The 55848-nt window shown below is 59.2% G+C and carries 56 protein-coding genes and 1 tRNA gene (2 of these 57 only partly in view); 34 read left to right on the top strand and 23 right to left on the bottom strand.

What is annotated here, in order from left to right:
* The 5 genes from ACJSDX_RS03690 to ACJSDX_RS03670 form a co-directional block, all read right to left on the bottom strand.
* Positions 1-2025: the 5' portion of a RelA/SpoT family protein gene (locus ACJSDX_RS03690; protein ID WP_407993530.1), read on the bottom strand. Its footprint begins 198 nt before the window's first position; only the first 2025 of its 2223 coding nucleotides appear in the window; it begins with the start codon at positions 2023-2025; its stop codon lies beyond the left edge, outside the window.
* Between the two features lie 104 nt (positions 2026-2129).
* The gene (gene rpoZ / locus ACJSDX_RS03685) at positions 2130-2342 is read right to left on the bottom strand and encodes a DNA-directed RNA polymerase subunit omega (protein ID WP_309566036.1); all 213 of its coding nucleotides are present in this window, start codon (positions 2340-2342) and stop codon (positions 2130-2132) included.
* Between the two features lie 54 nt (positions 2343-2396).
* Positions 2397-3005 carry a guanylate kinase gene (gmk, locus tag ACJSDX_RS03680; protein ID WP_407993529.1) on the bottom strand — a complete coding sequence of 203 codons (609 nt, stop codon included), beginning with the start codon at positions 3003-3005 and terminating at the stop codon, positions 2397-2399.
* Between the two features lie 33 nt (positions 3006-3038).
* Positions 3039-4085 carry a DUF475 domain-containing protein gene (locus tag ACJSDX_RS03675; RefSeq protein ID WP_407993528.1) on the bottom strand — a complete coding sequence of 349 codons (1047 nt, stop codon included), beginning with the start codon at positions 4083-4085 and terminating at the stop codon, positions 3039-3041.
* A 65-nt stretch (positions 4086-4150) separates the two neighbouring features.
* Positions 4151-5017: a YicC/YloC family endoribonuclease gene (locus ACJSDX_RS03670; RefSeq protein WP_407993527.1), complete on the bottom strand. Its 867-nt coding sequence runs from the start codon at positions 5015-5017 to the stop codon at positions 4151-4153.
* Positions 5018-5131: 114 nt separating this feature from the next.
* On the opposite strand from ACJSDX_RS03670, the gene ACJSDX_RS03665 reads away from it, so the two are divergent.
* The 7 genes from ACJSDX_RS03665 (at position 5132) to ACJSDX_RS03635 (ending at position 11584) form a co-directional block, all read left to right on the top strand.
* Positions 5132-6067, top strand: a complete 936-nt coding sequence (locus ACJSDX_RS03665) for a serine/threonine protein kinase (protein ID WP_407993562.1) — start codon at positions 5132-5134, stop codon at positions 6065-6067.
* A gap of 27 nt (positions 6068-6094) precedes the next feature.
* Entirely contained in the window at positions 6095-7015 is a 921-nt protein-coding gene (locus ACJSDX_RS03660) for a PP2C family protein-serine/threonine phosphatase (RefSeq protein WP_407993526.1), read from the top strand.
* A gap of 93 nt (positions 7016-7108) precedes the next feature.
* Entirely contained in the window at positions 7109-7825 is a 717-nt protein-coding gene (rph, locus tag ACJSDX_RS03655) for a ribonuclease PH (protein WP_407993525.1), read from the top strand.
* Between the two features lie 2 nt (positions 7826-7827).
* Positions 7828-8430, top strand: coding sequence for an RdgB/HAM1 family non-canonical purine NTP pyrophosphatase (rdgB, locus tag ACJSDX_RS03650; protein WP_407993524.1), 603 nt, complete (start codon positions 7828-7830; stop codon positions 8428-8430).
* Positions 8430-8663, top strand: coding sequence for a hypothetical protein (locus tag ACJSDX_RS03645; RefSeq protein WP_407993523.1), 234 nt, complete (start codon positions 8430-8432; stop codon positions 8661-8663). Before rdgB ends, ACJSDX_RS03645 begins: the two co-directional genes overlap by 1 nt.
* Positions 8659-9849 (top strand): radical SAM family heme chaperone HemW, encoded by a 1191-nt coding sequence (hemW, locus tag ACJSDX_RS03640; protein ID WP_407993561.1) that lies wholly within the window; start codon positions 8659-8661, stop codon positions 9847-9849. Before ACJSDX_RS03645 ends, hemW begins: the two co-directional genes overlap by 5 nt.
* 154 nt (positions 9850-10003) lie before the next feature.
* The gene (locus ACJSDX_RS03635) at positions 10004-11584 is read left to right on the top strand and encodes a GGDEF domain-containing protein (protein ID WP_407993522.1); all 1581 of its coding nucleotides are present in this window, start codon (positions 10004-10006) and stop codon (positions 11582-11584) included.
* A gap of 175 nt (positions 11585-11759) precedes the next feature.
* On the opposite strand, the gene argH is transcribed toward ACJSDX_RS03635, so the two are convergent.
* Positions 11760-13166 (bottom strand): argininosuccinate lyase, encoded by a 1407-nt coding sequence (gene argH / locus ACJSDX_RS03630; RefSeq protein ID WP_407993521.1) that lies wholly within the window; start codon positions 13164-13166, stop codon positions 11760-11762.
* Positions 13167-13221: 55 nt separating this feature from the next.
* Here argH and ACJSDX_RS03625 point away from each other — a divergent pair, with 55 nt between their 5' ends.
* From ACJSDX_RS03625 to ACJSDX_RS03600, 6 genes are all read left to right on the top strand, one after another.
* Positions 13222-14244, top strand: coding sequence for a sensor histidine kinase (locus tag ACJSDX_RS03625; protein ID WP_407993520.1), 1023 nt, complete (start codon positions 13222-13224; stop codon positions 14242-14244).
* A complete protein-coding gene (locus ACJSDX_RS03620) occupies positions 14241-14987 on the top strand; it encodes a LytR/AlgR family response regulator transcription factor (protein WP_407993519.1) in 747 nt (248 codons plus the stop codon). Before ACJSDX_RS03625 ends, ACJSDX_RS03620 begins: the two co-directional genes overlap by 4 nt.
* Before the next feature lie 93 nt (positions 14988-15080).
* Positions 15081-16013, top strand: coding sequence for a hydroxymethylbilane synthase (hemC, locus tag ACJSDX_RS03615; RefSeq protein WP_407993518.1), 933 nt, complete (start codon positions 15081-15083; stop codon positions 16011-16013).
* A gap of 39 nt (positions 16014-16052) precedes the next feature.
* Positions 16053-16820 (top strand): uroporphyrinogen-III synthase, encoded by a 768-nt coding sequence (locus ACJSDX_RS03610; protein ID WP_407993517.1) that lies wholly within the window; start codon positions 16053-16055, stop codon positions 16818-16820.
* Positions 16813-17904: a uroporphyrinogen-III C-methyltransferase gene (locus tag ACJSDX_RS03605; RefSeq protein WP_309566023.1), complete on the top strand. Its 1092-nt coding sequence runs from the start codon at positions 16813-16815 to the stop codon at positions 17902-17904. Before ACJSDX_RS03610 ends, ACJSDX_RS03605 begins: the two co-directional genes overlap by 8 nt.
* Positions 17905-19086: a heme biosynthesis HemY N-terminal domain-containing protein gene (locus ACJSDX_RS03600; RefSeq protein ID WP_407993516.1), complete on the top strand. Its 1182-nt coding sequence runs from the start codon at positions 17905-17907 to the stop codon at positions 19084-19086.
* 63 nt (positions 19087-19149) lie between these two features.
* Here the strand turns inward: ACJSDX_RS03600 and ACJSDX_RS03595 are convergent, their stop codons facing one another.
* Both ACJSDX_RS03595 and ACJSDX_RS03590 read right to left on the bottom strand, forming a co-directional pair.
* Positions 19150-20178, bottom strand: coding sequence for a CDP-6-deoxy-delta-3,4-glucoseen reductase (locus tag ACJSDX_RS03595; RefSeq protein WP_407993515.1), 1029 nt, complete (start codon positions 20176-20178; stop codon positions 19150-19152).
* A 67-nt stretch (positions 20179-20245) separates the two neighbouring features.
* Complete coding sequence (locus ACJSDX_RS03590) at positions 20246-20698, bottom strand: FxsA family protein (protein ID WP_309566020.1); 453 nt, start codon at positions 20696-20698, stop codon at positions 20246-20248.
* Between ACJSDX_RS03590 and cutA the strand changes: the two genes are divergently transcribed.
* The 9 genes from cutA (at position 20697) to pqqA (ending at position 28030) form a co-directional block, all read left to right on the top strand.
* Positions 20697-21044: a divalent-cation tolerance protein CutA gene (gene cutA / locus ACJSDX_RS03585; protein ID WP_407993514.1), complete on the top strand. Its 348-nt coding sequence runs from the start codon at positions 20697-20699 to the stop codon at positions 21042-21044. The two genes, ACJSDX_RS03590 and cutA, sit on opposite strands and share 2 nt — an antisense overlap.
* Complete coding sequence (dsbD, locus tag ACJSDX_RS03580) at positions 21041-22903, top strand: protein-disulfide reductase DsbD (protein ID WP_407993513.1); 1863 nt, start codon at positions 21041-21043, stop codon at positions 22901-22903. Before cutA ends, dsbD begins: the two co-directional genes overlap by 4 nt.
* On the top strand, positions 22887-23444 hold the full coding sequence (locus tag ACJSDX_RS03575; protein WP_407993512.1) for a TlpA family protein disulfide reductase: 558 nt from the start codon (positions 22887-22889) through the stop codon (positions 23442-23444). The genes dsbD and ACJSDX_RS03575 overlap by 17 nt, the downstream gene beginning before the upstream one ends.
* A gap of 129 nt (positions 23445-23573) precedes the next feature.
* Positions 23574-24032, top strand: a complete 459-nt coding sequence (gene aroQ / locus ACJSDX_RS03570) for a type II 3-dehydroquinate dehydratase (protein ID WP_309566016.1) — start codon at positions 23574-23576, stop codon at positions 24030-24032.
* A 31-nt stretch (positions 24033-24063) separates the two neighbouring features.
* Positions 24064-24519: an acetyl-CoA carboxylase biotin carboxyl carrier protein gene (gene accB, locus ACJSDX_RS03565; protein ID WP_407993511.1), complete on the top strand. Its 456-nt coding sequence runs from the start codon at positions 24064-24066 to the stop codon at positions 24517-24519.
* Positions 24520-24529: 10 nt separating this feature from the next.
* Positions 24530-25879, top strand: a complete 1350-nt coding sequence (gene accC, locus ACJSDX_RS03560) for an acetyl-CoA carboxylase biotin carboxylase subunit (protein ID WP_309566014.1) — start codon at positions 24530-24532, stop codon at positions 25877-25879.
* A complete protein-coding gene (gene prmA / locus ACJSDX_RS03555; RefSeq protein WP_407993510.1) occupies positions 25879-26766 on the top strand; it encodes a 50S ribosomal protein L11 methyltransferase in 888 nt (295 codons plus the stop codon). Before accC ends, prmA begins: the two co-directional genes overlap by 1 nt.
* A 9-nt stretch (positions 26767-26775) precedes the next feature.
* Entirely contained in the window at positions 26776-27780 is a 1005-nt protein-coding gene (locus ACJSDX_RS03550) for a zinc-ribbon and DUF3426 domain-containing protein (RefSeq protein ID WP_407993509.1), read from the top strand.
* 178 nt (positions 27781-27958) lie between these two features.
* Positions 27959-28030 (top strand): pyrroloquinoline quinone precursor peptide PqqA, encoded by a 72-nt coding sequence (gene pqqA, locus ACJSDX_RS03545; protein ID WP_081774944.1) that lies wholly within the window; start codon positions 27959-27961, stop codon positions 28028-28030.
* Positions 28031-28163: 133 nt separating this feature from the next.
* Here the strand turns inward: pqqA and ACJSDX_RS03540 are convergent, their stop codons facing one another.
* A complete protein-coding gene (locus ACJSDX_RS03540) occupies positions 28164-29069 on the bottom strand; it encodes a hydrogen peroxide-inducible genes activator (RefSeq protein WP_309566011.1) in 906 nt (301 codons plus the stop codon).
* A 142-nt stretch (positions 29070-29211) separates the two neighbouring features.
* Here ACJSDX_RS03540 and ACJSDX_RS03535 point away from each other — a divergent pair, with 142 nt between their 5' ends.
* Positions 29212-30375 (top strand): HPP family protein, encoded by a 1164-nt coding sequence (locus ACJSDX_RS03535; RefSeq protein ID WP_407993508.1) that lies wholly within the window; start codon positions 29212-29214, stop codon positions 30373-30375.
* A 40-nt stretch (positions 30376-30415) separates the two neighbouring features.
* Here ACJSDX_RS03535 and ACJSDX_RS03530 read toward each other — a convergent pair whose 3' ends face one another.
* From ACJSDX_RS03530 to ACJSDX_RS03515, 4 genes are all read right to left on the bottom strand, one after another.
* Positions 30416-31654, bottom strand: coding sequence for a mechanosensitive ion channel family protein (locus ACJSDX_RS03530; protein ID WP_407993507.1), 1239 nt, complete (start codon positions 31652-31654; stop codon positions 30416-30418).
* A gap of 246 nt (positions 31655-31900) precedes the next feature.
* Positions 31901-34360, bottom strand: a complete 2460-nt coding sequence (locus ACJSDX_RS03525) for a TonB-dependent siderophore receptor (protein WP_407993506.1) — start codon at positions 34358-34360, stop codon at positions 31901-31903.
* 114 nt (positions 34361-34474) lie between these two features.
* Entirely contained in the window at positions 34475-35428 is a 954-nt protein-coding gene (locus ACJSDX_RS03520) for a FecR domain-containing protein (protein ID WP_407993505.1), read from the bottom strand.
* A 2-nt stretch (positions 35429-35430) separates the two neighbouring features.
* A complete protein-coding gene (locus ACJSDX_RS03515) occupies positions 35431-35967 on the bottom strand; it encodes a sigma-70 family RNA polymerase sigma factor (RefSeq protein ID WP_407993504.1) in 537 nt (178 codons plus the stop codon).
* Positions 35968-36249: 282 nt separating this feature from the next.
* Between ACJSDX_RS03515 and ACJSDX_RS03510 the strand changes: the two genes are divergently transcribed.
* Positions 36250-36396 carry a DUF3096 domain-containing protein gene (locus tag ACJSDX_RS03510; RefSeq protein WP_309566005.1) on the top strand — a complete coding sequence of 49 codons (147 nt, stop codon included), beginning with the start codon at positions 36250-36252 and terminating at the stop codon, positions 36394-36396.
* 207 nt (positions 36397-36603) lie between these two features.
* Positions 36604-36876, top strand: a complete 273-nt coding sequence (locus ACJSDX_RS03505) for an HU family DNA-binding protein (protein WP_230342959.1) — start codon at positions 36604-36606, stop codon at positions 36874-36876.
* Between the two features lie 59 nt (positions 36877-36935).
* Here the strand turns inward: ACJSDX_RS03505 and ACJSDX_RS03500 are convergent, their stop codons facing one another.
* Positions 36936-37397: a GNAT family N-acetyltransferase gene (locus ACJSDX_RS03500; protein WP_407993503.1), complete on the bottom strand. Its 462-nt coding sequence runs from the start codon at positions 37395-37397 to the stop codon at positions 36936-36938.
* Complete coding sequence (locus ACJSDX_RS03495; protein ID WP_309566003.1) at positions 37387-37752, bottom strand: hypothetical protein; 366 nt, start codon at positions 37750-37752, stop codon at positions 37387-37389. Before ACJSDX_RS03495 ends, ACJSDX_RS03500 begins: the two co-directional genes overlap by 11 nt.
* Before the next feature lie 80 nt (positions 37753-37832).
* Here ACJSDX_RS03495 and msrB point away from each other — a divergent pair, with 80 nt between their 5' ends.
* From msrB to ACJSDX_RS03475, 4 genes are all read left to right on the top strand, one after another.
* Positions 37833-38225, top strand: coding sequence for a peptide-methionine (R)-S-oxide reductase MsrB (gene msrB / locus ACJSDX_RS03490; RefSeq protein WP_309566002.1), 393 nt, complete (start codon positions 37833-37835; stop codon positions 38223-38225).
* Between the two features lie 4 nt (positions 38226-38229).
* Positions 38230-38580, top strand: coding sequence for a DUF4186 domain-containing protein (locus ACJSDX_RS03485; RefSeq protein ID WP_407993502.1), 351 nt, complete (start codon positions 38230-38232; stop codon positions 38578-38580).
* 84 nt (positions 38581-38664) lie between these two features.
* Positions 38665-40146: a malate dehydrogenase (quinone) gene (mqo, locus tag ACJSDX_RS03480; protein ID WP_407993501.1), complete on the top strand. Its 1482-nt coding sequence runs from the start codon at positions 38665-38667 to the stop codon at positions 40144-40146.
* A 574-nt stretch (positions 40147-40720) separates the two neighbouring features.
* Entirely contained in the window at positions 40721-41026 is a 306-nt protein-coding gene (locus tag ACJSDX_RS03475; RefSeq protein ID WP_309565999.1) for a BON domain-containing protein, read from the top strand.
* Between the two features lie 64 nt (positions 41027-41090).
* Here ACJSDX_RS03475 and ACJSDX_RS03470 read toward each other — a convergent pair whose 3' ends face one another.
* Both ACJSDX_RS03470 and ACJSDX_RS03465 read right to left on the bottom strand, forming a co-directional pair.
* A complete protein-coding gene (locus ACJSDX_RS03470) occupies positions 41091-41969 on the bottom strand; it encodes an alpha/beta hydrolase family protein (protein WP_407993500.1) in 879 nt (292 codons plus the stop codon).
* Between the two features lie 86 nt (positions 41970-42055).
* A tRNA-Glu gene (locus ACJSDX_RS03465) sits at positions 42056-42131 on the bottom strand.
* A 141-nt stretch (positions 42132-42272) separates the two neighbouring features.
* Between ACJSDX_RS03465 and dinB the strand changes: the two genes are divergently transcribed.
* Positions 42273-43430, top strand: a complete 1158-nt coding sequence (gene dinB, locus ACJSDX_RS03460; protein WP_407993499.1) for a DNA polymerase IV — start codon at positions 42273-42275, stop codon at positions 43428-43430.
* Between the two features lie 21 nt (positions 43431-43451).
* Here the strand turns inward: dinB and ACJSDX_RS03455 are convergent, their stop codons facing one another.
* Positions 43452-44375: a LysR family transcriptional regulator gene (locus ACJSDX_RS03455; protein ID WP_407993498.1), complete on the bottom strand. Its 924-nt coding sequence runs from the start codon at positions 44373-44375 to the stop codon at positions 43452-43454.
* Positions 44376-44506: 131 nt separating this feature from the next.
* On the opposite strand from ACJSDX_RS03455, the gene ACJSDX_RS03450 reads away from it, so the two are divergent.
* From ACJSDX_RS03450 to ACJSDX_RS03440, 3 genes are all read left to right on the top strand, one after another.
* The gene (locus tag ACJSDX_RS03450) at positions 44507-44758 is read left to right on the top strand and encodes a DUF2798 domain-containing protein (protein WP_407993497.1); all 252 of its coding nucleotides are present in this window, start codon (positions 44507-44509) and stop codon (positions 44756-44758) included.
* A gap of 160 nt (positions 44759-44918) precedes the next feature.
* Positions 44919-45401, top strand: coding sequence for an SRPBCC family protein (locus tag ACJSDX_RS03445; protein ID WP_407993496.1), 483 nt, complete (start codon positions 44919-44921; stop codon positions 45399-45401).
* Between the two features lie 174 nt (positions 45402-45575).
* Positions 45576-47780 (top strand): glycoside hydrolase family 2 protein, encoded by a 2205-nt coding sequence (locus tag ACJSDX_RS03440; protein ID WP_407993495.1) that lies wholly within the window; start codon positions 45576-45578, stop codon positions 47778-47780.
* A 36-nt stretch (positions 47781-47816) separates the two neighbouring features.
* On the opposite strand, the gene ACJSDX_RS03435 is transcribed toward ACJSDX_RS03440, so the two are convergent.
* Positions 47817-49355, bottom strand: coding sequence for a SulP family inorganic anion transporter (locus ACJSDX_RS03435; RefSeq protein WP_510355928.1), 1539 nt, complete (start codon positions 49353-49355; stop codon positions 47817-47819).
* Between the two features lie 248 nt (positions 49356-49603).
* Here ACJSDX_RS03435 and ACJSDX_RS03430 point away from each other — a divergent pair, with 248 nt between their 5' ends.
* Positions 49604-49963, top strand: coding sequence for a glycosyltransferase family protein (locus ACJSDX_RS03430; RefSeq protein WP_407993494.1), 360 nt, complete (start codon positions 49604-49606; stop codon positions 49961-49963).
* A 79-nt stretch (positions 49964-50042) separates the two neighbouring features.
* Here ACJSDX_RS03430 and ACJSDX_RS03425 read toward each other — a convergent pair whose 3' ends face one another.
* The 4 genes in view from ACJSDX_RS03425 to ACJSDX_RS03410 are tightly spaced (each overlapping or abutting the next) and all read right to left on the bottom strand, a layout consistent with a single transcriptional unit that may run on beyond the window.
* The gene (locus ACJSDX_RS03425; RefSeq protein ID WP_407993559.1) at positions 50043-52337 is read right to left on the bottom strand and encodes a putative bifunctional diguanylate cyclase/phosphodiesterase; all 2295 of its coding nucleotides are present in this window, start codon (positions 52335-52337) and stop codon (positions 50043-50045) included.
* Complete coding sequence (locus tag ACJSDX_RS03420; protein WP_407993493.1) at positions 52240-52791, bottom strand: response regulator; 552 nt, start codon at positions 52789-52791, stop codon at positions 52240-52242. The genes ACJSDX_RS03425 and ACJSDX_RS03420 overlap by 98 nt, the downstream gene beginning before the upstream one ends.
* Entirely contained in the window at positions 52788-53237 is a 450-nt protein-coding gene (locus ACJSDX_RS03415) for a response regulator (protein ID WP_407993492.1), read from the bottom strand. Before ACJSDX_RS03415 ends, ACJSDX_RS03420 begins: the two co-directional genes overlap by 4 nt.
* Positions 53234-55848 carry the 3' portion of a PAS domain S-box protein gene (locus ACJSDX_RS03410; RefSeq protein WP_407993491.1) on the bottom strand. It continues 154 nt past the right edge of the window, so only the last 2615 of its 2769 coding nucleotides appear in the window; its start codon lies beyond the right edge, outside the window; the stop codon is at positions 53234-53236. Before ACJSDX_RS03410 ends, ACJSDX_RS03415 begins: the two co-directional genes overlap by 4 nt.

Raw genomic sequence — 55848 nt, 5'->3', positions numbered from 1 at the left:
GCCGGAAGCAATCTTCGCCAGCATGCCGCGACGGTTCGCCACCACCAGCTTGAGGCTGACCTTGTACAGCCTGTGCCCCTGCGGGTCCCATTCCACGTCCAGCCACTTGTCGGGATCGAGGCGGAATTTGCGTATTGCCGGGCAGTCGTGCGTATGGATAACCAATCCCTTGTCCTTGTTGATGAAGCCCAGGATGGGATCGCCGGGAATGGGGCGGCAGCATTGCGCGAACTGCACCGCCATGCCCTCGGAGCCGCGGATGGTGATGGTGTCCAGCACCTTGGCAGGCACCTTCTGCTGCTCCGCCACGGCTTCCTGCTGCCCTGCCTGCGCCATCAACTGGTGTGCCACCATGACGTTCAGGCGCTTGCCCATGCCGATATCCGCGAGGATTTCGTCCTTGCTCTTCGCGCCATAATCCCGCACCAGGCGCTGCCAAGCAGGATCGTCAATCGTGATGGGATTTGCATGCAAGGCGCGCAGCGCCTGGTTGAGCATGCGTTCCCCCAGCAGTGCCGACTCGGTGGACTGCATGGATTTGAGGTAGTGCCGGATATGGGCGCGCGCCTTGCCGGTCAGCACGTAATTGAGCCATGCGGGGTTGGGGTGCGCATGGGCGGCGGTGATGATCTCGACATGGTCGCCGTTGTGCAACTCGGTACGCAAGGGGGCGAGCTCCTGGTTGATCTTCACCGCCACGCAGCGGTTGCCGATGTCGGTATGCACGGCATAGGCGAAATCGACGGCGGTGGCCCCCTTGGGCAATGCCATGATGGTGCCCTTGGGCGTGAAGACGTAGACCTCGTCCGGGAACAGGTCGACCTTGAAATGTTCGAGAAACTCGAGCGAGTCGGTGCTCTCGCTCTGGATGTCCAGCAGGCGCTGCAGCCATTGGTGCGTTTGCTGCTGCAAGGCCGTCAGGTGGGCATCCGTGGTCTTGTAGAGCCAGTGCGCGGCAACCCCCGCATCGGCAATGTTGTGCATTTCGCGGCTGCGGATCTGGATTTCGATCGGCGTGCCGAACGGGCCGAACAACGTCGTATGCAACGACTGGTAGCCGTTGGCCTTGGGGATAGCGATATAGTCCTTGAACTTGCCGGGAATCGGCTTGTATAGCCCGTGCAGCACGCCTAGCGCGGCGTAACAGGTCGGCAGGTCGCGCACGATGACGCGGAAGCCGTAGATATCGTAGATCTGCGAAAAGGTGACGGTCTTGCCCGTCATTTTCTTGTAGATGCTGTAAAGGTGCTTTTCGCGCCCAGTCACCTCGGCATCGATATGCTGGTCCTTCAGGCGCTGGTTGATGGCGTCGAGGATCTTGCCGACCACTTCCTTGCGGTTGCCGCGCGCCGCCATGACCGCCTTGGAAATCACGCGGTGGCGCATCGGGTAGAGGTACTTGAAGCTCAGGTCTTCCAGCGTCTGGTAAATCTCGTTGAGCCCGAGCCGGTTGGCGATCGGCGCATAGATATCCAGCGTTTCACGCGCGATGCGCCGCTGCTTCTCCGGCTTCATGACATCGAGCGTGCTCATGTTGTGCAAGCGGTCGGCAAGCTTAACCAGGATCACGCGCACGTCCTGCGACATCGCCAGCAGCATTTTGCGGAAATTCTCCGCCTGCGCCTGGGTCGCGCTCTGGAATTCGATCTTGTCGAGCTTGGACAATCCGTCCACCAGCTCGGCCACCTGTTTGCCGAATTTCTCGCCGATTTGCTGCTTGGTGACGCCGGTATCCTCCACCACGTCGTGCAGCAAGGCCGCGATCAAGGTCGGAGGATCGAGATGCAGTTCGGCCAGGATGCCGGCCACGCTGACCGGGTGAATCACATAGGGCTCGCCGCTGCGGCGCACCTGCCCTTCATGCGCAGCAGCGCTGAAACGGTAGGCATCCCAGATATGGTCTATGTCGTCTTGCTTGAGGTATTCCCGCAGGCGCAGGGTGAGTTGGGAGTCTTCGCTGTCCGCTGGCAGCAAAGGTAAGGGTGAAACTGGTTCGGCTGGTCTTTTGGCTGCGGTCTTGGGCATAAATTCCAGTAATTACTCAATTCTACATAGTCGCCAACCCGGGACCGTGCATTGGCATGATCCCGGCTGCATCACCAGCTAGCATTCACTGCAAGGGTGTGCGATCAGGCGTGTCCGCGATTAAGCACTTCCAGGCCTACCTTGGCAGCCGCGATTTCACGCAGCGCCAGCACGGTGGGCTTATCCTTGCTGCCGTGCGCGTTCACGAGCGGCTCCGAGCCATTGGCGAGCTGGCGTGCGCGGTAGGCGGCGACAAGGGTCAACTGGAAACGGTTGGGTATCTTTTCCAGACAATCATCAACGGTAATACGTGCCATGTTACGAATATCTCCTGAATTTTGTCATGTACATTTACATGGGCCGGAAGACGGCTAGAGCAGTTTCTGCACCACATCCTGGTAGCGCAGCAATTGCTTGTCACGCCGCAATCTCTGGCTGCGGATAATGGCCCGCAGGTCTTCCAGCGCATGTTCGAATCTGTCGTTGATTGTAACATAGTCGAATTCCGCCACGTGGCGCATCTCGTCCCGCGCCGCAGCAAGCCTGCGCACAATCACCTCCGCGCTATCCTGCGCGCGGTTGTTCAGGCGCTGCTCCAGGGCCTCCATCGAAGGCGGAAGGATGAAGATGCTGATGGCTTCGGCATACTGGCTGCGCACCTGCTGCGCGCCCTGCCAGTCGATTTCCAGGATCAGGTCGTACCCTTCCGCCAATACGGAATTCACCGTCGACTGCGATGTGCCGTAATAAGCGCCGTGCACTTGCGCGCTTTCGAGGAAGTCGCCGTGGTTGAGCAGTTCCACGAACCTGGCTTCCTCGACGAAGTGGTAATGCACGCCATCCTCCTCGCCCGGCCGCGGCTGGCGCGTGGTATGGGAGACAGAGAGCTTGATATGCTCGTCACCGTCCAGCAGCGCGCGCACCAGCGAGGTTTTGCCGGCGCCCGATGGGGCGGTAATGATGAATAGGTTGCCTTTCATAGCGTGGTTGTTCCGTCGTGCAAACTTAAAAAATCAGACCCGATGCGCCAGTCTGCGCCTGTAGAAGATGGATGACAACAAGGCCGCCATGATGAACACCACGCCGATGAGGCCGGTCACCACCTCAGGCACTGGCCGGTAGATGGTATAGAACATGATCAGCCCGAGCACCCCGATCGCATAGTGGGCGCCGTGCTCCAGGTAAACATAGTTGTCGAGCGTGCCCTTGTACACCAGGCGCACGGTCATGGAACGCACGAACATCGCACCTATGGTCAGGCCCAGCATGATGATCACCACGTCGCGCGTAATCGCAAACGCGCCAATCACGCCGTCGAACGAGAACGAGGCGTCGAGAATTTCCAGGTAAAGAAAACCCATCGCCCCGTTGCGCTTCGCGGTCTTGGCGAAGGCGTCGCCCTCGGCCTGCGAGGAGAAAAACCCGCTCAGGCTGTCGATCACCACATACAGCACCACCCCGCTCAACCCTGCCAGCAGGATGGTCAGGCGCTCTGCCTGCGAAATGGGCAGGAAGTTCTGCAAGCCCAGCAGGATCAGCAGGATGACGATGATCTTGATGGACTCCAGGCTACCCAGCCTGCCGAATGCCGCTTCCAGGCGGCCCAGCCAGTGCAATTCCTTCTCCGGGTCCAGCAGGAAGCTCAGGAACACCAGGAACAAGAAGGAACCGCCGAATGCCGCAATCGCGTTATGCCCGTCGTCTAAGTAATCGGCATACAGCACCGGGTTATTGATCGCCATATCGGCCACCTCGAGCAGCCCCTGGTTGGTGGCCGCCGCCACCAGCAGCAAGGGGAACAGCAGTCGTACGCCGAACACGGCAATCAGGATGCCCACGGTGAGGAAGATATGCCGCCATTTTTCGTCCATCTCCTTGAGGATGGAGGCGTTCACCACGGCATTGTCGAAAGACAGGCTGATTTCCATGATGCCGAGGATCAGCGCCACGCTCAGCGCAGGCCAAATGCCGGACACCCCGCCCTTGATTTCATAGCCCCAGAGCGCGGCCAGCCCAAGGCAGAGGAAAGTGACGAAAAAGGAATATCTGAAATCGCGCATTGCTTAAGTTCCGGATCAATGAGGTTCGCGGCCAGGCAGCAGCCTGCGCCAGGACAATCGGACGGCTACTCTATGTTCTGCACTTGCTCGCGCATTTGCTCGATCAGTAGCTTGAGCGCCATGGCGACTTGCGACACTTCGGTGGAAACAGACTTGGAAGCCAGGGTATTGGCTTCGCGGTTCAGTTCCTGCATGAGGAAATCCAACTGCTTGCCTGCCGGACTGCCTGCTTCGAGAATACGCTTCACTTCGTCGATATGCGCGCCCAGGCGGCTCAACTCCTCATCCACATCAATCCGCTGGGCGAAGATGGTGAGTTCCTGGCGGATACGCTCGTCATCCACCGAACCCAGCGCTTCCTGCAGTTTGCCGTACAGGCGCTCCTGATAGATCTTCACCTGCTCGGGCAGCAAGGGACACACCCTGGCGACCAGGCCTTCCATTTCCGCCAGGCGGTCGAGGATGATGGCCTTGAGTTTGATGCCTTCGCGCGCCCGTGCTTCCGTCATCTGCTGCACCAGCTTCAGCAGGCTGTCGCGAATGGCGGCTGCCAAGGCCTCGTGATCCGCGCCTTCTCCCGATATCACCCCTGGCCAGCGCAGGATGTCCGCCACGCTCAAGGGGCGGCTTTCCGGGAAGTGGCGTTGCACGCTGACGGTCATCTGCGCCAGCTGCTGCAACACCGTGTCGTCCAGCTGCACCTGCCGCTGTTCAGAGGCGCGATGGGCCAGGCTGATGCGGCACTCCACCTTGCCGCGCTTGAGGCGCTGGTTGATCAGTTCGCGCACCTGCGGTTCGAACATGCGCACATTGTCATCCAGCTTGAGCTGCAACTCGAGGTAGCGATGATTGACCGATCGCAGTTCGAGCACCAGAACGCCATGGCTCACCTCCTGCTCCAGCGAGGCATAACCCGTCATGCTGAAAATCATGTTGATGGAAATTCCCGATTAAATTTGGCCCATGGTATCAAATCCGGAGCGTTTCATGACAGAATAGCCTGCAAATTATAGGTTTTACCCTTGCCGCCCATCACTCACCAGCACATGCACGCCAACCAGAATCTTGCCCTGCCGCCAGGCTACGAACTGCAGGGATACGAAATCAAAAAGCTTCTCAGTGCCGGTGGATTCAGCTTCGTCTACATAGCACGCGACCTGGAAAACGACACCACCGTCGCCATCAAGGAATACCTTCCCAACATGCTCGCGCTGCGTAAGGAAGGCGACCAGGTACGCATTCCGACCAATGAAGCCGCCGCAGGATTCCGTTTCGGATTGAAATGCTTTTTCGAGGAAGGCCGGGCGCTGGCCAATATCGAGCACAAGAACATCGTACGCGTGCAGAACTTCTTCCGCGCCAATGACACCGTCTACATGGTGATGCGCTACGAACGCGGCAAATCCCTGCAGGAATACGTGCTGGCGCGCGACACGCCCTTGCCGGAAACCATGCTGCGCAGCGTGTTCAGCCAGCTGCTCAACGGCCTGCGCGAGGTGCATGCGCAAAAGCTGCTGCACCTCGACATCAAGCCAGCTAACATCTATATCCGCCTGGACGGCTCCCCAGTATTGCTGGATTTCGGCTCCGCCCGCATGGCGCTCAACGAAGCCTCCAACGCGCTGCCGCCAAGCTATACCCCCGGATTCGCCTCGCCCGAGCAATATGGCGACCGCAAGCAACTCGGCCCATGGAGCGATGTCTACAGCATAGGCGCCAGCATGTACGCCTGCCTGCTCCAGGCCGCGCCGCAAGCGGCGGACCAGCGCGTGAGGAAGGACCAGCTGGTGCCTGCAGTCAGGCTGGGCAAGGGAAGGTACTCGCGTAACCTGCTGCAGATCATCGACAACTGCATGGCCTTGGACCACATGGACCGGCCGCCCAGCGTGTTTGCCTTGCAGAAATCGTTGCTGGAAGCGGTGCCGCTGCCCGCGCGCCACGGCTGGCTGAACAAGATCACCTCGCTATTCACCCAGGATTGAAAGATATTGAGCACTCACTAAACCAGGATGAAATTTACCATACACCAGAGCAGCCGTAGTGGAGGACGCCCGGTCAACCAGGACCGGGTTGCCTACTCCTACAGCAAAAACGCCGTGTTGCTGGCGCTTGCCGATGGCATGGGCGGCCATCATCATGGTGAAGTCGCGGCACAGCTCGCGGTCAAGATGCTCACCGGCGCATTCCAGCAGGCGGCCCAGCCGGACCTGCCCGACGTAGTAGAATTCCTGCAAGCCGAGATCATGAAACTGCATGAGGCCATCCACCAGCTGGCAGAAAACCGCGGACTGCCGGAAACGCCCAAGACCACGCTGGTAGTGGGCATCCTGCAGCACAACACACTCTACTGCGCCCACGTGGGCGACTCGCGCCTCTATCATTTCCGCAACGGCAAGCGGCTATTCCGTACCGAGGACCATTCCATCGTCCAGCTGATGTTGAAACAGGGCAAGCTGGATGCAAAATCCATGCTGCAACACCCCGACCGCAACAAGATATACAACTGCCTGGGCAGCGAGTTGACCCCGAGCATAGAAATCAGCCCGCCTTATCCGCTGGAGGCGGGGGATCAGATCCTGCTGTGCAGCGACGGCTTATGGGCCCAGCTCAGCGACGAACGCATGCAGGACATCCTCAACAGCGGCCTCGGCATCGCCCACAGCGTACCCAGCCTGCTGGATGCTGCCGAGCGGCTGGGAGGCAAGAACATGGACAACCTGAGCGCCATCGGCGTGCAATGGGAAAGCAAGGCCGAACAGCCGTTGACGATTTCCACGCTCGAGATGTCATTGGCCCAGTCCCATACGATCCTCGGGTTGGCAGAATCCGCGGAAAACAGTGCCGCGGCAACGGCCGCCGACCTGGATGAAGAAGACATTGAGCGCGCCATCGCGGAGATCAACGCCGCCATCAAGCGCAGCAGGCATTGATTCCACGGGACAAAACCACGCCAGGCCGCGGTAATCATCACGCTTGTCATGGTCATCGCATATAATATGCACTTTGCAAATTCAGGAAACATCATGCGTCCCAGCAATCGCGCCCCAGACCAGCTACGCGAAGTCGAGATCATCCGCCGTTACACCAAGCATGCGGAAGGGTCTGTGCTGGTCAAGTTCGGCGACACCCATGTGCTGTGTACCGCCAGCGTCGAAGATAAAGTACCGCCCTTCCTGCGCGGCAAGAACCAGGGCTGGACCACCGCGGAATACGGCATGCTGCCCCGCTCCACCGGCAGCCGCATGGACCGCGAGGCGGCACGGGGCAAGCAGTCGGGCCGCACGCAGGAAATCCAGCGCCTGATCGGCCGCAGCCTGCGCGCCGTCATCGACCTCGAGAAGCTGGGCGAACGGACCATCCATATCGATTGCGATGTGATCCAGGCCGACGGCGGCACGCGCACCGCCAGCATTACCGGCGCCTACGTGGCGCTGCATGACGCTGTCGACTTCCTATTGAACAAAGGGCTGATCCAGGCATCACCCTTGCGCGACGCGGTGGCCGCCATTTCCGTTGGCGTCTACCAGAGTACTCCGGTGCTGGACCTGGATTACATCGAGGATTCCGCCTGCGATACCGACATGAACGTGGTCATGACCGGCAGCGGCGGCTTTGTCGAAATCCAGGGCACCGCGGAAGGCGAGCCGTTCCAGCGCGAGGCCATGAACCGCATGCTGGAACTGGCCGAAAGCGGCATCCGCACCCTCTTGCTCAAGCAGAAAGAGGCGCTGGGGCTGTAAGCATGGGCATGCCTTTCCAGAAACTGGTGATCGCCAGCGGCAACCAGGGCAAGCTGAGGGAAATCCAGGCCTTGCTCGCGCCGCTTTCTATCGAGGTACTGCCGCAATCCGCGTTCAATGTGCCGGAAGCGGAAGAACCGTTCGTGACCTTCATCGAGAATGCGTTGGCCAAGGCACGCCATGCCAGCCGCCATACCGGCCTACCGGCGCTGGCCGACGACTCGGGCATCTGCGTCAACGCGCTGCAAGGCGCGCCGGGCGTCTATTCCGCACGCTATGCCGGTGAGCCCAAGTCCGACGAGCGCAACAACCAGAAGCTGCTGCAAAGCCTGGAGGGCCTGCAAGACCGCCATGCTTATTACTATTGCGTCATGGTGCTGGTGCGCCATACGGACGACCCGCAGCCATTGATCGCGGAAGGCGCCTGGCAGGGAGAAATCCTCACTGCACCGCGCGGCGACGGCGGTTTCGGCTACGACCCGCTGTTCCTGGACGCCAAGACTGGCCAGACCGCGGCGGAGCTGCCTAGCGAGATCAAGAACCGCATCAGCCACCGCGGCCACGCACTGACCAAGCTGGTACAGCAACTGGAAAGGCTGGCCTGATGAGCGGAAACTGGCCCAAATGGTTGCGTGACGACGGCAGCGTCGTTTCCTGCACGGAAAAGGTCAAGGTCATGACCGAGAACTTCGACGAACTCAAGCAGATTGCCCAGGATGCGCTGGAGGACGGCCTGTTGATGGAAGTCTCCGAATCGCAGATGCGAGAAGCATTGCACCGCCTAATTGACGAACTGGTGAACCCCTATCAGCCCACCCATCGAAATCAAGGCGATTAGCGACACTCCCTGGCTGGCAGAGCCAGGGGAAACATCCACATCCGCTCCCACCCAGCCCCCGCCGCTCTCGCTTTACATCCATATTCCCTGGTGTGTCCGCAAGTGCCCTTACTGCGACTTCAACTCGCATGAGTCGCGCAGCGAGATTCCCGAGGCTGCCTATGTCGATGCATTGGTCGCCGATCTGGAGCAATCGGTGCCGCGCGTCTGGGGACGGCGCATGCACAGCATTTTCTTCGGCGGCGGCACGCCCAGCCTGTTCTCGCCCGAGGCGATCGACCGCATCCTGAGCAATGTGCGCGCCCTCGTGCCATTGAGTGTGGATTGCGAGATCACGCTGGAGGCCAATCCCGGCACCGTGGACGCCGCGCATTTCCGTGGATACAGTGCTGCGGGCGTCAATCGGCTCTCGCTCGGCATCCAGAGCTTCGACAGCGCCTACCTGCAAAAACTCGGGCGCATCCATGATGAAAACCAGGCCGTGGCGGCCGCCGAGCTGGCGCTGCAGACCTTTGACTCCGTCAACCTGGACGTCATGTACGCCCTACCAGGGCAAAGCCTGGAACATGCGCTGGCCGACGCGCAACGCGCCTGCGACCTCGGGCCCGCGCACCTGTCGTTCTACCACCTGACACTGGAGCCAAACACGCCGTTCCACCGCACCCCGCCTGCATTGCCGGACGACGACACCAGCGCCGCCATGCAAGAAGCGATCGAAGACCTGCTCGGTCAGCATGGCTACGGACACTACGAAACCTCGGCGTTTGCGCAGCATGGCAAGCAATGCCGCCATAACCGTAACTACTGGCTGTTTGGCGACTACCTGGGCATCGGGGCTGGCGCGCACAGCAAACTGAGCTTTCACGACCGCATCACGCGCGAAAGCCGCCACAAGCACCCCAAGCGCTACCTGGAACATACGGTTCGAAGCAATGCCATGGAACACCAATGGCAGATTGCCAAGGATGAGCTGGCCTTCGAGTTCATGATGAACGCCTTGCGGCTCACCGACGGTTTCGAACCCCCACTGTTTGAACTACGTACCGGATTGCCTCTGGAAAGCATTGCCCATACCCTGCAACAAGCTGTTCAAAAAGGCTTATTGGACGTAAGCCCTGAGCGCATTGCCCCGACATTGCTCGGGCAGCGCTTCCTGAACGAATTGCTGCAGCTGTTCCTGGACTGACTCCCATACGCTAAGTTTTACTTTGTAAGACATTCTCTGTATTACAATACAGCGATTCTGGAAGCGCAGAGCAATCAGCATGGGGATGAAGTTGCGATGAAAGTTGCCAAGCTCACCCGGAATCTCAGGGAAACCGACACAATTTGGGTCAGCTATGGATCAACATAACAAGTCCGTTGAAACTGCACGACAAACCCTTATCCAGCTTGCCAAAAGCCGGATAGCGCCAACACCGGACAACTACCGCAAAGTCTATAACGCCATTGACGGCCATGCCGCAACGGACAACTCATTGACCATCAGCCAACTGTTGAGCAACGTGCTGAAGGAAGTCGGCGCGCAACAGCCTCGCCACAGCTCCGGCATCAACCATATTCTCAAGCAGCTTGAAGCGCAGAACTGGGCTGGCCTGGAAAATGCGCTGCGTGAGCTGCTGGCAAACCTGTCGACGCCCGACAACAAACACCCCGTTCCTCCAAACCCAGGCGGCGCCAACCATGACCAGGCCGACGTCGTCACGCTCTGGCGCAATATGCTGGTCAAGACGCTGGACTTGGTGGTGGTGCCGCAACTGCAGGAAGTGCCGGATGCCCAGGCGCGTGCAAACGCCTTGCTGCAAGAGGCACAACAGGCGCAGAGCCGGGAGGAGATTCTGGCGCTGGAAACGGCGCTGAAAAATATCCTGTTCAGCCTGGAAATGCACCTGGACACCCAGAGCCAGCTGCAATTGCGCCTGCTGCAACTGCTGCGCCTGCTGGTCGTGAGTATGGAGGCCCTGGTGCTGGAAGAGCAATGGCTGCAGGGCCCGACAGCAGCAGTACGCGAGATACTGACCCAGCCGTTGAACATGGACTCCTTGTCCAAGGCGGAAGACACGCTCAAGGACCTCATCTTCATGCAGGGCCAACTGCGGCCCGGGCTGATCGAGGCCAAGAAGACGCTGAAGAAAATGGCGGAGATATTCGTGGCGCAGTTGGCGGAAATCACCCTGGCGACCGATGACTACCAAACCAAGCTGAAACATTACCGCGAGGAAATCAGCCATAGCGACGAGATAGAGGACCTTAACCAAGTGTTAAGCCGCTTGCTCGAGGATACCCAGATCGTCAGCAGCATCACGCAGCATTCGCGCAACGAGATCATGGAGGCGGAAAACAAGGTGCGGGAAGCGGAAAAGCAAATCTACGAACTGACCTTGCAGCTCGACCACATCAATGAAATCGCGCATGAAGATTACCTGACCGGCACCCTGAACCGCCGCGGGATGGATGAGGCGTTGGTCAGGGAGTTCAACCGGGCAGACCGGTTCGGCATGCCGCTCAGCATCGCCATGATGGATATCGACCATTTCAAGCAGATCAATGACAACCTGGGCCATGCCACCGGCGACCAGGCGTTGGCCCACCTCGCCTCCGTCATCAAGGAATCGCTACGCACGACGGACGTGATCGCGCGTTATGGCGGCGAGGAATTCATCATCCTGCTGCCGGGCACCGTGGAACAGGACGCGATCAGCGTCATCACGCGCGCGCAGCGCGAGCTGACACGCAATATCTTCCTGCACAACGACAGCCACATCCTCATTACCTTCAGCGCCGGCGTAGCCGAACGCCGGGAAAGCGAGCCGGCCGACGCCATTATCGGGCGTACCGACCAGGCCTTGTACCGGGCGAAGAACAGCGGACGCAACCGGGTGATTGGCGCAAGCACGCTGGACCAGCCGGCTGGGCAGTAGGCAACAAACAAGACATGAAAAAGCCCCGCATTGCGGGGCTTTTCGCCAATCGCCAGGCATTTAGAGAGGCTAACAAAACTCAGCGCAGCGATCCTGGCTAGGCGCTCTGCCGCTGACAGTACAACTAGTACGGCAAGGCAGAGCAACGACGGCAGGAGAGTTTTGTTAGCAGCTCTTAGCCGAGCAAGCTCCGGGCACGCCTCAGTGCCTCGCGCACCTGGGCAGGCGCCGTGCCGCCGCGATGGTTGCGGCTTGCCAGCGAGCCTTCCAGCGTCAATACCCCATATACGTCTTCGCCAATCTGGGAACTGAATTTCTGCAATTGCGGCAAGGAGAGGTCGGCCAGGTCGCAGCCCTGTTCCACCGCATGGCGCACCGCCAGCGCCACCACTTCGTGCGCATCGCGGAACGGCATGCCCTTCTTCACCAGGTAGTCGGCCAGGTCGGTCGCTGTGGCAAACCCCTCTGCCGCTGCCAAGCGCATCGCATCCTTGTTGACCTTGATCCCGCGCAGCATGTCCGCATAGATTTCCAGCGTCACCAACAAGGTATCGACCGTGTCGAACAGCGGCTCCTTGTCTTCCTGGTTATCCTTGTTGTAGGCCAGCGGCTGGCTCTTCATCAGGGTCAGCAACGCGACCAGGTGTCCGTTGACACGCCCGGTCTTGCCGCGCACCAGCTCCGGCACGTCCGGGTTTTTCTTCTGCGGCATGATGGATGAGCCGGTGCAGAAGCGGTCGGCAATGTCGACGAAGCCGAAGCGCGGACTGGACCAGAGAATCAGCTCTTCCGAGAGGCGGGACAAATGCGTCATGATCAATGCCGCCGCCGCGGTGAATTCGATCGCGAAATCGCGGTCGGATACCGCGTCCAGCGAGTTCTCGCACACCGCCTCGAAACCGAGCTCATGCGCGACACGCTCACGGTCTATGGGATAGCTGGTGCCCGCGAGCGCCGCCGCACCCAACGGCAGGCGGTTGATACGCTTGCGGGCATCCGCCAGGCGCTCCGCATCGCGCTGCAGCATCTCGAAATAGGCCAGCAGGTGATGGCCGAACGTCACGGGCTGCGCCACCTGCAAATGCGTGAAGCCGGGCATCACGGTATCGGCATGCTGTTCCGCCAGCTCCACCAGTGAGGCCTGCAATTTGCGCACGCGGCCCAGCGCATCGTCCACCATCGCACGCAGCCAGAGGCGGATATCGGTCGCCACCTGGTCGTTGCGGGAGCGCCCGGTATGCAAGCGCTTACCCGCATCGCCGATCTTGTCCGTCAGGCGTTTCTCGATATTGAGGTGTACATCTTCAAGGTCCAGCAACCAAGTGAACTCGCCATTGCGGATCTCTTCCAGAATCTCGCCCAGGCCCTGTTCTATCTTGGTCACGTCATCCTGGCTGATGATGCCCTGGGCGCCGAGCATGCGCGAATGCGCCAGCGATCCTTGGATGTCGTATTCGGCCAGCCGGTAGTCGAAGCCCACGGAAGCGGTATATTGTTTGACCAGCTCGGCCACAGGCTCGTTGAAGCGGCCGGACCAGGTTTTGGAAGGGGTTTGATTCAAGTGATTGGACTTTTCTGTCATGATGTTGCGTGATGAACTCACGATACCGATAAGTGTGGAAATAGTGCGCTAAACCATGGCTATTATAAAGCAAAACGCCATTCATTCCGCGAAGTCTCCCGACTTCCGCAATCTCGGCATCTGCCTGCGCATCCTCGTCGTCGCCAACCTGATGGGCCTGTTCGCCTCATTGGCGGCCACATCCACACTGGCAGACTGGCTGCCAGGCTTCACGCGCTGGTGCGCCTTCATTCAGCCCGTGCTCCTGGCAAGCCTGCTGGCCTTGTACGCGTTGCAGCCATGGCTGGCCCGGCTCGGTGCCGTCGGCGGCTACGCCATTGCATTGTTGCTGCCGGCGGCCTTCAGCCTGCTGGCGCACATGGTGGCTGTCCGCGCGCTCGATTTCGACCTGCCGGGCGGTCCCATGCGCAGCATTATGCTTGCTGCAGGCATCGCGTCCATTATCTTGGCCTACCTGCAATTGCGCCAACGCGCCTTGAGCCCAGCGGTGACGGAGGCGCGCTTGCAGGCTTTGCAAGCCAGGATACGCCCGCATTTCCTCTTCAACAGCATCAACGCCGTGCTTTCCATCGTGCGCAGCGACAGCAAGCGGGCGGAAACCGCATTGATGGACATGGCCGACCTGTTCCGCGTATTGATGGCTGACAACCGCGAGCTGGTGCCGCTGGCCCAGGAGCTGGCCTTGTGCAGGCAATACCTGGCGCTGGAGAAACTACGCCTGGAAAATCGTCTCAGCATCGATTGGCAGGTCGACGAGATGCCGCCTGATGCCCTGATTCCCCCGCTTATCCTGCAACCGCTGCTGGAAAACGCGGTTTACCACGGCATTGAACCCCTGGACGAGGGCGGCAACGTCAGCATCCAGCTCAGCAGCACGCGCGATGAACTGCACATCCGCCTGCGCAACCCATACCAGCCCGGCTCCGGCCATCACCAGGGCAACCGTATGGCGATCGGCAACATCCGGGAACGCCTGCAATTGCATTTCGATGCCGAGGCCAGCCTCAACATCAGCCAGGACGGCAACGAATATGCCGTTCACATCGTCATTCCCTACCGCAAGAGGACCGCATCGTGAGCCATGCCCTGCTTGATGTCGTGATCGCCGACGACGAGCCGCCGGCCCGCAACCGCTTGCGCGAACTGCTGGCCGATATTCCCGGCGTGACGCTGGTGGGCGAGGCCAGGCAAGGCAACGAGGCGCTTGAGCTGGCGCAACAGCTCAAGCCCCACGTATTGCTGCTCGACATCCGCATGCCCAACATGGATGGCATAGAGGCGGCGGGACATGCGCAAAAACTGCCCCGCCCCCCGGCCATCATTTTCACCACCGCGTTCGACGGCTATGCGATCCAGGCTTTCGAAATGAACGCCGTCGACTACCTGCTCAAGCCTATCCGCCAGGAACGCCTTGAGGCTGCGTTGCACAAGGCGCGCGTATTGCTGCCGGCCCAGGTCGAGGCGCTCAGGCCCCTGCAGCGCGCGCGCACCCATTTCAGCGTCAGCGACCACGGCCGCATCCTGCTCATCCCGGTGCATGAGGTCATCTACCTGCGTGCCGAGCTCAAATACGTCACTTTGCGCACGCAATACCAGGAATACCTGATCGAAGAGTCGCTCACCAGCCTGGAACAGGAGCTCGGGCACCTTTTCCTGCGCCTGCACCGCAATTGCCTGGTGGCGCAATCTAGCATCAGGGGCTACGAAAAACGCGACACCGATGGCGAAAGCGGCTGGCACGCTATCCTCAAGGACATACCGGAGACGATTGCCGTAAGCCGGCGGCAATACCACCTGCTGCGCAAGCTGGCCTCGCACTAGGTCCTGGTGGTCCTGAGCACGGCACGCCGTATGCTAAAATAGTGCTTTCAATAACAACTGGCCGCTCGGCACAACGCCCGCTGGCCTAATTCGATGAACGCTCCCAAGAAACTGGTGATCGCCTCGCGCGAAAGCGCATTGGCCATGTGGCAGGCGCGACATATCCAAGGCCGACTGCAAGCCTTGTATCCGGAAACCGAGGTCAGCATCCTCGGCATGACCACCACCGGCGACCAGATCCTGGATTCGCCCCTGGCCCGCATCGGCGGCAAGGGCTTGTTCGTGAAAGAGCTGGAACAAGCGCTGGCAGACGGCCGCGCCGACCTCGCCGTGCATTCCATGAAGGACGTGCCCATGCATTTGCCGCCCGGCTTCGCCCTGGCCGCGATCGGCGAGCGCGAAGACCCGCGCGATGCGTTCGTCTCCAACGATTACCCCGATCTGGAATCGTTGCCCGCAGGCAGCATAGTCGGCACCTCCAGCCTGCGCCGCCAGAGCCAATTGCAGGCGCGCTTTCCCGGCCTCAAGGTAGAATCGCTGCGCGGCAACCTGCAGACCCGCTTGCGCAAGCTGGACGAAGGCCAGTACGCCGCCATCATCCTCGCCGCTGCCGGCCTCAAGCGCCTGGGGCTGGAATCCCGCATCCGCGAATCCATCGATCCCGACAACAGCATCCCCGCCGTCGGGCAGGGCGCGCTGGGCATCGAGATCAACGCCGAACGCCTTGACCTGTTGGAGGTGCTGGCGCCGCTCAACCATGCCGAAACCGCCGCCTGCGTGGAAGCGGAACGCGGCATGAGCCGCGCCCTGGCGGGCAGCTGCCAGGTGCCGCTGGGCGCTTTTGCACAGCAACATGGCGATACGCTCCAGATGACCGGTTTTGTTGCCAGCATCGACGGCAAGGACCTATTGCGCGAATCGGCCCAGGGCCCCGCCAACCAGCCCGAAGCCTTGGGCCAGGCGCTGGCTGCCAAATTGGTGGCCCGGGGTGCTGACCGCATTCTTGCCGCGCTTGCGCATGAGTGAGCTCCCACATGGCTGATTGCTCATTGGTCAATCTGGCACATGGTTAATTTAGCAGGCCGCCATATTGCGATCACGCGGCCGCTCGACCAGGCAACCCGCCTGACCTGCCTGATCGAAGCCGCTGGCGGGCATGCCATCGGCTTTCCGCTCATCGCCATTGCCCCGCTGCAGGATTACAGCGGTTTCGAGCAAACCCTGGATGACGCGGCCATGCAGGACTGGCTGATCTTCATCAGCTCCAACGCCGTGCAGCATGCCATGCCAAGGCTGCAGGCAAGGTTCCCTCAATGGCCCGCCAAGCCGCGGTTTGCAGCGATCGGCCCGGTCACCGCGGCAGAGCTCATGCAGTACGGCATCACCAACGTGTTGCAGCCCGAGCATCGGTTTGATAGCGAATCCTTGCTGGCCTTGCCCGAGATGCAGGCGGTCAAAGGCCAGCGCATCATGATCGTGCGCGGCGTCGGTGGCCGCGAGCTGATGGCTGACACTTTGCGCGACCGAGGCGCCCAGGTCAGGTTCGCCGAATGCTACCGCCGCATCAATCCGCAAACAGATGCAGGAAAATTGCAGGCGCTATGGCACAATGGGCAATTGGACACTATTGTGGTCACCAGCAGCGAGGCGATGCGCCACTTGCTCGCCATGACCGACAATGGCGACGCGGCATGGCTGCGCGACATCATTATCTGCGTCAACCATGCCCGCATCGCCGAACAGCCATCCAGCCTGGGCCTGCATGTCAGGATCGCTACGGCGCCGGGAGACGACGCCATGCTGCAATGTTTAAGTAAAGCAAACCATGACTGAACAACAACCACCTGAAACCCAGACATCTCCAGCACCGGCCAACACGGCCGGCAAGCCTTCGTTCACAGCCTGGCTCGCCCTGATACTGGCTGTAGCCGCCATTGCCTTCATTTCCTGGCAGTGGCTGAACACGCGCCATCGCTTCAATTCGCTTGAACAGACGCTGACCCAGCGCCTAGAGCAGTTCAATGCCACCAACCAGCAGAGCCTGGCATTGGCCAAGAACGCCGACGAACGCAGCTCCGAGGCCAACAGCCGCCTGATCCGCCTGGAACAGCAGCTCGCAGAATCGCGCGACCAGCAGGAAGCCCTGCAAACGCTCTACCTGGAACTGGTCAATAATCACGACGAACGCGTGATTGCCGAAGTCGAGCAATTATTGGTGATCGCCAACCAGCAATTGCAGCTTGCAGGCAACATCAAGCCTGCGTTGCTGGCACTTCAGACTGCGGATTCGCGCCTGCAGCAGATGGATAGCGTGCCTGCCGTCCAGTTGCGCAAGGCCATCGCCAAGGATATTCAGCGCCTGCAGGAATTGCCGCAGATCGACACCATAGGCATCAGCCTCAAGCTGGAAAACCTCATGGAGAGCATAGGCAATCTCCCGCTGGTGAGCGAGCGCCACCCGAAAACCGCTACCCCTGAGGCCACCATGGCTGAAGAAAACCAGTTCCGCAGGCTATTGCGCGAGATCTGGGACGACCTCAAGCACATGATCCGCCTAGAGCGCGTTGACCGTCCGGAGCCGCCGTTGCTGGCACCCGACCAGACCTTCTTCCTTCGCGAAAACCTCAAGCTGCACCTGCTGACCGCGAGGACAGCCCTGCTGCAGCATGACGAAAGCGCTTACCGCGCCGACCTGCATCAGGCAGAGCACTGGATCCAGAATTATTTCGACCTGCGCGAGCAAAGCACCATTGCAGCATTGGATACGCTGAAGCAGCTGTCGGCCAGCAGCATCGTCATCCAGTTGCCGGATATCTCCGAAACGCTGGGCCTGGCCAGCAAGTACAAACTGACGCTGGAGCGCGCCAACAATTCCGAGCGTGCCACCGACCGTGTCAACCTGGAACGGGGTCAATAAGTGCGCGTACTGATCTGGATTCTGCTGATACTCGCCCTCGCCATCGGCGTGTCGCTGCTGGCGGGCAATAACGCAGGCTATGTGCTCATCGTGCGCCCGCCCTACCGGCTGGAGTTGTCGCTCAACCTGCTGCTCATCCTGGTCGTGATGGCGTTCGCCTCGCTGCACCTGCTGCTGCGCTTCATCCATTACGCACGCGACCTGCCAGCCAACGTCCGCGCCTACAAGGAAAACCGCCGCGTCCGGCTTGGCCATGCCGCCTTGCTCGAGGCCTTGCACGCCATGAGCCAGGGCCGCTACCAGCTTGCCCAGAAAGCGGCCTCCAAGGCGCTCGATTACGGTGAAGACCCCAGCTTGACAGCGCTGCTGGCTGCCCGCGCCTCGCACAAGCTCAAGCAGAAAGGCCAGCGCGACTACTATCTGGCCGAAGCCGAACGCCTGGCTCCCGATGCCGCGGTGGCCAGACTACTATTGCAAGCCGAGCTTCTGCTCGATGACCGCCTCTATAGCCAGGCGCTGGACGTACTGCATAAAATCGAAAAGATAGAGGCTAAATTTGTTCCCGCCATGCGGCTTGAATTGAAGGTGCAGCTCCGCCTCAACAATTGGGAACAAGTGTTGACCCTGCTGCACCAGCTGGAAAAGCACGATGGCATGGAAAGCTGGCAGGCCAGGGAGATCCGCCACCAGGCGCATCAGCACCTGATCGAACGCCACGGCAAGGACTTGAATGCCCTCATGGCCTACTGGAAAAAAGTGCCGGAGGACGACAAGCTCAATACGCGTATCGCCACAATGGCGGCCGAAGCCTTGATCGCGCTGAACGCAGGCAACCAGGCACAGGAAATCATCGAAATGAGCCTGACCAAAAGCTGGGACAGCGAGCTTGCCGGCAAGCTCGGCGACTGTGCCAGCACCAATCCGCATAAGCAGCTGCAACAGGCGGAGCACTGGCTGCTCAGCCACGAGCAGGATGCCAGGCTGCTGCTTTCACTGGGCAAGATGTGCATACGCCTGAGCCTGTGGGGCAAGGCGCAAAGCTACCTTGAGGCCAGTATCAGCGTGCAGCCCTCCGCCGAAGCGCACCTCGCCTTGGCGCGCCTGCTGGAAAGCCGCGGCGAAAGCGATGCGGCCAACTACCACTACCGCCTGAGCGTACAGTTCTGCCGCGAAGAAAAATAAAACCGACAAAAGCTGCTAAGGGAAAATCCAACTTTCCTGAAGCAGCCGCTTCTTACTATTGGTCTAGATAGCAGCCTTTGCCGCAGGGTTGGCAAAGGTGAAGGCGTCAGAGAAAAATTCCTGCTCAGGCAAGCCATGGCCCTGGAAATCCCGGTGAGCCACCTCCACCATTTGCGGGGCGCCACAGCAATATACCTGGTAAGCCCGCATGTCAGGATGGTCCTCCAGCACCGCCTGGTGTACCAACCCCGTGCGGCCTTGCCAGGCATCTTCTGGCGCCGGGTCGGACAGCACCGGGATATAGCGGAACAAGGGGTTGTCTTCCTGCCAGCGCCGCGGCAAGGCATCGAGGTAAAGGTCTTCCCGGGTCCTGGCGCCCCAGTAGAGGGTCATCGGGCGCTTCATGCCCAGCTGCAAGGCGTGCTCGACGATGCCCTTTACCGGCGCGAACCCTGTACCGCCCGCCACCAGGATGACCGGACGCGTGCTATCCTCGCGCAGGAAGAACGTCCCGAACGGCCCCTCGATTCGCAGGATGGTTTTTTCCTGCATTTCATTGAATACATACTGGGTGAACTGCCCGCCGGGCACCAGGCGCATATGCAGTTCGAGGAAACGGTCGCTATGGGGCGCATTGGCAAGCGAGAACGCGCGGCGCCTGCCGTCCTTGAGCAGGAATTCGATATACTGGCCCGCCATGAATTGCATGCGCTCATTGCTCGGCAATTTGAGCGTCATGCCCATGACATCGTGGGAGAGCTTTTCGAGCTTCTCCACGCGAACGGGCATGATGCGAGGCGGAATGCCTTCCCCGGCCACCTCGCGGCATTCGATCACCAGGTCGGCCAAGGGCTGGGCGCAGCAGAACAGCGCCTTGCCGTTTTTCTTTTCATCCTCGCTCAACGCGCTGTCGAAATATTCGCCGTAATTGACATCGCCTGCCAGCACCTGCCCCTTGCAGGCGCCGCAAGTGCCGTTGCGGCAGCCGTAAGGCAGGTTGACGCCCGCGTCGATCGCGGCATCCAGCACCGTATCGCCATCTTCTACATTGAATATGCGATCACTGGGCTTGATAATGACTTGGAAAGACATGGAGAAATCCCGACCTTATGCACCGGCCTCACAATAGGCCGGAAAAAGTTTGCAAGTCTAGCATAGGCTATTCCTCCCGCCGGTACTCCCCTTCGATCACGTCGCCATTGGATTGCCGTTGCCTGCCAGCTTCCTGGCGAGGCTCCTGATAGCTGGTTTCACGTGAAACGACGTCATCGTCGTTGGCGGCTTGCTGCAATTTGGCACCGCCGGGCAGCAGAAGCAGGACGACGGCAATCGCGTCGCTGATCACGCCTGGCACGATAAGCAGCATCCCTGCAAGCACGTTCTTGGCGCTGCCGAATACGGCGCGCAACGGGGTGCCGCCGGCCTGCAGGGTTTGCGCCATGCGGCCCATCATCGTGAGCTTTTCATCCTGGATCAGGCGCCAACCGAGGATGCCCACTACGATCAAATAAGCCAGCACCAGCCAGCCGTATCTTGCAGCCAACTCCACCAGCACCCATACCTCAGCGATAGGGAAAGCGAGTAAAATCAGCAAGAGGAAAAGAAAACGCATGAAACTTCAATCTCCATCATTAGAAAACAGCAGCGCCGTCCTGGTCCTGACCAATATGCCGGACCAGGGCAGTGCCGAAAATATCGCGCGCGAGCTAGTCGCTAAAAAACTGGCTGCCTGCGTCAACCTGCTGGCCCCATGCCAGTCGTTCTACCAATGGCATGGCAAGCTGGAAACCGCAACGGAAATCCCTTTGCTCATCAAGACCACCAGCCTGCGCTATCCCGAGCTCGAGCGAGCCATCCGCGAACTGCACCCTTACGAACTTCCCGAGATCATCCATGTCCCAGTCACGGGCGGACTGCCCGCCTATCTTACATGGCTACACCAGGAAACCCGGGATTGAACTCTGCATTACAGCAACGCCTAGCGTCCACACTGGCATCGGTCCTGCTGCTTTGCGCCGCGTTGCTTGCCGGTACCGTACAGGCCGCGCCCAGCAGCCAATTGGGCGAGTGGCTGAACCAGGGTCGCAGCGCGTTCCTCGGCAACGATACCGATAATATTCTGCCGCCCGAGCAAGCTTTCAAGCTCCAGGTCGAATTAATTGACGCAGACCGCCTGCAGGCGGCATTCAAGATCGCTCCCGGACACTACCTCTACAAGGACAGGATCAAGTTCGAACTGGAGCCTGCCGGGCATGCCGTCAGCGACCTCGACCTGCCGCAAGGCGACTGGAAACAGGACCCCACTTTCGGCCGCACCGAGGTGTTCCATCAAGACTTTACCGCGGATATGCGCCTGGCGCCGGCTACCGCTCCTGGCGGAAACCTCAGGCTCAAAGCCACCTATCAAGGCTGCAGCGAGAAAGGGCTGTGCTACCCGCCTACGCATCAAACCATAGCGCTAGGCTCCCTGCATGCGACCACGAGGGATAACCCAGGTTCCATCGTCCCCGCGCAAGCCGAGCACGACCGGGCCGCCAGCCTGCTCGCAAGCGGCAAGCTCTGGCTGATCGTCGCAGGGTTCTTCGGCTTCGGCCTGCTGCTCTCGCTCACGCCCTGCGTGCTGCCCATGATCCCCATCCTTTCCGGCATTATCGTCGGCAGCCAGCGTAAGCATCGCTTGCATGCCTTCTGGCTCTCCCTGGCGTATACATTGGGGATGGCATTGAGCTACACCGCAGCAGGCGTGGCCGCCGGGCTTTCCGGCCAGTTGCTGAGCGCTGCCTTGCAGAACGCCTGGGTGCTGGGCGCAAGTGGGCTGGTCTTCGTCTTGCTGGCGCTATCGATGTTTGGCTTCTATGAACTGAAACTGCCCGATTCCCTCGAAAACCGGCTGGTGAATGCCAGCAACCGCCTGCCGGGCGGGCATCTGCTCGGCGTATTCGCGATGGGCGTCCTTTCCGCGCTGATCGTCAGCCCCTGCGTCGCCGCGCCGCTGGCGGGCGCCTTGATTTACATCGGGCAAACCCAGGACGTGGCGCTCGGCGCCACTGCCCTGTTCGCCTTATCCATGGGCATGGGCATTCCGCTGCTGCTGGTAGGCGCTTCAGCCGGGGCCTTCTTGCCCAAGGCTGGGCCGTGGATGGTAGCCATCCGCCAGGCATTTGGCGTATTCATGCTGGCTGTCGCCGTCTGGATTGTGTCGCCGTTGCTGCCAACCAGCCTGCAACTATTGCTCTGGGCAAGCCTGCTCATCGTGCCAGCCGTATTCATGCGGGCGCTGGACCGCTTGCCCGATAGCGCCACCGCCTGGCACCGCTTCTGGAAAGGCGTTGCCGTGCTCATGCTGCTGGCGGGCGCCGCCTTGGTGGTCGGTGCCGCCTCGGGCGCCAAGTCGCCATTGCGGCCGCTGGAAGGCCTGACCCTGGGCCAAGCAAACTCCAGCTTGCCGTTCCAGCGCATCAAGCGCGTCGCCGACCTGGAACAGGTGCTGCGACAAAACCCTGGCAAGCCGGCGATGCTGGATTTTTATGCCGACTGGTGCGCGGCCTGCAAGGAGATGGAACAGTTCACCTTCAGCAATGCCGAAGTGCGCGCCAACTTGCAGGAATTCATCCTGCTACAAGCCGATGTCACTGCCAATGACGCTGACGACCAGGCGCTGCTCAAGCATTTCGGCCTGTTCGGCCCGCCCGGCATCATCTTCTTTGATAGCGCAGGGCAGGAAATACCGCATCATAGGGTTATCGGCTATCAAAACAGCAATACATTCCTCAACACGTTGAATGCGGTAAAATCAGTCCATGACACCATCCAGTAACAAAGGCTTGAGCAAGCGCGGTTTTTTCGTGCTGGCGTTGGCGCTGGCAGCCGCCATCCTGCTGATCCAGCAATACGCCGACAAGCCCCGCACCGCGCATCCTGTCGAGACGTTTGCCTCCACCGCGCCATTCTTTGCGGCCCAGGCATCCGACCTTCAGGATACCGAACAGCCACTGTCGCAATGGCAAGGGCAATTGCTGGTGGTGAATTTCTGGGCGACCTGGTGCGCGCCCTGCCGCGAGGAAATGCCGGAGCTCGCGGAACTGGCACGGGAATACGCTGGCAAACTGGTCGTGCTCGGCATCTCCCTGGATAATGTAGAGAAAATGCAGGCTTTCGCCCAAGGCAAGCCCATGCCCTATCCTTTATTGTCAGCCGAGGAAGAAGGCATGAAGCTCAGCGCATCCCTCGGCAACCTGAATAGTGTGGTTCCACATACCGTGATCATCGGTTCCGATGGTAAAATCCTCAAAAGTTATTTCGGCCGGGTGACCAAGGCGCTTTTGCTGGAGACATTGCAGCCAGCGTTCAATTCTTGAGCCTTTCTCCCTAACTGAGCAATATCGAGCAATTTCGCTAAATTTCGTCAATTCTCTAGACAAAATACCCCAAATTACGGCAAACTTGCAGCCATCAAAGTTGCATTGGCGGTCAAACCGCCCCCATTCATGGCCCAACCATCCTCCAAAACCGTACTGGTATTGCACGGACCCAATCTGAACCTGCTGGGATTGCGTGAACCCAACCATTACGGCTCGGACACATTGGAAAGCATCAATCGCCAGCTCGAGCAGCATGCAAACAATGCGGGCATTGCCATTGACACCTTCCAGAGCAACCATGAAGCGGCATTGATAGAAAAAATCCATGCACTGGCGCATGCGCCGGCGGATTTCATCATCATCAACCCCGCAGCTTTCACCCACACTTCCGTGGCTTTGCGCGATGCATTGTCCGCGGTGAAAATCCCGTTTATTGAAGTCCATCTTTCCAATATCTACGCGCGCGAATCCTTCCGGCACCACTCGTATTTCTCCGACCTGGCGGTCGGCGTGATCAGCGGCCTGGGCGCGCATGGATATTCACTGGCGCTGGACTACGCCATCAACCACATTACTCGTGCCTGATCGGCACCCCATATACATCTAGAGGTTAACCATGGATTTACGCAAACTGAAGAAACTGATCGACCTGGTCGAAGAGTCCGGCATCTCCGAGCTGGAACTCACCGAAGGCGAGGAAAAGGTACGCATTTCGCGCCACCTGCCCAGCAGCCAGGCGCCGGTCCAATTTGCCCAGCCTTATATCGCAGCCCCTGCCGCACCGCAGGCAGCACCAGCAGCGCCCGTCGCGGAGGCCAGCACTGCGCCGGCCATCGAGGGCCATGTCGTCAAGTCTCCCATGGTGGGCACTTTCTACCGCGCGCCTTCCCCTGACGCCAAGTCGTTTGTCGATGTCGGCAGCAATGTCAGCGCAGGCGATACGCTCTGCATCATCGAGGCAATGAAGCTCCTGAACGAGATCGAGGCCGACAAGACCGGCGTGATCAAGGCGATCCTGGTCGAGAACGGCCAACCCGTGGAATACGGCGAACCGCTGTTCATCATTGGCTAGGAATCAACCCATGTTTGATAAAGTCCTTATTGCCAACCGCGGCGAGATTGCCTTGCGCATCCAGCGGGCATGCCGCGAGCTGGGCATCAAGACGGTCGCCGTCCATTCCGAGGCCGACCGCGAAGCCAAGTACGTCAAGCTTGCCGATGAATCCGTATGTATCGGCCCGGCCCCTTCCGGCCAAAGCTACCTGAACATCCCCGCCGTCATCAGCGCGGCCGAAGTCACCGATGCGGAAGCCATCCATCCCGGCTATGGCTTTCTGTCAGAGAATGCCGACTTCGCAGAGCGCGTCGAGCAAAGCGGCTTCACCTTCATCGGCCCACGCGCCGAAACCATCCGCCTCATGGGCGACAAGGTCAGCGCCAAGGACACCATGAAGGCCGCCGGCGTGCCTTGCGTACCTGGTTCCGACGGCGCGTTGAGCGACGACAGCGATGAAACCTTGCGCATTGCCAGGGATATCGGCTACCCCGTCATCATCAAGGCTGCCGGCGGCGGCGGCGGTCGCGGCATGCGCGTCGTGCACACCGAGGCAGCGCTGCTCAATGCGGTCAGCATGACCAAGGCGGAAGCGCAGGCCGCCTTCGGCAACCCCATGGTCTACATGGAGAAATTCCTCGAGCAGCCGCGCCATATCGAGATCCAGGTATTGGCCGACCAGCACGGCAATGCCGTTTACCTGGGCGAACGCGATTGCTCCATGCAGCGCCGCCATCAGAAGGTGCTGGAAGAAGCCCCTGCCTTCGGCATTACGCCGCAATTGCGTGACAAGATCGGCACCGCCTGTGCCGAGGCCTGCAAGCGCATCAACTATCGCGGCGCAGGCACGTTCGAGTTCCTGTATGAAAACGGCGAGTTCTACTTTATCGAGATGAACACGCGCGTGCAGGTGGAGCATCCCGTCACCGAAATGGTCACCGGCATCGACATCGTCAAGCAACAGATCCTGATCGCAGCCAATGAAAAGCTTGGCTTCAAGCAAAAAGACATCAAGCTGGCTGGCCATTCGATCGAGTGCCGCATCAATGCGGAAGACCCTTTCAACTTCGTGCCGTCTCCAGGCCGCATCACGACCTTCCACATGCCTGGCGGCCCGGGCATCCGCGTCGACACCCATGCCTATCAAGGCTACATGGTGCCGCCGAACTACGACTCCATGATCGGCAAACTGATCGCCTACGGCGATACGCGCGAGCAAGCGATTGCCCGCATGCAGATCGCCCTGTCGGAAATGGTGATCGAAGGCATCAAGACCAATGTGGCCCTGCACAAGGAATTGCTCGCAGACGCGGCATTCCACCAGGGCGGCACCAGCATCCACTACCTGGAACACAAACTGGGTATTGCAAGCAAGTAATGGCTTGGATCTCACTCAAAATCGAGGCCCAGGACGACAACGCCGAACTCCTGAGCGACACCCTGATGGAGCTTGGCGCCCTCTCTGCGAGTATTGAGGACGCCAATGCCGAAACACCGGACGAGCAACCCATCTTCGGCGAGCCTGGCGACCCGCCTCCCGGCATCTGGCAGCAAAATGTCGTCAGCGCATTGCTGGATGAGGACGCAGACCTGGATGCCTTGTTAAAGGAACTCAGTGCGGCGACAGGCATCGCGGATTTCCGCTATAGCACGGAGACCATCGCCGAGCAGGACTGGGTGCGCGCGACACAATCGCAGTTCGAGCCCATCCGTATCCGCGATGACTTGTGGATCGTGCCTTCATGGCATGATGCGCCCAACCCGGACGGCCTCAACATCGTGCTGGACCCCGGTTTGGCGTTCGGCACCGGCAGCCACCCGACCACCCATTTGTGCCTGAGCTGGCTTGCCGACACGGTAACGCCGCAGGCCAGCGTGCTGGATTACGGCTGCGGTTCCGGCATTCTCGCCATCGCGGCGCGCAAGCTGGGAGCCGGCAATGTGGTTGGCGTGGATATCGACGCCCAGGCCATCCAGTCCAGCGTTTACAACGCAGGGCAGAATGAGACCGATGCCAGCTTCTACCTGGCCAGCGACCTGCCCGGCGAGCAATTCGACATCGTCGTGGCGAACATCCTTTCCAGCGCCCTTTCGGTGCTTGCGCCTGCCCTTGCACGCGCAGCAAAACCTGGTGGCAAAATTGCGCTATCCGGCATCCTGCGTGAACAAGCCGACCAAGTCGGCGCCATCTACCAGGAGTGGTTCGACATGAACCCGCCTGTTTTCATGGATAGCTGGGTGTTGCTCACAGGAAGCAGAAGGTGACCACCTGATATGCGGCTAGTGACCTCCTGCCCAGCGTGCGATACTCGATTCCACGTCAAGCCGGAACAACTGGCGGCCCATGGCGGCGACTTGCGCTGCGGTCAATGCCGGCATCTCTTCAATGCCGACTCGCGGCTCTATGAAATCCTGGAGCCGCAAACCCTGGCACCATTGCCACCCGCTCCTGCAAGCGAGGAGCCCGTCCCCGATCAGATTACCGCTGAGGCGGAAGAGGCAAGCCATGCCCTGCCTCACGAAACGAACTTCACCTCCCGCGAAGCGGACAGCGGAACAGCGGAATCGCCAAGGCCGGAAGACATTCTCCCTACCGAGGAATTAATCAGCGCCCCTGAGCCGGAATCGGCGGATACTGTTGAGATCGACCGCGGGGAATCGGTAGATACTGAAACGGAACCCCTCAGTGCAGGTGTATTCAGCGAACAGTATGCAGACGCACAGGCAGCAGAAATTCCCGAAGCGGATGAGCAACCCGTTGCCGCCAGCTTCCTCGCCCCGGACAAACCCGTGCGTCAACGGCGCTTTCCCCTCTGGCTGACAGTGCCGCTCAGCCTATTGCTCCTGTTGGCGCTGCTCGCTCAATCGATCTATTTTTTCCGCACCCAGCTGTCGGGATACTGGCCCGCCAGCCGGCCGGCCCTGGAATCCGCCTGCCTATGGCTGGGCTGCATGGTGCCGTTGCCGCGCAACGCGGAATTGCTGGCGCTGGACGATTCCGACCTGCAGGAGGATTTCGAGCATCCCGAGGTCATCCAGCTTTCCACCAAGCTGATCAACAACGCAAGTTATACGCAGGCTTATCCCATGCTGGAGCTGACGCTGACCGATGATGACGACCAGCCCAAGCTGCGCCGTATTTTCAAGCCGGAGGAATACCTGCCATCAGGCATGGATATCCAGGCGGGCTTGGCCGCCAATGGGGAAATCCAGGTCAACCTGGCATTCTCCACCAGCGGCGAAGCGGTATCCGGCTACCGGGTGTTCGTCACTTACTAACCCGGTTTGCCCTTTCAAGGTCGCTTTCAGCGTCCCCATACTAATGAAAATCATGAGGCGCAGATCATGATGCTGCGCATGGCATTAAAAGGCGCGCGCTATATGATAGGAACCATGGATTGCGCGGTAAGGTTGATGACCGTGCGGCCTCTACCCCCAAACTTAAAGGAGATACATCATGTGGACCAAGCCAGAAGTCACCGAAATGCGTTTTGGTTTTGAAGTAACCATGTACGTTTGCAACCGTTAAGCTGTTGCTCATCTCCGTACAAAAGGGGCCGCCAGGCCCCTTTGCTTTTTCCGTTTCCAATTCCACCCCACGCATTGTTTCTCTTGCACTGTCCGCGTTATCGCACCCAGGCTTGCGCTGAATTAAAAACGGATTATTCCGCTATGGATTGCAAACAAGGCGATTTGAGGGCCCTGACCGCCTGCAACAGGCAATCAATGGCTTTCTCCCTGGTGTAGCCCTTGCGCCAGGCCAGTGCCATGCGGCGGGTCGGGACCGGGTCTGCAAACGGGATCGTCCTGATCAGCGGGTTCTGGTAGCGCTCCACCGCCGCGCTGCACGGCAACACGGTAATCCCCAGGTTGGAAGCGACCATATTGCGTATGGTCTCCAGGGAGTTGCCCTGCAGCACCTCGCCATGGCGCGACAGTTCCGGGCACGCCAGCACCACTTGGTTGCTGAAACAATGGCCGCTGTTAAGCAACAGCACCTTCTCGTCCGCCAGTTCCTCCGCGTGGATTTCCTTGCGGCCAGCCCAGGGATGGATGTCCGGCACTGCCACAACGAAACTCTCGTCGTACAAAGGCTCGCAGCGTATGCCGGGCACATCGAACGGCAAGGCAATGATGGCGGCGTCAATCACGCGATTGCGTAATTGGGCCTCCAGGTTGGCGGTCAGGTTTTCCTCCACTTCCAGCGGCATTTCCGGCGCGAGATGGCGCAAGGCGGGAATGATCTCGGGCAGCAGGTAAGGGCCGGTGGAATAGATCACGCCCAGCTTGAACGGCCCGGCCAGCTGGTTATTGCCCAGGCGCGCAATTTCCTTGATGCGATTGGATTCTTCCAGCGTGCGGTTGGCCTGGGCAATGATCTGCTCGCCGATCGGCGTCGTGGCCACGTCCTTGTGGCTGCGCTCGAAAATGGTGACGCCCAGCTCCTCCTCCAGCTTCTTCACAGCCAGGCTCAGGGCCGGCTGGCTCACAAAGCATTTCTCCGCGGCGCGCCTGAAATTGCGTTCTTTCGCCACGGCAACAATAAACTTGAGTTCACTTAACGTCATGTGGAAATAATAATTAATATCAATCGAATGTAATTAATTAATAAGCAGATGATATATCTTATCAAAAAAAACCATCATCTCGAGCATCCCTAAACCATTCCATTGATGATAGATTGCGTGGTTTTACCTTAAGAACCTGCTTGTGTCCGCCGTATTAAACTGGCTCAAGGGCTTGAAACCGCAACAAAGCCCGGTAAACCACCAAGAAAAATTGCGTGCCTGCCTGGGTGCCCTGCTCGGCATCCTGGTGAGCGGTTTCCTGAGCGCCTGGCTGCTAGGGGCAGAAAGCCTGCCGTTCCTGATTGCACCGTTGGGCGCGTCAGCGGTGTTGCTGTATGCGGTGCCAGCCAGCCCGCTGGCCCAGCCATGGTCCATCATGGGTGGCAACCTGGCTTCCGCACTGGTGGGCATCGCCAGCCTGCACTGGATTGCCAGCATTCCCGTCGCGGCCGCCGTCGCCGTGGCGCTTGCCATCGGCCTGATGTTCGCATTGAGATGCCTGCACCCGCCGGGCGGCGCCGTGGCATTGACCGCCGTGTTGTCGGGCCCGCTGGCGTTGGAGCACAGCACTTATTTCCTGCTGCTCGTCGCCATCAATTCAGGCCTGCTGCTGTTGGTGGCGCTGGCCTACAACAATGCCACGAAGCGGCGCTATCCGCACCAGGCCAGAACCGAGCCCAACCTCCATAAAACCCAGGACTTGAGCCCGGCACACAGGGTAGGGTTCTCGAGCGCCGACCTCGATGCCGTACTCGAGGAATACAACCAGGTGCTGGATATCGCCAGGGACGACTTGGAAAACCTGTTCCTGCAGACCGAGATGCAGGCGTATAAACGCCGCTTCGGGGAAATCACCTGCGGCGACATCATGTCGCGCGATGTGATCAGCGTGGAATACGGCACCTTGCTGGAAGAAGCCTGGCCGCTATTGCTCGACCACCACATCAAGGCCCTGCCCGTGGTGGATCGCGCCCGCCGCGTGATCGGCATCGTCACGCGCTTCGACTTCCTCAAGCATGCCAACCTCGACGCCTATCCCGACTTCGAGGAGAAGCTCAGGAAATTCGTGCGCCGCACTTTCCTGGTGGAAACCGACCAGCCCGAAGTGGTTGGCCAGATCATGACCAGCAAGGTGCTGACGGCCGATATGGAAACGCACATCGTGCAGCTTGTACCGCTGCTATCAGAGTCTGGCATTCACCATGTACCAGTCCTGGATCACGAACGCCGGCTGGCCGGCATCGTGACCCAGACCGATTTGATTGCCGCCGTCTACCGCGGAAGGCTGGAAGAAAAAAGCGCCTGAAACATCAGGCGCTCATTACTTACATCATCGATGACACGATTTACTGCACACTCGTCTGGCGCAGCGCCTGGAAATCCGCCCCGCTCGGGTTCTGGAATACACGCAAGCCGAACTCGGGCAGGATTGCCAATAAATGGTCGAAAATATCCGACTGGATCGCTTCGTACTGCACCCAGGCGGTCGTATTGGTAAAGCACCAGATTTCCAGAGGAATGCCCTCCGCAGAAAGGTTCTGCTGGCGTACCACCATCGTCATGCCTTGGTGCACCCTGGGATTATGCTTGAGATATTGCTCCACATATGCACGGAAAGTCCCGATGTTGGTCACGCGGCGGGTATTGATCGGTTGCTTTCCCTTCTCACCCAATGCCTTGTTCCACTCATCCAGCTCATCCTGCTTCTTCTTCAGGTAATCGTCCAGCAAGCTGAATTGCTGCAAATGCGCCAGCTCTTCGTTCGTCAGGAAATGAATGCTGTTCTGGTCGATGAAAATACTGCGCTTGATGCGGCGTCCACCAGACTCGAACATGCCGCGCCAGTTCTTGAACGAATCCGTGATGAAACGCTTGGTCGGGATCGTCGTGATCGTCTTGTCCCAGTTCTGCACCTTGACGGTGTGCAGGGCAATGTCGATCACATCACCATCGGCATTGAGTTGCGGCATCTCCACCCAGTCGCCGACACGGATGATGTCGTTGGAACTGATCTGCACACTCGCCACCAGCGACAGCAAAGTATCCTGAAAAATCAACATCAGCACCGCCGCCATGGCACCAATACCAGACAACAGAATCACGGGAGAACGATCCATCAAGGTCGCTACCACCAGAATCGCCGCCAGAATATAAATGACCAGCTTCACCACCTGCACATAGCCCTTGATCGGCTTGCGGTGTGCATCAGGGCGCTGTTGCCAGACATCGTTGACCACATCCAGCGCCCCGGCAATCGCCAGACCGATAGTCAGCACGATAAAACCATGCGCGACGTTACGTACCACCGTCACCAGCGCCTCGGGCAAACCAGGAATCCAGGCAATGCCCACCGAAATGATCAATGCCGGCACAATATTCGACAGTCGCGCCACCACGCGACTTCTGGCAATCGCCTGCCCCACGGAGGCAGAGCGCAATATCTTATGCAATCCCCGCACCAGGATATGCTTGACAATCCAGTTGGCAACCCATGCGCCCGTCAACAGCAATGCAACGCATACCACACTGAATATTTCCTGATGACCTTGTAGCCAAGCCACCAAATTGCTCCAATCTTCTCTCATTACTTTCCTTCCTGCTTGTAAAACACGTGCGGCCGGGACTTGGCCGGCCACTTCGACATATTCCTCCCCACCAATGCAAAAGCGCCAACAGCCTTGCGCAGCAAGGATCGGCGACCAATGGATGAGGTTGGGAACAGCCTGTTAGTACACAGGGCAACAGATAGGTTCAGAAAGAATGATACTTCGCACAATACCAATGAGATGCCGGATAGCCCCCGGCATCTGTTGGCGATATTGGAAGAGTCGTTAGAAAGTGTATTTCAGCGAAGCCATGAAATTGCGCGGCGCGCCGAAAGCACCGGAGTTACTGGCTATTGTTGAATAGTATTCTTTATCCAGCGCATTGTTCAGGTTGAGGGAAAAAGATAGATTCCGGTCAATCTGGTAGCGCGCCATCAGATTGACTAGGGCGACGCTATCCTGCGCATAATTGAAGTCGCTCCCGCTGGTAATGGCATTCTGCCAATGGACGCCACCGCCCAATGTGAGTTTCTCCCATGCACCGGGCAGACGATAGCTGGTGAACAGCTTCATTGTCTGGCGGGGAACATAGGTGAGCACACGCTCGCCATCACCATCTTCGGTAGTTGCATAAGCATAACCAGCCGAGAGCTGCCAGTTGGTTGCCAGCGCGCCGCTTAACTCCATCTCAACGCCACGGGTACGAGTGTTGCCCAGCAGGTCGTATGTGAACGCGTCGTTGTTCCAGACAGCCAAGTTGTCCACATCGTTGCGAAACACCGACAGGCTGGCCGTCAGACGGCCGCCATGGAACCCGGCCTTGACGCCTGCCTCGTAGCCGACTCCTTCCTCCGGTTTCAACGACGAGGGAATGAACTCGTTGAGCCAGGAATCCTGCGGACGAAAGATCTTGGTATAGCTGGCATAGACAGACCAGGTGCTGTTCAGCGCATGCACGATGCCTGCATACGGGACAAAGGTGTTACGGCGATCACGGGTGGAGTAATCACCCCATAGAACGCTGGTTTCGTCAATATCCCGCGACCAACGTGTCGTACGTCCGCCGAGCAGCAGGCTGGTGTCGTCCGTAAGCGTGAAACGGGCATTGACGAATGCGCTGTTGTTACGCTCGTCACCTTTGTTGCCGCCTGTCGTGTCAAACCTCGGAGCCGGTGCATTCTCCCACTCATGAATAGTAGTCGAAGTAGGATAGCCAGCATCCAGAGTGTAGGCCAGACCATCCGACTTGAGCCTCAACAGCGTAAACCCGGCAATCAACTCGTGATCGCGGTCGAATAGTGGAAACATGCCGGAAACATACGCATCGACATTATCCTGCCTAAGTTCACTTTTCCAACGGTTTGGGCGCACCGTCACGCCTGCGCCGGTGGCTTGGTCAACCGCACCAAGCATGGTGGCGAGCAAACCATCATATTCATAGCGCGTATGGCTATATTCCACCTTGCCGACCCATCCAGAGCTAAAGCGGTGTTCCAGCGAGGCGAAAATGCCATCCATGTCATGCTCGTAATAGCGCCATTTCTGGGTGGAGTTATCGGAACGCGACCACGAGATGCGCTGACCGTTACTAAAGAAAAGCGGTCGCGCGTAGATGGCAGAATCCGTATCTTGCCGCAAATGATTCAGGCCGATGGTAAGCAACGTGTTATCGCTCAGGTCGAATTCGCCGATGCCATAGAGCGCAAGGCTTTTCTGGCGGAAACGATCCACCCATGCGCCCTGTTCCCTGTAATCGCCCACCAGACGCACGCGCGCCGTGCCGCTTTCATTTATTGCGCCGGATACGTCAATCCCGGCGCCATACCGATCCCAACTGCCGGCCTGTGCGGTCAGCGTGCGCTGCGTATCGGCAGTCGGGCGCTTGCGGATCAGGTTGACCGTGGCCGCAGGGGTGCCAAGGCCATTCATGATACCAGTGGCGCCGCGTACCACTTCCACGCGGTCGTAAGCGGCCGTATTAGCAAGAAACGGACTCATGCCGGAGGCGGTCGGTACGCCGTCGATCTGGAAGTTGCTCAAGCGTGAACCGCGTGCATAGATATTGGGGCCATCCTGGCCAATTGAGCCTTGTTGAACAATAATGCCCGGTGTCGCATCGAGCACATCAATCAGGGTATCAAGCCTCTGGTCGTCCATGCGCTGGCGCGTCATCACGGTGACGGATTGCGGCGTTTCCTGCGGCGTCAAATTAAGTCGTGTCGAACTGCTGGTGGAATAAGTGGTGTAAGAGCCTGTACCCTCAGTCATCGAGCCTGGCGCTTTGCCAGAGACACTCACCGCCAATTCAGGCAGCACCGAAACGGCAGCATCCCAAGGCGCGAATTTCTGCACCGGAATCTGGCGCAACAGGTAGCTGGTCTCGCTTTGCGCCACGACTTCATAACCACTCCCCACTGTAATTTGGTCAAACCCTTGCTTGATAGTGGCATTGCCTTGCAAACCGGGCGATTGCAGCCCTGCCACCTGGGCTGGATCGAACGAGAGCGTGACGCCTGCGGCGGCGGCGAATTCGCTGAGCGCAGTGCCGAGCGGGCCTGCCGGAATCTGGTATTGGCGAGCAAGCGCGGCTTCCGCTGCGAGCGCCCGGCTTGGCATGGCGACATGCGCCGATGCCGCCAGGATTGAAATGCCGAATACGGCCCGGGCAATGGCCTGCGCCGCTGGCTTAACCCTGAATGACTCCCCTTGTTGCGAATGAGGCGAGCGCTTGTTACGCTGCTGCATGGTGATTCCCTTTCGTTCTTGATGGTTGGATTAGCGCTGAAAACAGCGCTTCATCTGTTAAGCCGAATGAGAATCAGAAACAGCAACCCCTTTTTTTGAAATTTCTTACTGCGTTCAGGATAAGGGCGACAGCGTGACCCAGTACCGGGTGCGGTAAACCAATTGTATTGGCAATGCCGCCACAAGGTTTTTAAGGGCTTCATCAGTATCCGCCAAGCGGAAAGCGCCGGAAACGCGCAAATGAGCAATGGCAGGGTCGCAGCGCAGGATGCCAGGGCGGTATCTTGCCAGTTCGGCGATGAATTCTCCCAATGGATGGTTGACGGCCATGAGCATGCCGTGCGTCCAGGCGTCGTGATATGGCAAGAGCGGTTGGACGCTGCCTGTTTGCTCGGCATTGAAACTGGTTTGCTCGCCTGCTTGCAGCCGGAGCACAGACCGCCCTTGAGCTGGGCTAATCTCGACTGCATGTTGCAGCACGGATACCTGGGTCGCATCACTTGCGACCCGCACGCTGAACTTGGTCCCCAGCGCCTGCACCAGGCCATGCCGGGTTTGCACCAGGAAAGGCCGCTGGAGGGAGTCAGGTGCGGTTTCAACGAGGATTTCGCCATTGTGCAGGCGCAGCAGGCGTTGCTGCTCGTCGTATTCCACATCCAGCGCTGTCGCCGTGTTGAGGAGCACGTTGCCGCCGTCCGCCAGGGCCACCTGTCTGCGTTCGCCGGTGGCGGTAGTGTATTCCGCCACCATGGCGCGCCAGGGCAATTGCTCATTGGCTAGCCATCCGGCTGGGCTGGTCAGCGCAAGCAGGGCCATGACCTTGAGCACGGCACGGCGCTTGGCACGGGCACCGCGCAGCGCAGGCAATGCGACATCGACAGGCAACAGGCCAAACTGCTGTTCCAGCTTCTGTACCCTGGCCCATGCTCTGCGATGGCTGGCATCGGCATGCAGCCAAGCCTCGAAACGCTGCAATTGCTGGGCGGTGGGTTGTTCCGCCTGCAGCTGAACATACCACTCGGCAGCAGCTTGCAAGACGGCATGGCCCGGCTTAGCGGCAACGCTCATGCTCAATCGTCCAGCAACGCCAGGCAGTGCGTCATGGCGCGCACCATATGTTTCTTGATGGTGGTAACGGAGACTTGCTGACGTTCGGCAATGGCGACATAGCTTGCGCCTTCCAGCTGCGCCATGAGGAAGATGGCGCGGGTGCGCGGCCCCAGGCCATCCAGCATGCGGTCGACTGCAACCAGGGTTTCCAGCACCAGCAGGCGCTGTTCGGGAAAAACCGCCAACGGTTCCGGCCGTGCTTCGAGGGCGTCGAGATAAGCCTGCTCCAGCGCACGGCGGCGGAACATATCCGCCACCAGCCCGCGCGCAATGGTGCTCAGGTAGGCCCTTGGCTCGCGTATCTCGGCCCGCTGATCGGCATTGAGCAAGCGGATGAAGGTGTCCTGCGCCAGGTCTGCCGCCTGCTCGGCATCCCCCAGCTTGCGGCGGAGAAACTGGAACAGCCAGCCGTGGTGGTGGGTATAGAGCGGTACAAGCCTGCCTGGGAGGGGTCGGAAATGGTCATGATGATGAAAATTGAGAATTATTCTCATCATATCAGCCGGACATCCCTCGCATCAATCTCCAATATCCGGGTTTGTCTGGCATTGTCCTACATAAAGATCAGCCTCGACCCGATGCCGTGCATTATTGTTGAGCTCTATGCTGGAGGCTCAATATTGAAGGAGCAACGTCATGAAATTCCTGATCAAAGCCGCAGTACTGACTTATGTCGTCAAGCGCATTGCCAAATCCTACCTGAGCAAGGCGTAATTTTCACTGGGAGTCTTGGCTCCCTTTTTCTTGTGCCGTGTCTGGTCAATTGGTAAAGGATCATCATGGATTTCCATCTCAGCCTGGCCCCGCTTGTTTCCCTGATTGCCGGCATCCTGATTCTCGTCATTCCGCGCCTGCTCAACTACATCGTGGCGCTCTACTTGATCATTATCGGCATCCTCGGCTTGGTGGGAACCAATACTCTGTAAAGCCCGAAAATCGTCCAAAAATGTCTCCAAACGGCGTCACACCGGGCTTTAAATAGAAAAATTTGCTGGATTCCGCGCCAAAAGGGGTTTCATTGAGCACAGGTTGTGATATTTTCTCCCCTGTTACTACTTAACCTGGTAACGAGGCGAAGTATCAGCCTTACCAAAACTAGCTTGATAACCCAATAACACAAGGACTGGACACATATGAACAAGACAGAACTGATCGAAGAAATCGCCAAGGAAGCGGGAATCTCCAAGGCTGCTGCTGGTAAAGCTGTTGATGCATTCACTGCATCCGTAACTGCAGCCCTGAAGGGTGGCGATACAGTAACACTGATCGGCTTCGGTACTTTTGGCGTTTCCGAGCGTGCTGCCCGCACTGGCCGCAATCCTCAAACCGGTAAGGAAATCAAGATTGCTGCCCGCAAGGCCCCTAGCTTCAAGGCTGGCAAGGCACTGAAGGACGCATTGAACTAAGCGGTTGCATTGTTCGATGGACCAATAAAACGCCAGCCGATGCTGGCGTTTTTTATTGGTCAACGGGGTAGCGCCTTCTCGAAGCAACAACTGACCGGGTTGCCGATATAAGGCCCGAAAGGCGCAATGGGCCGGTAGCCCAGGCCTTGGTAAAGCGAGATGGCAGGTGCCTGCAGATTCCCTGTCTCGACCAGCAGGCGCTTGACTCCCTGCTGCCATGCCCGGCGCTCGAGGTCCGCCAGCAAACGCTTCGCCAGGCCATGGCCGCGTGCGGATGGCGTAACGAACAGGCGCTTGATTTCTGCCTCATCTGCCGCCGATGGCACCAAGGCGACACAACCCAAGGGCTGGGCTTCGCCGCGCGCAATCAGCGCCAGGGATGGCTGCAGCACTGCAGGGTTGGGCATGCCAGGGTATATCTGGAAAAGCTCATGTTCCAGCGCTTGCAATAGCGATCGCATATCGTGGCCGGCGAAATCGCACGCCTCGATCGCGACCTTACCCAGGGGTTCACTCTTCATCCTGGTCCGGGGAATGGTACTCAAAATCCTCGTAAACCGACTCTGCAATCGGCAACAGCGCTTCGTGCAAAGCCTGTTCCGTCATGACACTATATTGTCGTTGCGCGGTCAAAGCCGGATCGGGTTCCAGCGCCTGCAACAAAGGCTCGTAATCGTCGCCCGAGACGCCGAAATGGTCGTCGCTGCCCACGGGCTTGCTATAGGCCAGTGAATATTGCCGCTGGCGCAACTCAATATCGAATCTGATATTAAAATAGGGGGTTGCAGCGTCATTTTCCCGCGATTCGCCGTAATCGATATCGAGCAGGATGGCGTTCACTCCCTGGATGCTGATGGCTTTGCCGTGTTGCGTCACTGCAGTTTCCTTACTGACTAAATCCAGCATTGTACTGGTTTTGAACCACGATATAACTCATCAAACATGAGGAGGAAGTAATGGCCAAGGTCTTGAAGACAGACGCCGAATGGCGCGAGCAACTCACCCCGATGCAATATGAAGTCACGCGCCATGCCGCCACCGAGCGCGCCGGCACGGGGGAATATGCCTTTCATTTCGAGCATGGCATTTATTATTGCGTATGCTGCGGTACGCCGCTGTTCGCCTCGGATACCAAGTTTGACGCCGGCTGCGGCTGGCCCAGCTATTTCGAGGCGCTCGACCCGGACAATATTCGTGAGGAGTCGGATACGTCTTACGGCATGGTGCGCACCGAGGTGATCTGCAATGTCTGCGACGCCCACCTCGGGCATGTGTTCCCCGATGGCCCGCCGCCCACCGGCCTGCGCTACTGTATCAATTCCGCATCCCTGCGTTTCGAGCCGCGCTGACCCCATGCGTGAACTGGACGAACTGTTTGCCGCACTGGGACGCTCGCGCTTCCGCAGTTCGTTCAGGCTCAATGCGCACGACCGCAACTATCTGCACGCCAAAGGGCTGCCGGCGATCCATGACCATGCGCGCGACTTCATCGCCAAGCGGCTGGCCCCTGCCGTGATTGCCAACGACGGCAAGCAAACCCCTTACCGCGGCCATCCGGTATTCGTGGCGCAACACGCCACCGCATGCTGTTGCCGGGGCTGCCTGCAGAAATGGCACTTGATCCCCGCAGGGCGCGCGTTGAGCGCCGACGAGCAGGATTATGTTGTGCAGGTACTGATGCATTGGCTGGAAAACGTTTATTGACATGGAAACAGGGTTTTACAGAAGCGCGGCTTATGCATATCATGGCGACCCAAGACGACAGTAGCGAAACATTCCTAGCCTGACATGACCACTTCCCTAGACACCGATATCCTGCTGGTTGGCGGCGGCATCATGAGCGCCACCCTGGGCACCCTGCTGCACAAGCTCAACCCGGACCTGCGCATCACGCTGGTGGAACAGCAGGCGGAAGTGGCGACCGAAAGCAGCGACGGCTGGAACAATGCTGGGACCGGCCATGCCGGGTATTGCGAACTCAACTACACGCCGCAGAACGCGGACGGCAGCGTCTCCATCGCGCGTGCGCTCAAAATCAACGCGGCTTTTGAAGAGTCCCTGCAATTCTGGGCCTGGCTGGTGGAGCAAGGGATACTGCGGGAGCCTGCCAGCTTCATCAATCCCACGCCGCATGCCAGCTTCGTCTGGGGCGAGAAGGACGTGGCCTTTCTGCAGAAGCGCCACCGGGCGCTGAGCGCGCATCACCTGTTTGCCGATATGGAGTACAGCGAAGACTCTGCCGTGCTGCAGCAATGGATGCCGCTGGTGATGGCGGCCCGAAAAGCGGATATTCCGGTGGCGGCGACCCGCGTCGCCTATGGCAGCGACGTCGATTTCGGCTCCCTCACCCGGCAACTGGTGCAGCATTTACAGTCAGCGCCTGGGTTCAAGCTGCTCACCCGCCATGCCGTCACCGGCCTCAAGCAACAGCAGGGCCGTTGGCAGGTGAAGGCGGCCGACTTGTCCAAAGGCAAGCCTTTGGGCATCCGTGCCGGATTCGTCTTCCTGGGCGCCGGCGGCGCCACCCTGCCCCTGCTGCAAAAATCCGCCGTTAAGGAAGCCAAGGGCTACGGCGGCTTCCCGGTCAGCGGGCAATGGCTGGTGTGCCACAACCAGGACGTCATCAACCGGCATCACGCCAAGGTCTATGGCAAGGCGCCCATCGGCGCGCCGCCAATGTCGGTGCCCCACCTGGATACCCGCATCATCAACGGCAAGCCGGCCTTGCTGTTCGGGCCGTTTGCCGGCTTCACCACCCGCTTCCTCAAGCAAGGATCGTTGCTTGACCTGGTCAGCTCGGTCAAACGAGGCAACCTCAAATCCATGCTGGGGGCTGGACGCCACAATATGGACCTGACGCGCTACCTGGTCGGGGAAGTGTTCCAGACCCATAAACAGCGCGTGGCGGCATTGAGGAATTTCTATCCCCAGGCAAAAGAAAGTGAATGGTCACTTGTCTCCGCGGGCCAGCGCGTGCAGATCATCAAGGAATGCGACCAGAAAGGCGGCAGGCTAGAGTTCGGCACCGAGATCGTGTCTGCCGGGGATGGCAGCATGGCGGCATTGCTGGGCGCTTCCCCCGGGGCCTCCACCTCGGTGCCGGCCATGCTGGAAGTATTGCAGCGCTGCTTCGGCCAGCAATTGCAAAGCGCCTCCTGGCAAGAGCGCATGCGCGAGATGCTGCCGTCCTACGGGCAATCCCTCATAGAAGACGCCGAATTGCTGCGCACGGTGCGGCGCCGTACCCTTACGAGCCTGAAGCTGGCGTAGAACCAGCCCCAGCAGCTCTAGCTCAACCATTTCCGTTTGTCCTACACGCATATCAGAGTTTTTCAGATAACGCTGGCGTCGAGCACACGTTATAGTGGCTCCACAATTTCAGTTACATAAAGGAAACCATCATGCATGCCTTATTGAATCTGGTGCTGGTAACCGTCATGTTTGGCCCGATTGCGCTGGGCTTCATTTTTGGTTAAGCCCAATCAAGTTTTGCAAGCCGCTGGCATTTGTCAGGATTAGCGACTGTCCGTCCCTCCCCTATCGAACTAATCTGGGTTGCTTCACAGATAAAAGGCGCCTTGAGCGCCGAAGCCTCCCAGGCAAATGCCAGCAAGCGCTGCTTGCCCCCAGGCCTGAGACCGCCCCCACCATCTTCAGTCCGTTTCGCCCCCAATCCTCGTTTTGTAGCCGGTTTCCTGTTGTCTGTTCTTCACAAAAAATCTTCTGATGGCGGCGGTCAGCCCATTCCTACATTTCTTTCAGTGACATGCCGATTAATGCTGTCAGCCTACCTTTCTAGAATGCATACGTGTTCTCTATAACTAAATCCAAAAAGGAGTCTTAAATGAAAGCGAATTTGAAAAGCCTAGTCCTGATCAGTGCCCTGATGATGCCAGTCGCCAGCTTCGCTGCTGAAGGCGACAGCATTGAAACCAAGCTGAGCGACTCTGTCGTCACCACCAAGGTGAAGGCTGCTTTCGCCAAGGACAAGCTGGTCAGCGCTACGGACATCAAGGTTGAGACCGATAGCGACGGCCTGGTGCAGTTGAGCGGCACAGCCAAGAGCAAGGCTGAAGCTGAGCATGCCGTGAAGCTGGCTAAGAGCGTCAAGGGCGTGACCGGCGTCAAGGACGATATCGTCGTTCCTTAAGCTGTCGATGCGTTGAAATCAAATGCATTGAAACCAAAATGGGGCTGATGCCCCATTTTTGCGTTCATGCCATCTTGAACCTGAGATTGAGGTAAGCCAGGATTTCCTGCTTGAGCTGCTCGTGGAACCGCTCCCGGTCGAACCCTTCAGGGTCGACAGTCGGCAACGCCCCTCCCTGCTTGATCTTGGGCGGAAATGGGCTGAGAAAAGAGAAATGCCCGGCGTTCTTCACGCAACGGCTGGTGATGTTGGCTGGATCGCGCACGCCCTTCAGCACAATGTCGTTGTGCCACGCTGGGGTGTAGGGGTCATGCTCGGCGCTGAGCATGAGAATAGGCACGTTGACGCCTTCGAGCGCATGCTCTGGCGCGAACCATACCGTGGCAGGCGCCAACAACACCAGCGCCTTGACCCTGTCGTCGTGCTCCACTTCGACAATCGCGGGTTCGGGCCCGTGATAATCCGGCTTGAACGCTTCAGGTGGATACCATGGCGTCCCTCCGGCCAACGCCAAAGCGGCATAGCCGCCCATGGAATGCCCGATGACGCCGAGCTGGCCCGCCTGCAGGTGCGAGCCGAGGAAGGCATCCCGGTAGAGCGCGTCGGCGGCGAGCTTGAGGTGGCGCGGGCGGTATTGCAGGTTTTCCACCTTGCCCATGAATTGATTGTCGACCCGGTTGTTGCCGGGATGCTCGATCATCGCCACGACATACCCGTGCTGCGCAAGATGGGCGGTGATGGTCCGGTACAACAGGTGGGAGCCGCCGCTGCCGTGCGAGACCAGGATCAAGGGATATTGCCCGGGGGCCACGGGAGCATCCGGGCCGACATCCATGACATAAGGGCCAAACGCATGACTGACAGGAACCTGCCGCGTGGGATACATCGCCAATGCGGGAAACGAGAGCCCATGCTCTTCATCCGCCAACCTGAATTCTTTCACGCCAACAAACATATTGAAATCAATCAGTTGATCCGATGTAACAGGCAAAATAAAAGCAGACGCTCAAGGTCTGCTTTTATTGGAATTGGCGTCCCCACGGGGATTCGAACCCCGGTTACCGCCGTGAAAGGGCGATGTCCTAGGCCTCTAGACGATGGGGACATGAAACATAACGTTTCTAGAGGGTGCGAATTCTAACTAAAAACCCTGATGAATACCAGCTTATTTTGAAAAAATATTACGCTAAACAAAAATCCAGGATTTGATGCAGACCTGCACAATCATTGCTAGCATAGCGCCCAGATGAAAGACCCCCGCTTCCCCGACCGCCGTATCGCCCATCTCGACATGGACATGTTCTTTGCCGGGGTGGAACTGCTGCGCTATCCGGAACTGCGCGGGCAAGCCGTGGTGGTAGGCGGCCGCTCGGCTTACCAGCCAAGGCAGTTGGCCGACGGCAGCATCCAATTCTTCCGCTTGCGCGAATACAACGGACGCGGCGTGGTGACCACCTCGACCTATGAGGCCAGGGCCTTCGGCGTGTTTTCTGCCATGGGCCTGATGAAATCCGCGCAACTGGCGCCGGACGCCATCCTGCTGCCCGCTGATTTCGAGTCCTACCGCCATTATTCCAGGCTGTTCAAGGCCGCAGTCGCCGCCATTGCGCCGCAGATCGAGAACCGCGGCATCGACGAAATTTATCTCGACCTCAGCGCCCACGAGGAAGACACCACCGCCCTTGCCCAACGCTTGAAGAACGCCGTGTTTGAGGCCACCGGCCTTTCCTGCTCGATCGGCATTGCGGCCAACAAGCTGCTGGCCAAGATCGCTTCCGACCTCGACAAGCCCGACGGGCTCACCATCATCGACGACCGGGCTTTCCGCGAGCGAATCTGGCCGCTGCCCGCCAAGAAAATCAACGGCATAGGCCCCAAGGCGGCGGTCAAGCTGGAAAAGCTCGGCATCCACACCATCGCCGACCTGGCGTCGGCCGACCTCGCCCAGCTGCAGGAAAACTTCGGCCAGAGCTATTCGCACTGGCTGATGCGCGTGGCCCGGGGAGAGGACGACAGGCCCGTGGTCACCACCTCGACGCCCAAGTCCATGAGCCGTGAAACCACCTTCGAGCGCGACATGCACGCCCAACACGACAAGCGCCTGCTCGGCACAGCCTTTACCTCGCTGTGCGAGCGCGTCGCCGGCGACCTGCAACACAAAGGCTATCTCGGCCACACGGTGGGCATCAAGATCAAGTACCAGGATTTCCGCACCGCCACCCGCGACCTTACCCTGCCCGCTCCCGTCAACGACGCCGCCGCCATCCGCCGCGCTGCGGGCGCCTGCCTGAAGCGCGTATCGCTGGACCAGCGTTTCCGTTTGCTGGGCGTGAAGGTCAGCAACCTGGTGCGCGCAGACGAAATCGAACCGGACCCGCCGGAACAGGCCAGCCTGTTCGGCTGAAACTGCTCGATGCTGAGACGGTCAGGCCTGCCATTGCGCCGGAATATGGGCCACGAGGAAGTCGATCAGCAGCCTGAGCTTGCCGGCAGCGGCCTGGCGATCGCGGTAGCAGGCATAGAAATCCAGGGGCTCGATCTCGACGGCGGGCGCTTTTTCGCCGCCCGGTTCGAACAAGGGCACCAAGCGGCCCTGCGCAATCAGGCGGTCGGCAACAAACGCTCCAATGCGCGCAATCCCGGCACCGGCCGCCGCCATGACCGCCAGGGAATCGATATCGTTGCAAACCAGGGTATCGTTAAGCTTGGCCTCGAAGCTCAGGCCATCCCTGGCAAACCTCCACCCCAGCAAACGCCCGTCCAGGGGCACGCGCAGCACCAGGCATTGGTGATGAACCAGCTCGTCCGGGTCTTGCGGGACGCCGTGCTGGGCGAGATATGCCGGGGAGGCGCAGAAGCGCAACGGCACCCGTGCGATCCGCCGCGCCACCAGGCCCGGCTCCAATTGCTGGGAGAACCGGATGCTGAGGTCGATCTCCTCGCGGATATGGTCGACGTAATGGTCCGCCAGCACCAGCTCCACCTTGAGCCTGGGATAGCGGATCGCAAACGCTGCCACTATGGGAGCCAGCACGTTGCGCCCGAAAGCGGCGGAACAGGCGATACGCAACTTGCCGCGCGGCTCGCCGGCAAGCTCGTGCAGCTCCGCCTGGGCATGCGCGAGCTCCTCGATCACCGATTGCACACGCTGGTAATAAAGCTGGCCGCTTTCGGTCAAGGCGAGGCTGCGTGTGGTCCTGGCCAGCAATCGCGTACCCAGCTGCTGTTCCAGCCGGGCAATGTTCTGGCTGGCGGCAGCGGCTGAAATTCCCAGCCTTCTGGCCCCGGCGGCAATACTGCCCTCTTCCACCGCCTTGACGAAGCTGCTGATGCCTTTCAGGTTATCCACAAGACCGCCTTTTTGTATATTGCGATTAATTCGTAAGTTTAACTTGAAAATAAATTTAGGGTTTTGCTACTACTGGCTTACGAACAACCTGGATACAGTGGCGCCAATGACATCCATTGGAACAACAAATTATGCGTCGCTTATCCAACTTCAACCTCGGCCTGCCCAAGCGATATACCCCTGTCGCATTCGCGTTTTTCATGTCCAGCATCATGGCCATGCTGATGTGCCTGGTCATCGTGGGAGCCAACAGCGGCCTTGGCCCAGGCTATCTTGAAAGGGTGGTGAAATCCTACGAATTGGCCATGCCAGTGGCTTTTGTATGCGTGTTAATGGTGCGACCGATCGTCATGCGGCTGGTCGCGGTGACAATCCGGCCTTGAATCTGTGTGTATTCACTTTCTCTGACAGCCTTATCGGAACCCGGACTATGCACGCGAATCGGCGCTATCGTTACACTGAGCCTCAGGATATCTGCTGAGGAAAGCCGATTTCAGCGGAACTGTTTAGCCTGGAAACCATCCATATTGATAGGAGGGCGTCATGCCAGTGATCGAAAAATCCATACAAGTGAACGTACCAGACCAAGTGGCCTATGACCAATGGACGCAATTTGAGGATTTTCCATTATTCATGGAAGGCATTATCGAAGTTACCCAGTTGGACGACACCCATTTGCACTGGAAGGCTGAAATTGCCGGGCAACGCAAGGAATGGGATGCGGAAATCACAGAGCAGATTCCCGGCAAGCGCATCGCTTGGCACAGTATCTCCGGCGCGCGTAATGCCGGCGTCGTGACTTTTCACCACATCGACGATTCGACTTCGCGCATTATGCTGCAAATGGATTACGACCCGGAAGGCTTGCTGGAAAACGCCGGTGACGCCATCGGGGTGCTCAGCCACCGCGTGACAGGCGATCTGGAACGCTTCAAGGGATTCATCGAATCACGCGGCGCGGCTACCGGTGCCTGGCGCGGCCAAGTCGACCAAGGCACTCAGCGAGTAACGACGCCCCGTCATTAGCATCATTCACATCCACGTTAGGAGGTTGTTCATGAAACTACTACTCAAGACCCTGATCGCAGGCTACGTCGCGAAGAAGCTGACACACTATTACCTCAATCATAAAAAGCCGAAAACCGTAGAAGTCTGACCCCAAGCCGGGCATGCCCGGCTTGTTTTTTGTGAAATCCCGCCATGCGCCATCTTTCTCGCCTGCTCACGCTGCCGATGCTGTGCCTCACGCTCAATGCCTTGCCGTCACATGCGCAAGAATCCAACCAATCCCTGAATGGCAGCTGGCAATTCCAGCCTGTCGCCGATCCAGGCAATGTCACGCCTCAACTGCAGGCGCCCGCGCTCGGCTGGAAGAAGATCAACGTCCCGGACAATTGGTATCGGCAAGGCCATAACATCAGCGGTTTTGCCTGGTATCAGACCCAGTTCAAGCTGAACGCGCAGAATGCCTCCCGGGTGGCCCACCTGGTATTCAACGGCGTGGACTATGCCGCCGACGTATGGCTGAACGGCCGCTACCTGGGGCATCATACCGGCTACTTCCAGGCATTCGAGTTCGATGTCACCGGCCTGGTGAAGCCTGGAGATAACCAGTTGCGCGTGTTGGTGAACAGCCCCTTGGAAAAACCCGAGGATTGGTCCTTGCACAAACGTCTGGTGAAAGGCATTTTCAGCCATCACGATACCCGGCCCGGCGGCGCTTGGTCCGAGCGCGGGCAGGAAAAGAACACCGGCGGCATCTGGGCGCCAGTCGAATTGCAGTTTGCCGACCAGGCCGCAGTGCGCCAATTGCAAGCCACCCCCCGCAAGCAGGCAACGCAAGCAAAACCCCAGCATTGGGAGATCAAGACGGAAGCCGTGATCCGCCAACATGTTTCACATGAAACACCCGTGACTGTGGAAGCCAGCATCAGCCCGGAAAACTTCAATGGGCCGGCAGTGCATTTTTCGCAGCAGCAAATCTTGAAAACAGGGAACAACCGCCTAGACCTCAGCTTCCCCTTGGACAATCCCGCCCTGTGGTGGCCCTACGAGCATGGCAAAGCCAATCTGTACAAGCTGGAACTCAGCATCAAGGACCGATCGGGCAAGCTGCTGGACCGGCAGCAACAGGTGTTCGGCGTGCGGGAAGTCAAAGCGGATGACAACCTGCAATGGTTCGTCAACGGCCGCCGCATGTTCCTCAGGGGCACCAACTATATCGCCAGCCAATGGCTGGCCGAGATGACGCCGACGCGCTACCGGCAGGACCTGGAAATGATGCAGGCGGCCCATATCAACGCCGTGCGCGTGCACGCGCATGTCACCGGAAAGGATTTCTACGAACTATGCGACCGCATGGGCATATTGGTCACGCAGGATTTCCCGTTGTTGTGGGGCTATAGCGACGACCCGGCCTTTGTCATAGAGGCGCGCAGCCAGGCGAAAGACATGGTGCAGTCCCTGCAGCGGCACCCATCCATCATTTCCTGGACCATGCACAACGAGCCGCCGTGGGATTCGCCCTGGATGGCGCAGAAATATCCCGATTACCAACCCGACATCAACCGCAAGCTGGATGAATTGCTCTATGCAGACGTAAGCAAGCTGGATACGTTGCGCGTGGTGCGCAAGGAGTCGGCCACCAAGGAGCATGAATGGATGGGCTGGTACTTCGACCATTGGCTCGCTTTCTCGCGCCCCGCGCCCACGCCCTGGAGCACGGAATTCGGCGCCCAGGCGCTGCCCAACCTCAAGGGCCTGAAACGCATGTTCAGCAAGGACCTGCTCTGGCCCGACACTGAAGCCAAATGGCGCGAGTGGGAATATCACAACTTCCAGCGCAAGGAGACGTTCGAGTTCGCCGGGGTGAAACAAGGCCGCAATATCGAGGAATTCATCGCCAACAGCCAGCATTACCAGGCGCGCTTGATCCAGTTCGCGGTGGAAAACTACCGCCGCCAGCGCTACAACCCGGTCTCTGCGGTATTCCAGTTCATGTTCGTGGAAAACTGGCCTTCCATCAACTGGGGCATCGTCGATTACTGGCGCGACCCCAAGGCAGGCTACGAAGCATTGCGCACCGCCTACCAACCCGTGCTGCCTAGCCTGGAATGGAAGCAGGACGAGTACGAGGCTGGCGCGTCGCCCCAGGTCGGCCTATGGGCGATCAACGACACCTGGCGCGGCTTCGAGCACGCCAGCTATACGGTAACCTTGTATCGGGATGGCAAGCAATTGGATACGCTCAAACTGCCGCTGGAAATGCTGCCTGATTCCGGCCACAAGCTGCGCGACTACCCGCTGCCGGTACTGGAGAAAGGGCAATATGAGCTCAAGGCCGAGATCACCGGGCAAGATGGCAAATCCATGGGGCGCAACCAGTACCGTTTCAGCGTGAAGTAGCCTTGCAAAGGTATTAGCGCAAGCCACCTGGAAACGCTATCCCAGCTTGTCGTCCGCTACCGGATAATTCGGGTCTTCGAGTAGGTTGACCTCGACCAGGTCGCGCGCACGGCCGAGCAGGGCCCGGCAATCCGGGCTCAGGTGCTTGAGCGATAGCTGCTTGCCCTGCTGGGCGTAACGCTCGGCCAAGGCATCGATCGCGGCCAGCGCCGAGTGGTCCACCACCTTGGCCTGCTTGAAATCCACTACGACCTGCGCCGGGTCGTCCTGCGGGTTGAATAGGGCCTGGAAGTTGGCAATCGAGGCAAAGAACACGCTGCCCTTGAGCATGTAGACCTTGCGCCCGGCCTCGTCGACATAGGCGCTGGCCGAGATTTCCTTGGCATGCTCCCAGGCAAACACCAGCGCCGAGACGATCACGCCGACCAGCACCGCCACCGCCAGGTCGCTAACCACCGTGATGAGCGCCACCAGGATGCCGACGAAGATATCCGCCTTGGGCACTCTGCCGAACAGCCGGAAGCTGCCCCACTCGAAAGTCTTGATCGCCATGACGAAAATCACCCCGATCAATGCCGCCAGCGGGATCATCTCGATCCAGTGCGAAGCAAACAGGATGAACGACAGCAGGAAGGCCGACATGGCAATGCCGGACAGGCGCTTCAGGCCGCCCGCGTTCATGTTGATCATGCTCTGCCCTATCATGGCGCAGCCGCCCATGCCGCCAAAGAACCCGGTCACCACGTTGGCCGCGCCTTGCGCCATGGATTCGCGGTTGGGCTGGCCGCGCGTATTGGTCATCTCGTCGATCAGGTTGAGCGTAAGCAAGGTCTCGATCAGCCCGATTGCGGCCAGGATCAGGGAATAAGGGAAGACGATCTTCAGGGTTTCCAGGTTGAACGGCACTTGCGGCACATGCAAGCTGGGCAACCCTCCCGCAATCGAGCCCAAGTCTCCCACAGTCTTGGTTTCCAGCCCCATCGCCGCGACCGCTGCCGACACCGCTACAATCGCGGCCAATGCGGAAGGCACGATCTTGGTCAGCCGCGGCAGCAGGTAAATCACCAGCATCGTCAGCGCTACCAGTGCCAGCATGGTGTAGAGCAACGGCCCGCTCATCCATTGCATGCTGCCGTCTTCCGACGCCACCTTGAAATGGTTGAACTGGGCGAAGAAGATCACCATGGCCAGGCCATTCACGAAGCCGAGCATCACCGGATACGGCACCATGCGGATGTACTTGCCCATCTTCGCCGCCGCGAACAATATTTGCAGCACCCCCATGAGCACCACGGTCGCAAACAGGTATTCCACCCCGTGCTGCACCACCAGGGCCGTCATCACCACCGCCAGCGAACCCGCCGCGCCGGAAATCATGCCGGGACGCCCGCCAAAGGCGGCGGTAATGAACGAGACGATGACCGCGGCATACAAACCGGTTAATGGCGAGACGTGCGCCACAAAGGCAAACGCGATCGTCTCCGGCACCATCGCCAGTGCCACGGTCAGGCCGCTCAATACATTGGTCTTGATCTGGGCAGGGTTCAGCCCTCTGGATACTGCATTCGACATCATATGCTCCTGTTTGCTGCGCAATCGCACCCTTCATGCGCAGAATGGTTCAGCCATACACGACTCATGGGCGTGGAAATCCCGGTTAAATTATTGCTGAATCAATGGATTACATCGGTCTGATACAGTATGAAACGGATAACAACAGCATGTATTATTTCATCAATGGCAGATCGGACCAAATGAACACAGGCAAAAACCGTTAATACGCTGGATATTTTCAGCAACAACCGCGCTTAGGAGCATCCAGGATGGAAAACCAATGGAGTGTCTACAAAATCGCCCCGATCGACCACGGCTGGCATTACCTCAAGACCGTGAACGAAACTGCGCGCCTGCTGGGCGGCAACTGGGCTGAGGCAGAAATCGACGGCTTGGTGGCAGACCAGCCGACAGTGGAAGCATTCCTCGCGGCGTACCGCTTTGCGCGCGATGCCGCGATCGCCTATGGCTATGACGGCATCAACCGTCAAGAGCCGGTGGTATTTTGGCTTCCCGATGCCACGGTGTTCAGCTACGGGTTTGTTTTCAAGTCGGATATCGGCGGAGTCACCTACGTGGTATCCCCCAATCCGCTGCCTTGGGTGGGAGCATTGGCACAAAAGGAATAAGCAAGCAGGTTCGAACCTGCCTGTCAGTGAAATTGCCCTATGCCTGCATGCGAGAGCTGGCAGGAACAAAGGCTGCCATTCAAGCCAGGCGTTTGCCCTCGCGCAGCATTGCCTCGAACTGCGCCGGAGCCACGGGTTGGCTGAAATAGAATCCCTGGATCTCGTCGCAATGGTTCAGGCGCAGGAAATGATAGTGCTGCTCCGTCTCCACGCCTTCGGCAATCACCTTGAAATTCAGGTTATGGGCAAGCGAGATGACGGCGAGCACGATCGTTGCATCTTCCGTTTCCGTCAGCATGTTGCGCACAAACGACTGATCGATCTTCAGCGTATCCACGCGGAACTGCCTCAGGTAGCTCAGGCTGGAATACCCCGTGCCAAAATCGTCGATCGACAGTTTCACCCCGATTGCCTGGAGCTGGTCGATGGTATGGATCACTTTCTCGATATCCTGGGCGATCACGCTCTCTGTCAGCTCGAGCTCCAGCCAGTCGGGCGGCAGGCCAGTTTCCTCCAACGTACGCTTGACCCAAGCGACCATGTCCTGTTGCAGGAACTGGCGGACGGAGATATTCACCGCAACACGGACCGGAGGCAGTCCCTCGTCCATCCATCGTCGCGCCTGCATGCAGGCAGTACGCAGCACCCAGTCGCCGATCGATACGATCAGGCCCGAATCTTCCGCAATCGGGATGAAATCGCTGGGAGAAACCATCCCCAGTTCCGGGTGATTCCAGCGCAGCAATGCCTCGCAGCCGATGATGCCGCCGTTTTCCAGGTTCACCTTGGGCTGGTAGACCAGCCGGAACTGCCCGGCCGCGGCCGCGCCCCGCAGCTTGGTCTCGATGTCGACGCGGCGCTGCGTATCCTCGCTCATTTCGTGCGTGAAGAATTGGTAGGTGTTGCGCCCCAGCTCCTTGGCGCGGTACATCGCCATGTCCGCATTGTCGATCAGAACGTTTGCGGCCTCGCCATCGTGCGGAAACATGCTCACGCCGATGCTGCCGGACAGATATATTTCGCGGCCTTCCACGACCACCGGGCTATCCAGGCTTTCGACGATCTTGCGCGCCACGATGTCGGCATCGGCCGGCTGGCGCAAGTCGGCGAGCAGGACCAGGAATTCGTCGCCGCCGAGGCGGGCCACGGTGTCTCCCTCGCGTACCAGTCCGCACAGGCGTTCGCCCGCGGCCTTCAATACCCTGTCTCCGAACAGGTGGCCGTATCCATCGTTGACCACCTTGAAACGGTCCAGGTCGAGATAGAGCAATGCGAGCATGCAACTGGTGCGGCGGGCATGCGCAATCGCCTTCCCTATGTCCTCCTGGATCAAGTTGCGGTTCGGCAGGCCGGTCAGGCCGTCGTACATGGCCAGGTAGCGGATGTGCTGCTCGGCCTGCCTGCGCTTGGTAACGTCGCGATGAATCCAGATGCGCCCGTAGTAACGCCCTTCCTTGTCGAGCACGGGCGCGGAATAGCGGTCCAGGATAGTGCCGTCGATAAGCTCGAGCTCGTCATGGGCGGTTTCCTCGGGATGGTCACGGAGCCAGAGTACCTTGGCAAGAAACTTTGCAGGGGATGTCGTGCGCTGTGCGGCAAACTCGAGCGGCGGCTCGCTCCCCAGCTTGGCGGCCATATGCGGCGGTATTTTCCATAATTCGCGCATGCGCTGGTTTTCGATGACCATTTTCCCCTGCGTATTCACCACAATGATACCGTCGGGAGAGCTTTCCACCTGGGCGTCGAACAGCGCGGTCTTTTCGCGCAGGCTTTCCTCCATGCGCTTGCGCTCGGAAATATCGCGGCTGATCCCCAGCAGGCCCAGCAATTCGCCATCCGGACCGTAGAAAGGCGCCTTGATGGTATCGAAGATGCCGATGCGTCCCCCGCTACCCGGAATCTCCTCCTCGGTGCGCTGCATTTGGCCCGAGGCAAACAATTTCTGGTCCTCTCCCCGGTAATACTGGGCCCAGGCCTCAGGCAAGAGGTCGAAATCGGTCATGCCGGTAAGCTCGGCTTCGGCAATGCCGAGGTAATGCTCGAAGGCGCGGTTGCAGCCCCTGAAGGTGAAATCCGTGTCCTTGAAGAACACCAGGTCTGGAATGCTGTCGATCAGGGCGCGCAGCAAGGCGCGCTCGTGGCGGATGTTCTCTTCGCTGCTGCGCAGGGCCTCCTCCATCTGCTTGCGCTCGGTGATGTCATGGCCGATGCCGACGACCACGCCGTCCGCTCTGGAAAATGCGGCCGACCAGAGCATGTATACGACGTTGCCGGACTTATGCAGGCAGCGTTTCTCGAAATTCTTCGAGTTCCTGCCCTGCAGGACGGCCTGAAACTCTTTCCTGATGCGCGCCAAGTCGTCCGGATGGGCCAGCTTGTCGAAATAGTGGCCTTCCAGCTCGCCAGGATTGTAGCCCAGCATGCCTTTCGAGGCGCTGGCGCTGGCGCCTGATTTCAGCCGCGTCAAGCGCATGCTGAACCGCTGGCACCAGGCGGATCAGGTTCTGCTTGAGCAAGTAGTCGTCGGCCCCGTGCTTGATGGTCTGGACCGCGACATCCTCCCCTATCGTGCCGGAAACAATGATGGCGGGAATATCGCAACCGGTTTCGCGCAGCACCCGCAATGTTCCCTCGGCATCGAACGACGGCAGGCAATAATCGCTCAGCACGATGTCCCACTGCTTGTCGCACAGCGACTGACGCAGGCCGGCTTCGGTCTCGACGCGCAAATGGCGCACATCAAAACCGCCGCGATGCAGGGTTTCCAGGATGAGTACCTCATCGTCGCCGTTATCCTCGACCATGAGCACGCGCAGAACGGTAATCATGGCCCTAACCCCCGTGACGGCGTTTCGTTGAGCAGCAGCCAGTACAGGCCAAGCTGGCGCACCGCCTCGAGGAACTCGGCAAAATTGACCGGCTTGCGCACATAGCTGTTGCAGCCCAGGCTATAGCTGCTGACCAGATCCTGCTCCTCGCGCGAAGACGTCAGGACCACGACCGGCAGGAATTTCGTGCGCTCGTCGCCGCGGATGCGGCGCAATACTTCGAGTCCATCCACCTTGGGCAGCTTGAGGTCGAGCAGGATGACGGCGGGGTCGATGCTTCCTCCTTGGCCGTCGGGGCCGAACAACAGCTCCAGCGCCTCCACGCCGTCCCGTGCCACGGTAATGGTATTGAAGATATGGTTTTGCTCGAAAGCAAGCAGCGTCAGCTCCTCGTCATCCGGATTGTCTTCAACGAGAAGAATGGTCTTGTCGTTTTTGATGCTCATGATGCAGGTTGTCCCAAGGAAAAATGGAAGGTCGCGCCCTTGCCGGGCTCCGCGTGTACCCAGATCCGCCCGCCGTGGCGGCTGACGATGCGCTTCACGGTGGCAAGGCCGATGCCGGTGCCGGGAAACTCAGCCTCGCGGTGCAAGCGCTGAAAAGGGCTGAAAAGCTTGTTTGCATAGCGCATGTCGAAACCATCGCCATTGTCGCTGATGAAAAATCCAGCCATGCCAGCCTCCCCCTGCTCTGCCGCGAAAACGATGCGGGCATCAGGGATTTTGGAAGTGAATTTCCATGCATTGTCCAGCAGATTCTGCAGCATGATGCGCAGCAGATTGGGATCGCCCTCTGCGCACAGCCCGGCTTCGACGGCGGTTTCCACCTGGCGTTCCGGGTGGCTCTCCCGCAGGTCGGCGACGATGCTGTCGGCGATCGCGCTCAGGCCCACGGTCTCGCGGCGCATTTCCTCGCGCGAAATACGCGAAAGCTGGAGCAGGTCGTCGATCAACGCCTCCATGCGGTGCGTGGCCGCCAGCACGCGCCCCAGGTAATTCTTGGCTTTTTCATCGAGATTGCCGCCATGATGCTGCACCAGGATTTCGGCGAAGCCGGCAATGCCGCGCAGCGGCGCGCGCAGATCGTGCGAGACGGAATGACAGAACGAGTCCAGCTCCTGGTTGGAAGCGACGAGCTCCGCAGTGCGGCCGGCAACGCGCTTTTCCAGTTCGGCGTTGAACGCAAGCAATTTGGCCTGTGCACGCTTGCGCTCGGTGATGTCCTGCATGGCGCCGACCATGCGCATGCCGCGCCCGGAACCATCGCGCAGCACATGGCCGCGATCAAACAGCTCGGCGTAGGTGCCGTCCTGGCGGCGGAAGCGGTATTCATCTTTCCAAGCGTCCTCCGCCCCATCGATGACGGCATGGATATGGGCTACGACGCGATCGTGGTCCTCGGGATGGATGCGGGTGGTCCATGAAGCGATCGTGGGTTCGATCTCCTGCTCGGCATAGCCGAACAGGGTCTGGAAGTTTTCGTTCCACCAGATATTGCCGGTGGCGAGATCCCAGTCCCAGATTACGTCGCCAGTGGCTTGCGCGGCGGCATGGAAGCGGGCCAGGCTGTCGCGCAAGGCTGCGTCGACGCGCTTGCGTTCTGAAATGTCGTTGATAACGAGCGTATGGACTTCTGCGCCGTCCTGGGTGAAAACCACCAGACGCAGCTCCGCATCGAACGCTCCCTCCCTTCCCATGAAGCAGAACGTTCCGGTGCCTTTCGTGTTCATGATCGCAACCCAATCGGCAGGGCCATCGGGAGCCAATACGATTTCACTGACCGCCCGGCCAAGCACTTGGCTATGCTCCAGCCCAAACAAGCGTTCCGCAGCCGTATTCCACTCAACCACCTTCAGTTGGCGGTTAATGCTGAAGATCGCTGCCGAAGTAAAGTCAAAAATGGCCCCCTTGAGCGCGAGCGAAGCCACTTGTTGCTCCTTGGCAAGCACTTGCTGGCCGATCGCCAGGGTCATGCGGTCAAGGGCACTGGCCAGGAGCTGGGTTTCGCGAAACTCTCCCGCGGTGGCGGCGCTGCCCATAACCGGCATGTCCAGCTTGTTCTGCTCGATACGGACCACGCGTTGCTCGAGCTCGGCAAGCGGCCTGCCAAAGCGGCGTGCCATGCGGGCCAAGGCCAGCACCAACCCGGCCGCGATGATCAAGCCTATGCCGAGCAGCTGGTACAACTGGTTGCGCAACGCAGCTTCAATGAAAGGCGCTGGCCGTGACGCGACAACCAGCCATGAAAGCCCTCCCTGGAGCTCAATGCGCTTGGCGGCGACCCAGCGGCGTTTTCCTTCCAGCTCCATCCGTTTCACGAAGATATTGCCGGAGAAGTCCGTCAAGACAGCAAACTCTGCAGGCACGGCAAGCGGTATCCGCACGGCTTCGGGTCCTCCAATCAAGCTGGGGGTTTCGCCTAGCTCCACAATTTGCAGCTGGGCGCGGTATTCCGCATTCAAAGAGCCGAGGAAACGGTTCAATGCCGGCATGTCGAAGTCGGTATCCAGCACGCTGATCAGCTGCCCTGCACCGTCCCTGAGCGCCTTGACATAGCTGAAGCCCCAGAGCGGCCCGTTGTCCGAGAAATGCGTAATCCATTGATATGCCGGTATCCAGGTGCCGCCATGCGGATTGCTCAACGCTGCCTGGTAAAATGGCCGCGTTCGTGGATCATAGCCGTCGGTGGGATTGGCTTCATGCAGGACGAAGCCCTTTTCAGTCAGGGAGAAGCTTCGTATCACAGCATCATCGTGGCGCGTGCCGGGAAAAATCCTGAGCTGGATCGCGCTGTCGGCAGTTCGCTCCAGGGTTCCATATTCTCCCGTCTTGGGGAGGACGATACCGAGGTAGCTCAGCTCCGGCCGTTGCTCAAACGCAGCCAGCGAACTTTCCAGGATGGGTTGTATCGTTGCCCCGTCTACCCCGGACGCCCGCACAATGCGTTCGGCGGATTCCACCGTCATTTCTGCGGCGCGGATAAGAAGTTGCAGACGGCTTACCGCCGAGTTGAGCGTATCGCTGATTTCCTGCCGCGCTTCTTTTTCGGTGCTGACAA

Source organism: Methylobacillus draconifructus, assembly GCF_045984355.1.
Classification (GTDB): Bacteria; Pseudomonadota; Gammaproteobacteria; order Burkholderiales; family Methylophilaceae; genus Methylobacillus; species Methylobacillus flagellatus_A.
Note: the sequence above shows the minus strand (reverse complement) of the source record. Positions and strands in the feature narration are given on the sequence as shown.

Bases quoted from the DNA above. Each gene is read 5' to 3' on its own strand.
- ACJSDX_RS03540 (WP_309566011.1), bottom strand. From the start codon at position 29,069: ATGACGTTAAGTGAACTCAAGTTTATTGTTGCCGTGGCGAAAGAACGC.
- ACJSDX_RS03660 (WP_407993526.1), top strand. From the start codon at position 6,095: ATGAAATTTACCATACACCAGAGCAGCCGTAGTGGAGGACGCCCGGTC.
- ACJSDX_RS03610 (WP_407993517.1), top strand. From the start codon at position 16,053: ATGGTTAATTTAGCAGGCCGCCATATTGCGATCACGCGGCCGCTCGAC.
- accC (WP_309566014.1), top strand. From the start codon at position 24,530: ATGTTTGATAAAGTCCTTATTGCCAACCGCGGCGAGATTGCCTTGCGC.
- ACJSDX_RS03625 (WP_407993520.1), top strand. From the start codon at position 13,222: ATGGCTATTATAAAGCAAAACGCCATTCATTCCGCGAAGTCTCCCGAC.
- ACJSDX_RS03595 (WP_407993515.1), bottom strand. From the start codon at position 20,178: ATGTCTTTCCAAGTCATTATCAAGCCCAGTGATCGCATATTCAATGTA.
- ACJSDX_RS03590 (WP_309566020.1), bottom strand. From the start codon at position 20,698: ATGCGTTTTCTTTTCCTCTTGCTGATTTTACTCGCTTTCCCTATCGCT.
- ACJSDX_RS03520 (WP_407993505.1), bottom strand. From the start codon at position 35,428: ATGAGCGTTGCCGCTAAGCCGGGCCATGCCGTCTTGCAAGCTGCTGCC.
- prmA (WP_407993510.1), top strand. From the start codon at position 25,879: ATGGCTTGGATCTCACTCAAAATCGAGGCCCAGGACGACAACGCCGAA.
- cutA (WP_407993514.1), top strand. From the start codon at position 20,697: ATGAAACTTCAATCTCCATCATTAGAAAACAGCAGCGCCGTCCTGGTC.
- hemC (WP_407993518.1), top strand. From the start codon at position 15,081: ATGAACGCTCCCAAGAAACTGGTGATCGCCTCGCGCGAAAGCGCATTG.
- ACJSDX_RS03485 (WP_407993502.1), top strand. From the start codon at position 38,230: ATGCGTGAACTGGACGAACTGTTTGCCGCACTGGGACGCTCGCGCTTC.
- rdgB (WP_407993524.1), top strand. From the start codon at position 7,828: ATGGGCATGCCTTTCCAGAAACTGGTGATCGCCAGCGGCAACCAGGGC.
- ACJSDX_RS03605 (WP_309566023.1), top strand. From the start codon at position 16,813: ATGACTGAACAACAACCACCTGAAACCCAGACATCTCCAGCACCGGCC.
- ACJSDX_RS03475 (WP_309565999.1), top strand. From the start codon at position 40,721: ATGAAAGCGAATTTGAAAAGCCTAGTCCTGATCAGTGCCCTGATGATG.
- ACJSDX_RS03505 (WP_230342959.1), top strand. From the start codon at position 36,604: ATGAACAAGACAGAACTGATCGAAGAAATCGCCAAGGAAGCGGGAATC.
- ACJSDX_RS03515 (WP_407993504.1), bottom strand. From the start codon at position 35,967: ATGATGAGAATAATTCTCAATTTTCATCATCATGACCATTTCCGACCC.
- ACJSDX_RS03500 (WP_407993503.1), bottom strand. From the start codon at position 37,397: ATGAAGAGTGAACCCCTGGGTAAGGTCGCGATCGAGGCGTGCGATTTC.
- dinB (WP_407993499.1), top strand. From the start codon at position 42,273: ATGAAAGACCCCCGCTTCCCCGACCGCCGTATCGCCCATCTCGACATG.
- ACJSDX_RS03445 (WP_407993496.1), top strand. From the start codon at position 44,919: ATGCCAGTGATCGAAAAATCCATACAAGTGAACGTACCAGACCAAGTG.
- ACJSDX_RS03530 (WP_407993507.1), bottom strand. From the start codon at position 31,654: ATGAGAGAAGATTGGAGCAATTTGGTGGCTTGGCTACAAGGTCATCAG.
- rph (WP_407993525.1), top strand. From the start codon at position 7,109: ATGCGTCCCAGCAATCGCGCCCCAGACCAGCTACGCGAAGTCGAGATC.
- ACJSDX_RS03440 (WP_407993495.1), top strand. From the start codon at position 45,576: ATGCGCCATCTTTCTCGCCTGCTCACGCTGCCGATGCTGTGCCTCACG.
- ACJSDX_RS03665 (WP_407993562.1), top strand. From the start codon at position 5,132: ATGCACGCCAACCAGAATCTTGCCCTGCCGCCAGGCTACGAACTGCAG.
- ACJSDX_RS03435 (WP_510355928.1), bottom strand. From the start codon at position 49,355: ATGATGTCGAATGCAGTATCCAGAGGGCTGAACCCTGCCCAGATCAAG.
- ACJSDX_RS03645 (WP_407993523.1), top strand. From the start codon at position 8,430: ATGAGCGGAAACTGGCCCAAATGGTTGCGTGACGACGGCAGCGTCGTT.
- ACJSDX_RS03670 (WP_407993527.1), bottom strand. From the start codon at position 5,017: ATGATTTTCAGCATGACGGGTTATGCCTCGCTGGAGCAGGAGGTGAGC.
- ACJSDX_RS03415 (WP_407993492.1), bottom strand. From the start codon at position 53,237: ATGAGCATCAAAAACGACAAGACCATTCTTCTCGTTGAAGACAATCCG.
- ACJSDX_RS03510 (WP_309566005.1), top strand. From the start codon at position 36,250: ATGGATTTCCATCTCAGCCTGGCCCCGCTTGTTTCCCTGATTGCCGGC.
- ACJSDX_RS03550 (WP_407993509.1), top strand. From the start codon at position 26,776: ATGCGGCTAGTGACCTCCTGCCCAGCGTGCGATACTCGATTCCACGTC.
- ACJSDX_RS03430 (WP_407993494.1), top strand. From the start codon at position 49,604: ATGGAAAACCAATGGAGTGTCTACAAAATCGCCCCGATCGACCACGGC.
- argH (WP_407993521.1), bottom strand. From the start codon at position 13,166: ATGACAGAAAAGTCCAATCACTTGAATCAAACCCCTTCCAAAACCTGG.
- gmk (WP_407993529.1), bottom strand. From the start codon at position 3,005: ATGAAAGGCAACCTATTCATCATTACCGCCCCATCGGGCGCCGGCAAA.
- ACJSDX_RS03635 (WP_407993522.1), top strand. From the start codon at position 10,004: ATGGATCAACATAACAAGTCCGTTGAAACTGCACGACAAACCCTTATC.
- ACJSDX_RS03575 (WP_407993512.1), top strand. From the start codon at position 22,887: ATGACACCATCCAGTAACAAAGGCTTGAGCAAGCGCGGTTTTTTCGTG.
- rpoZ (WP_309566036.1), bottom strand. From the start codon at position 2,342: ATGGCACGTATTACCGTTGATGATTGTCTGGAAAAGATACCCAACCGT.
- aroQ (WP_309566016.1), top strand. From the start codon at position 23,574: ATGGCCCAACCATCCTCCAAAACCGTACTGGTATTGCACGGACCCAAT.
- ACJSDX_RS03525 (WP_407993506.1), bottom strand. From the start codon at position 34,360: ATGCAGCAGCGTAACAAGCGCTCGCCTCATTCGCAACAAGGGGAGTCA.
- msrB (WP_309566002.1), top strand. From the start codon at position 37,833: ATGGCCAAGGTCTTGAAGACAGACGCCGAATGGCGCGAGCAACTCACC.
- ACJSDX_RS03675 (WP_407993528.1), bottom strand. From the start codon at position 4,085: ATGCGCGATTTCAGATATTCCTTTTTCGTCACTTTCCTCTGCCTTGGG.
- ACJSDX_RS03450 (WP_407993497.1), top strand. From the start codon at position 44,507: ATGCGTCGCTTATCCAACTTCAACCTCGGCCTGCCCAAGCGATATACC.
- accB (WP_407993511.1), top strand. From the start codon at position 24,064: ATGGATTTACGCAAACTGAAGAAACTGATCGACCTGGTCGAAGAGTCC.
- ACJSDX_RS03420 (WP_407993493.1), bottom strand. From the start codon at position 52,791: ATGATTACCGTTCTGCGCGTGCTCATGGTCGAGGATAACGGCGACGAT.
- mqo (WP_407993501.1), top strand. From the start codon at position 38,665: ATGACCACTTCCCTAGACACCGATATCCTGCTGGTTGGCGGCGGCATC.